Source organism: Kitasatospora sp. NPDC094016 (assembly GCF_040304045.1).
In the GTDB taxonomy this organism is placed as follows: domain Bacteria; phylum Actinomycetota; class Actinomycetes; order Streptomycetales; family Streptomycetaceae; genus Kitasatospora.
The window spans coordinates 1-57,671 of record NZ_JBEOUK010000048.1; the positions used below are offsets into that span (position 1 = coordinate 1).

At 72.6% G+C, this 57,671-nt stretch carries 37 protein-coding genes (1 of these 37 running past the window's edge); 24 read left to right on the plus strand and 13 right to left on the minus strand.

Annotation, left to right across the window (positions count from 1 at the left end):
* Nucleotides 1-290: 290 nt before the first annotated feature.
* Nucleotides 291-806 (plus strand): DUF4240 domain-containing protein, encoded by a 516-nt coding sequence (locus ABT015_RS31575; RefSeq protein ID WP_350885237.1) that lies wholly within the window; start codon nt 291-293, stop codon nt 804-806.
* Between the two features lie 70 nt (nt 807-876).
* On the opposite strand, the gene ABT015_RS31580 is transcribed toward ABT015_RS31575, so the two are convergent.
* Both ABT015_RS31580 and ABT015_RS31585 read right to left on the minus strand, forming a co-directional pair.
* Nucleotides 877-1,968 (minus strand): DUF2510 domain-containing protein, encoded by a 1,092-nt coding sequence (locus tag ABT015_RS31580; RefSeq protein ID WP_350885239.1) that lies wholly within the window; start codon nt 1,966-1,968, stop codon nt 877-879.
* Nucleotides 1,969-2,088: 120 nt separating this feature from the next.
* Nucleotides 2,089-2,586, minus strand: coding sequence for a GNAT family N-acetyltransferase (locus ABT015_RS31585; RefSeq protein WP_350885241.1), 498 nt, complete (start codon nt 2,584-2,586; stop codon nt 2,089-2,091).
* A 64-nt stretch (nt 2,587-2,650) separates the two neighbouring features.
* Between ABT015_RS31585 and ABT015_RS31590 the strand changes: the two genes are divergently transcribed.
* From ABT015_RS31590 to ABT015_RS31600, 3 genes are all read left to right on the plus strand, one after another.
* Nucleotides 2,651-3,556, plus strand: coding sequence for a TIGR01777 family oxidoreductase (locus tag ABT015_RS31590; RefSeq protein ID WP_350885243.1), 906 nt, complete (start codon nt 2,651-2,653; stop codon nt 3,554-3,556).
* A 519-nt stretch (nt 3,557-4,075) separates the two neighbouring features.
* Nucleotides 4,076-5,407 (plus strand): NAD(P)/FAD-dependent oxidoreductase, encoded by a 1,332-nt coding sequence (locus ABT015_RS31595; RefSeq protein ID WP_350885245.1) that lies wholly within the window; start codon nt 4,076-4,078, stop codon nt 5,405-5,407.
* Nucleotides 5,408-5,608: 201 nt separating this feature from the next.
* A complete protein-coding gene (locus tag ABT015_RS31600; RefSeq protein WP_350885247.1) occupies nt 5,609-6,832 on the plus strand; it encodes a cation:proton antiporter in 1,224 nt (407 codons plus the stop codon).
* Nucleotides 6,833-6,983: 151 nt separating this feature from the next.
* On the opposite strand, the gene ABT015_RS31605 is transcribed toward ABT015_RS31600, so the two are convergent.
* Complete coding sequence (locus tag ABT015_RS31605) at nt 6,984-8,852, minus strand: NsdA family TPR-like regulatory protein (protein ID WP_350885249.1); 1,869 nt, start codon at nt 8,850-8,852, stop codon at nt 6,984-6,986.
* A 310-nt stretch (nt 8,853-9,162) separates the two neighbouring features.
* Here ABT015_RS31605 and ABT015_RS31610 point away from each other — a divergent pair, with 310 nt between their 5' ends.
* The 7 genes from ABT015_RS31610 to ABT015_RS31640 all read left to right on the plus strand — a co-directional run bounded on the left by ABT015_RS31610 (nt 9,163) and on the right by ABT015_RS31640 (nt 16,739).
* Nucleotides 9,163-9,924 (plus strand): 3-hydroxybutyrate dehydrogenase, encoded by a 762-nt coding sequence (locus ABT015_RS31610; RefSeq protein WP_350885251.1) that lies wholly within the window; start codon nt 9,163-9,165, stop codon nt 9,922-9,924.
* A 140-nt stretch (nt 9,925-10,064) separates the two neighbouring features.
* Nucleotides 10,065-11,432, plus strand: coding sequence for an MFS transporter (locus ABT015_RS31615; RefSeq protein WP_350885253.1), 1,368 nt, complete (start codon nt 10,065-10,067; stop codon nt 11,430-11,432).
* A 59-nt stretch (nt 11,433-11,491) separates the two neighbouring features.
* Nucleotides 11,492-13,399, plus strand: a complete 1,908-nt coding sequence (locus tag ABT015_RS31620; RefSeq protein ID WP_350885255.1) for a helix-turn-helix domain-containing protein — start codon at nt 11,492-11,494, stop codon at nt 13,397-13,399.
* Between the two features lie 138 nt (nt 13,400-13,537).
* Complete coding sequence (gene lipB / locus ABT015_RS31625) at nt 13,538-14,308, plus strand: lipoyl(octanoyl) transferase LipB (protein ID WP_063347319.1); 771 nt, start codon at nt 13,538-13,540, stop codon at nt 14,306-14,308.
* Between the two features lie 186 nt (nt 14,309-14,494).
* The gene (locus ABT015_RS31630) at nt 14,495-15,448 is read left to right on the plus strand and encodes a lipoyl synthase (protein WP_350885258.1); all 954 of its coding nucleotides are present in this window, start codon (nt 14,495-14,497) and stop codon (nt 15,446-15,448) included.
* 252 nt (nt 15,449-15,700) lie between these two features.
* On the plus strand, nt 15,701-15,880 hold the full coding sequence (locus ABT015_RS31635) for a hypothetical protein (RefSeq protein ID WP_350885260.1): 180 nt from the start codon (nt 15,701-15,703) through the stop codon (nt 15,878-15,880).
* Between the two features lie 169 nt (nt 15,881-16,049).
* Nucleotides 16,050-16,739: a DUF4191 domain-containing protein gene (locus ABT015_RS31640; RefSeq protein WP_063347321.1), complete on the plus strand. Its 690-nt coding sequence runs from the start codon at nt 16,050-16,052 to the stop codon at nt 16,737-16,739.
* Nucleotides 16,740-16,875: 136 nt separating this feature from the next.
* On the opposite strand, the gene ABT015_RS31645 is transcribed toward ABT015_RS31640, so the two are convergent.
* Nucleotides 16,876-17,343 carry an RDD family protein gene (locus ABT015_RS31645; RefSeq protein WP_350885262.1) on the minus strand — a complete coding sequence of 156 codons (468 nt, stop codon included), beginning with the start codon at nt 17,341-17,343 and terminating at the stop codon, nt 16,876-16,878.
* 263 nt (nt 17,344-17,606) lie between these two features.
* Here ABT015_RS31645 and glnA point away from each other — a divergent pair, with 263 nt between their 5' ends.
* On the plus strand, nt 17,607-19,019 hold the full coding sequence (glnA, locus tag ABT015_RS31650; RefSeq protein ID WP_063347323.1) for a type I glutamate--ammonia ligase: 1,413 nt from the start codon (nt 17,607-17,609) through the stop codon (nt 19,017-19,019).
* Between the two features lie 173 nt (nt 19,020-19,192).
* On the opposite strand, the gene ABT015_RS31655 is transcribed toward glnA, so the two are convergent.
* Nucleotides 19,193-19,420: a hypothetical protein gene (locus tag ABT015_RS31655; RefSeq protein ID WP_350885264.1), complete on the minus strand. Its 228-nt coding sequence runs from the start codon at nt 19,418-19,420 to the stop codon at nt 19,193-19,195.
* Between the two features lie 539 nt (nt 19,421-19,959).
* On the opposite strand from ABT015_RS31655, the gene ABT015_RS31660 reads away from it, so the two are divergent.
* Nucleotides 19,960-22,392 carry an ATP-binding protein gene (locus ABT015_RS31660; protein ID WP_350885266.1) on the plus strand — a complete coding sequence of 811 codons (2,433 nt, stop codon included), beginning with the start codon at nt 19,960-19,962 and terminating at the stop codon, nt 22,390-22,392.
* A gap of 30 nt (nt 22,393-22,422) precedes the next feature.
* On the opposite strand, the gene ABT015_RS31665 is transcribed toward ABT015_RS31660, so the two are convergent.
* Complete coding sequence (locus ABT015_RS31665) at nt 22,423-23,310, minus strand: serine/threonine protein kinase (RefSeq protein ID WP_350885312.1); 888 nt, start codon at nt 23,308-23,310, stop codon at nt 22,423-22,425.
* A gap of 92 nt (nt 23,311-23,402) precedes the next feature.
* Here ABT015_RS31665 and ABT015_RS31670 point away from each other — a divergent pair, with 92 nt between their 5' ends.
* The 4 genes from ABT015_RS31670 to ABT015_RS31685 are packed head-to-tail and all read left to right on the plus strand — an operon-like array spanning nt 23,403 to nt 32,317.
* On the plus strand, nt 23,403-24,989 hold the full coding sequence (locus ABT015_RS31670) for a PD-(D/E)XK nuclease family protein (protein ID WP_350885268.1): 1,587 nt from the start codon (nt 23,403-23,405) through the stop codon (nt 24,987-24,989).
* On the plus strand, nt 24,986-26,041 hold the full coding sequence (locus ABT015_RS31675; protein ID WP_350885270.1) for a pPIWI_RE_Y domain-containing protein: 1,056 nt from the start codon (nt 24,986-24,988) through the stop codon (nt 26,039-26,041). The genes ABT015_RS31670 and ABT015_RS31675 overlap by 4 nt, the downstream gene beginning before the upstream one ends.
* Entirely contained in the window at nt 26,034-29,603 is a 3,570-nt protein-coding gene (locus ABT015_RS31680) for a pPIWI_RE_Z domain-containing protein (RefSeq protein ID WP_350885272.1), read from the plus strand. The genes ABT015_RS31675 and ABT015_RS31680 overlap by 8 nt, the downstream gene beginning before the upstream one ends.
* A complete protein-coding gene (locus tag ABT015_RS31685; protein WP_350885274.1) occupies nt 29,591-32,317 on the plus strand; it encodes a pPIWI_RE module domain-containing protein in 2,727 nt (908 codons plus the stop codon). Before ABT015_RS31680 ends, ABT015_RS31685 begins: the two co-directional genes overlap by 13 nt.
* Before the next feature lie 289 nt (nt 32,318-32,606).
* Here the strand turns inward: ABT015_RS31685 and ABT015_RS31690 are convergent, their stop codons facing one another.
* Nucleotides 32,607-32,888: a hypothetical protein gene (locus ABT015_RS31690; RefSeq protein ID WP_350885276.1), complete on the minus strand. Its 282-nt coding sequence runs from the start codon at nt 32,886-32,888 to the stop codon at nt 32,607-32,609.
* Between ABT015_RS31690 and ABT015_RS31695 the strand changes: the two genes are divergently transcribed.
* The 4 genes from ABT015_RS31695 to ABT015_RS31710 all read left to right on the plus strand — a co-directional run bounded on the left by ABT015_RS31695 (nt 32,889) and on the right by ABT015_RS31710 (nt 50,228).
* A complete protein-coding gene (locus tag ABT015_RS31695) occupies nt 32,889-38,456 on the plus strand; it encodes a DEAD/DEAH box helicase (RefSeq protein ID WP_350885278.1) in 5,568 nt (1,855 codons plus the stop codon).
* On the plus strand, nt 38,453-40,786 hold the full coding sequence (locus ABT015_RS31700; RefSeq protein ID WP_350885280.1) for a hypothetical protein: 2,334 nt from the start codon (nt 38,453-38,455) through the stop codon (nt 40,784-40,786). Before ABT015_RS31695 ends, ABT015_RS31700 begins: the two co-directional genes overlap by 4 nt.
* A 40-nt stretch (nt 40,787-40,826) precedes the next feature.
* Nucleotides 40,827-46,781, plus strand: coding sequence for a hypothetical protein (locus ABT015_RS31705; RefSeq protein WP_350885282.1), 5,955 nt, complete (start codon nt 40,827-40,829; stop codon nt 46,779-46,781).
* Between the two features lie 174 nt (nt 46,782-46,955).
* Nucleotides 46,956-50,228, plus strand: coding sequence for an SdrD B-like domain-containing protein (locus ABT015_RS31710; protein WP_350885284.1), 3,273 nt, complete (start codon nt 46,956-46,958; stop codon nt 50,226-50,228).
* Nucleotides 50,229-50,308: 80 nt separating this feature from the next.
* On the opposite strand, the gene ABT015_RS31715 is transcribed toward ABT015_RS31710, so the two are convergent.
* Complete coding sequence (locus tag ABT015_RS31715) at nt 50,309-51,406, minus strand: PP2C family protein-serine/threonine phosphatase (RefSeq protein ID WP_350885286.1); 1,098 nt, start codon at nt 51,404-51,406, stop codon at nt 50,309-50,311.
* 273 nt (nt 51,407-51,679) lie between these two features.
* Nucleotides 51,680-52,897, minus strand: coding sequence for a cytochrome P450 (locus ABT015_RS31720; RefSeq protein WP_350885288.1), 1,218 nt, complete (start codon nt 52,895-52,897; stop codon nt 51,680-51,682).
* A gap of 192 nt (nt 52,898-53,089) precedes the next feature.
* On the opposite strand from ABT015_RS31720, the gene ABT015_RS31725 reads away from it, so the two are divergent.
* Complete coding sequence (locus ABT015_RS31725) at nt 53,090-53,446, plus strand: arsenate reductase family protein (RefSeq protein ID WP_350885290.1); 357 nt, start codon at nt 53,090-53,092, stop codon at nt 53,444-53,446.
* A gap of 66 nt (nt 53,447-53,512) precedes the next feature.
* Here the strand turns inward: ABT015_RS31725 and ABT015_RS31730 are convergent, their stop codons facing one another.
* The gene (locus ABT015_RS31730; protein WP_350885292.1) at nt 53,513-53,983 is read right to left on the minus strand and encodes a pyridoxamine 5'-phosphate oxidase family protein; all 471 of its coding nucleotides are present in this window, start codon (nt 53,981-53,983) and stop codon (nt 53,513-53,515) included.
* A gap of 85 nt (nt 53,984-54,068) precedes the next feature.
* Here ABT015_RS31730 and ABT015_RS31735 point away from each other — a divergent pair, with 85 nt between their 5' ends.
* Together ABT015_RS31735 and ABT015_RS31740 are read left to right on the plus strand one after the other, a co-directional pair.
* Nucleotides 54,069-54,617 (plus strand): DUF1697 domain-containing protein, encoded by a 549-nt coding sequence (locus ABT015_RS31735; protein WP_350885294.1) that lies wholly within the window; start codon nt 54,069-54,071, stop codon nt 54,615-54,617.
* 150 nt (nt 54,618-54,767) lie between these two features.
* Nucleotides 54,768-55,331 (plus strand): FHA domain-containing protein, encoded by a 564-nt coding sequence (locus ABT015_RS31740; protein ID WP_350885296.1) that lies wholly within the window; start codon nt 54,768-54,770, stop codon nt 55,329-55,331.
* Between the two features lie 118 nt (nt 55,332-55,449).
* On the opposite strand, the gene ABT015_RS31745 is transcribed toward ABT015_RS31740, so the two are convergent.
* From ABT015_RS31745 to ABT015_RS31755, 3 genes are all read right to left on the minus strand, one after another.
* A complete protein-coding gene (locus ABT015_RS31745; protein ID WP_350885298.1) occupies nt 55,450-55,857 on the minus strand; it encodes a hypothetical protein in 408 nt (135 codons plus the stop codon).
* Between the two features lie 228 nt (nt 55,858-56,085).
* A complete protein-coding gene (locus ABT015_RS31750) occupies nt 56,086-56,877 on the minus strand; it encodes a hemerythrin domain-containing protein (protein ID WP_350885300.1) in 792 nt (263 codons plus the stop codon).
* 282 nt (nt 56,878-57,159) lie between these two features.
* On the minus strand, nt 57,160-57,671 hold the 3' end of the coding sequence (locus ABT015_RS31755) for an alpha/beta hydrolase (protein ID WP_350885302.1). 556 nt of this gene lie beyond the right edge of the window; 512 of the gene's 1,068 nt are visible here — the last part of the coding sequence; the start codon falls outside the window, past its right edge — the gene reads right to left on this strand; its stop codon occupies nt 57,160-57,162.

Below are 57,671 nucleotides of genomic sequence, written 5' to 3' on the forward strand. Positions count from 1 at the left end.
CGCTCGGCACGGAGCTTCCTGGGCCCCTGCGGCTGCCGGTCCTCGCGGATCTCGAAGGTCATTGCACTCCCCAGCTGGGGTGTTGCAACGATCCCTAGAACTCAAGCTGGACGGCGCGGGGCTCCGCCGTTGCCCGGGGCCGCCCGTCGTCCGCCCGTCGTCCGCCTGCTTCCGGCCGCGCCCACCCGTCCGGGGCCGCGACGGCCGCGCCTGGCTGCGTCGAACATCACCAGCGTTTCGCCGGGCCATGGCATGCGCGGGGGCTGGCGAACGGGGATGCTGGAGCGGTGATGGACGAGACCGACTTCTGGCAGATGATCGACGAGACCCGGGAGGACGCCGACGGCGATCCGGACGAGCAGGCCGACCGGCTGGTGGAACGGCTGGTCCAGCTGACCCCGGACGACGTCATCGACTTCGCCCGGCTGTTCGAGGCCCGGTTCCAGCGGGCCTACCGCCACGATCTCTGGGGCGCCGCCTACCTGCTGCTGGACGGCGCCTCCGACGACACCTTCGACTACTTCCGCTGCTGGCTGATCGGCCAGGGCCGGGACGTCTTCGAGGGCGCTCTGTTCGAGCCGGACGACCTGGCGGACCTGCTGCCCGAGTTCGACGAGGAGGAGGACGGCGAGGCCGAGGACCTCGGCTACGCCGCCGACGAGGCGTACGAGCAGCTGACCGGACTGCCGCTGCCCGAGGTGGGCGGGCGACAGTCCGGCCGACCGGCCGGGGCCGCGCTGGACTTCGACGACCCGGACGTCATGGCGAAACGGTTTCCCAAGCTCTGGGAGCGCTACGGGGATTAGGACAGCCGAAGGTTCTGTCCGACCGGACGGCGCGTCAGACACGCCCCCGGCATGAGCGGGGCCGGACGCGTCAGGCGGTGCTGCCGCCGCCGGACGTGCCGTCCTGCTTGACGCCCTTGAGGATCTGGTCCAGCGCGGACGCGTCCGGCGCGCTCGGGGTATCGTCCACCCCGCCCTCGAACACCACGAAGCCGCCGCCCTTGGCCGGGACGGCGGCCAGCAGGACGTAGCCCTGGGTGCCGTCCGCGGTGCGGATGTGCCAGCGCACGGCGTAGCCGGACACGCCCGCGACGGTCGTGTAGCCGGAGCCGGAGTCGGTGTGCGAGCTGATCCCGGTGAAGATCTGGCCGGCGTACGCGGGCATCGTGGCCTCGGCGGCCGCCTTGGCGGTGACGCCCTGGACGGTGTCCTTCTCGACCGAGAACTGGCCGCGGATGCAGGAGTTGCCGTCCGGGCAGGTGTAGCTGCCTGTGCCCAGGTAGACCGTGGAGTGCGGGGAATTGGGCGCCACGTCCCAGCCGTCGAGCACCGGGACGGTGATCGCGTGCTGGGCGTCCGGGACGGTGCTCCTGACGGTCGGCGCCGGCTTGGGCGCGGGCGTCGGGGCGGACGTGCCCGCCGTGGGGCTCGGGGCGGGGCCGCTCCGGGTGATGGTGACCGTCGGGTTCGGGGCCGGGTCGGCCTGCGGGGAGCCGCCGCCGCTGAGCACGATCCCGGCGGCGATCCCGCCCACGGCCAGGACGGCGACCGCGATGCCGATGACCAGGCCGGGCCTCACCCGGCGGGGCGCCGGCTGCTGCGGCGGGTAGCCCGGCGCCGGGTAGCCGTAGCCCGCGCCTTGGGCGGGGTAGCCGTCCTGGGCCGGGTAGTAGCCGTCCTGGCCCGGGCGGTAGCCGTCCTGGCCCGGGTAGCCGTAGCCCGGGGCAGGGGCGCTGCCCGGGTAGCCGTGGCCGGGGGCGTCCTGCGGGCCGCCGTAGCCGTACCCGGGCTGCTGGCCGGGGGGCTGCCAGCCCTGGGTGGGGGCGTCGGCGAGGTGGCCGACGCCGCCCTGGAGCGGGCGTACCTCGCTGGTCCAGGCGTTGCCGTCCCACCAGCGCTCGTGACCGGGGGTGCCGTCCGCACCGGGGACCGGGTACCACCCGGGGGGCGTCGAGTTGCTCACGGCCGTACGGTACCCGGCGGGGTGCTGGTCCAGACAGAGCGGATCGGTCACGACTCTGCACCACCCGCCACCCCCTGACGAATCGTCAGACATTGCGGGCGGCAAGGCCGGTCGGGCAGGTCAGTCCGCCAGGCGGCGGGCCATCAGGATGCCGTCCACGTAGGAGCCGTCGATCAGGAACTCCTCCGCCAGCGAGCCCTCGACGCCGAAGCCGCAGCCCTCGTAGAGGCGGCGGGCCGGGGCGTTCCAGCCGAGCACCCCCAGGGTGATCCTGCGGGCGCCCGCGGCCCGGGCGGCCTCGCAGGCCGCCTCGACCAAGCGCCGGCCGACACCCCGGCCGCGGACCGTGTCGTCGACGGCCAGACCCTGGATCTGCCGGACGTGCCGGTTGCTGGCCAGCGGACTCGGCGGGACTTGGCGGATGTAGCCGACGAGCCGGCGGTCCAGGAAGGCGAGCAGGTACTGCTCCGGGGTGTGCCGCTCGTCGAAGATCCCGCCCTCCTCGGGCGGCCGCGGGGAGACCTCGGACAGCGGGGACCAGGCGGCGCGGTTGAGGACGACGAGTTCGCCCTCGTCCTCGGGCCGCGCCGGGCGGATGATCAGATCGTCCTCGTACATGCGCGTCATGCTAATGAGACGCACCTCGACATGACAGGGCATTGGGACCTGGGAGGATGGACGCATGCGCATCGCTGTCACAGGCTCCACGGGATTGATCGGTTCGGCTCTCGTCCGCTCCCTGCTGGCGGACGGCCACGAGGTGGTCCGGCTGGTCCGGCGCCACTCCGGGACGGGCCCGCAGCCCGACGGCAGCACGGCCATCGGCTGGAACCCGCTGCTCGGCCAGGTCGAGCAGGACGGACTGGCCGGGGTCGAGGCGGTCGTGCACCTGGCCGGCGCCGGGGTCGGCGACCACCGCTGGACGGACGCCTACAAGCGGGAGATCCGGGAGAGCCGGGCACTCGGCACCGAGACGCTGGCCGTCGCACTGGCCGCGCTCAAGGAACCGCCCCGGGTGCTGGTCAGCGCCTCCGCGGTCGGCTGGTACGGGCAGACCGGCGACCGGGTGATCGACGAGGACGCCCCCGCCGGCGACGACTTCCTGGCCGAGGTCTGCGTGGAGTGGGAGGCGGCCGCGCGGCCGGCCGAGCTGGCCGGCATCCGGGTCGTCCACCCGCGCACCGGGATGGTGCTGTCCGCGGCCGGCGGGGCCGGCGCGCGGCTGTTCCCGCTGTTCAAGCTGGGGCTGGGCGGGCGGCTCGGCGACGGGCGGCAGTACTGGAGCTTCATCTCGCTGGCCGACCAGGTCGCCGCGCTGCGGTTCCTGATCGACCGGGACGACCTCTCCGGCCCCGTCAACCTCACCGCGCCCGATCCCGTCACCAACGCCGAGCTGACGGCGGCGCTCGGGCGGGTGCTCCGGCGGCCGACCCCGTTCCCGGTGCCGGAGGCGGTGCTCAAGGTGGTGCTCGGCGAGCTGGCGGTCGAGGTGGTCGGCAGCCACCGGGTGGTGCCGCGGCGGCTGCTGGACGCGGGCTTCCGCTTCGCGCACCCGAACGTGGACGCGGCGGTGCGCGCGGCGCTGTGAGTGGCAGTGCTCTCGACGCTGTGAGTGGCGGTGCTCGCGCTGCTGTGAGCGGCGGTGCTCGCGGTGCGCTCGGCACTGTGAGTTGTCACTGGGGGCGACCGGCGGCGCGGAACCCTGCCGTCCGCCGCGGGTTTCCGGCACGGGCTGCGCGGCGGGGTTCCGGTACGTCCCGCCGCGTACGGCGGCTACGGCATTCGCCCTGGCCAGGGGCATATGCCGGGCGGAGATCGGGTGGGGGTCGGACGGGGCTCCGGGAGGGGGCGCATGGGAGCACACACCAGGCGCGTCGCACGCCCCCGGTGACCGTGCGCGCCCGCCGACCCCGGAACCCGGCCCCAACGGCGCACTGTCCGTGACCGCGCTCCCGCCCGGTGCCGCACGCCCCCTCTCGCCCCTTGGATCGGGCCCGATGCGCTTGTCTGATGCTCACACTGACTGGGCATCACACCGTCGGACCGTGTCCCGGCACCCCGCTGCCTGCGTCGGCCGGAGCCCCGGGACCAGGGAGGGAGCACGCCAGTGCCCACATACGACTTCACCCGCCGCGCCCGCCGCCCGTCCGACCCTGACGTCATCGTCATCGGCGCCGGACTCGCCGGTCTGGCCGCCGCACGCACGCTCACCGGCCGCGGCCTCACCGTGCAGATCCTTGAGGCCACGGACCGGATCGGCGGCCGGATGGCCACCCGCGAACTGGACGGATTCCGGCTCGACGACGGCAGCCACCTGCTGAACACCGCCTTCCCCGAACTTCGCCGCGTCCTCGACCTCGACCGCCTCGACCTGCGCCCGCTCGCCGCCGGAGTCCTCGTGCACAGCGCCGGCCGCCGCTACCGCACCGGGGACCCGCAGCTCACCACCGCCCGGCAGGCCGCCACCCGCGCCCCACTCGGCAGCCCGCTGGACAAGGCCCGGCTCGGCAGCTGGCTCGGCCGGCTCGCCACCACCCCCGCCAGCCGGCTCAAGGCCCGCCCGGAGACCACCACCGCCCGCGCGCTGGCCGGCCACGGACTCGCCCCGCGCACCCTCGACGGCTTCCTGCGGCCACTGCTCAGCGCGCTGCTCAGTGACCCCGCCCTCGGCACCAGCAGCCGGATCGCCGACCTGGTCCTGCGCTCCTACGCGCGCGGACGGCTCTGTCTGCCCGCCAGCGGGATCGCTGCCGTGCCGGCCCAGCTGGCCACCACCCTGCCCGCCGGCACCGTACGCACCGGGGTGCAGGTCACCTCGATCACCGCCGATGGCGTGGAGACCGTCGCCCACGGGCGGATCGGCGCCCAGGCCGTCGTCCTCGCCACCGACGCCCGCTCCGCCGCCGAACTGCTGCCCGGGCTGCGGCTGCCGGACTTCCACCCCGTCACGACCTTCTACCACGCGGCCGACCGCACCCCGCTGGGCGAGGCCGTCCTGCTGCTCGACGGCAACCGGCCCGGCGGGCAGCCGCCGCTGGTCTCGCACTCGCTGGTGCTCAGCGAACTGCACCCCTCCTACGCCCCCGCCGGACAGGCACTGATCGCCACCACCGTGCTCGGGCGGCGCTCCTTCGACGCGGGCGGACCGGCCGGGCTGGAACCGGTGGTCCGGGCCCGGCTCGCCGAGCTGTACGGCACCTCGACCACCGGCTGGCAGTTCCTGAACGTGCGGCACGTCCCGGACGCGCTGCCCGCGATGCCGCCGCCGCACAACCCCCGGCGCCCGGTCCGGGTGCTGGCCGGGCTGTACGTCGCCGGGGACCACCGGGACACCAGCACCGTGCAGGGCGCGCTGGTCTCCGGGCGGCGGGCGGCGCAGGCGGTGCTGCGTGACCTCGGCGTCCCGGCCAGCGCCCGGGAGGCCGAGGCGGCGGCCTGAGCCTGGCGGGCTCCGGGTCTGGCTCCCGCTCCGGCTCCGGGTCTGGCTCCGGCTCCGGCTCCGGCTCCCACTCCCGCTCCCGCTCCCGCTCCCGCTCCCGGGACACGCTGACGACCTGCCGGTGGGTGACGGAGCGGCGGCATGCCAGGATGCCGACATGACCGCTCATCGGATGATTTACACCGTACGGCCGGTTGCGCGGTGAGCGCCGCCGTCCAGCCGGTGGCCCTGATCCTGATCCCCGCCGCGGCCGTCGCCGCGCCGCTGCTCGCCGACCGCCTGCTGCGGTGGATCGCCGTCCCGACCGTCGTGTTCGAGATCCTGCTCGGCGTCCTGATCGGCCCCGACGTCCTGAACTGGGCGCACGTCGACGACCTGGTCAACGCGCTCTCCCAGTTCGGCCTGGCCATGCTGATGTTCCTGGCCGGGTACGAGATCGACTTCGCCAAGCTGCGCGGCGGCCCGCTGAAACGGGCGGGCACCGCGTGGCTGGTCTCGCTCGTGCTGGCGCTCGGCGTGGGCGCGCTGGTCAACCGGGATCCGCTGAACGGCGCCTTCGCCGGGCTCGCGCTCACCACCACCGCCCTCGGGACCATCCTGCCGATCCTCCGCGACTCCGGCGAACTGCCCACTCCCTTCGGCTCGTCGGTGATGGCCACCGGGGCGGTCGGCGAGTTCGGGCCGATCATCGCGATCGCCGTCCTGCTCAGCGGCAACTCCCCGGTCCGGACGGCCGTCATCCTCGGCGCCTTCGCGGTGATCACCGCCGCCGCCGTCCTCGGCGCACGCCGTCCCCGGCCCGCCTGGGCCACCCGGCTCATCGAGCGCACCCTGCGCACCTCGGGGCAGTTCGCGGTCCGGGCGGTGATCCTGGTGCTCGCCGTCATGGTGGCCGCCGCGATCTGGCTCGACCTGGACATGCTGCTCGGCGCCTTCACCGCCGGGATCGTCTCCCGGCTGCTGCTCTCCGACATCCGCCGGGCCGAGGAGGAGGTGATCGCGGCCAAGCTGGAGAGCATCGGCTTCGGTTTCCTGGTGCCGGTGTTCTTCGTGGTCAGCGGGATGAACTTCGACCTGGCCGCCCTGCTGGACGACCCCGGCACGATACTGCTCGTCCCGGTGTTCCTGCTGCTGCTCCTGGCCGTGCGCGGGCTGCCCGCCGGGCTGCTCGCCCCGGCCGGACTCGGCCGGCGGGACCGCACGGCGCTCGGGCTCTACGGCGCGACGGCGCTGCCGCTGGTCGTGGTGATCACCACCATCGAGGTGGACGACGGCCATCTGCCGTCCTCGACGGCGGCCGCGCTGGTCGGCGCCGGCATGCTCTCGGTGCTGGTGTTCCCGCTGGTGGCGCAGCGGGTGCGTGGCGGCGTCCGGCCGCCCGTGCCGGAGGCCGGGCAGCCGCGCGTCCGGGCCGAGAGCTGGTGAGCCGCTTCGCTCCCGTCCGCCGCCGGAACACTCGGTGCCTGTGCCGGAGCCGGTGCCGGGCGGATGGGCCCTTCGGCCCGGGGCGGACCCGGGCCGGACGGGTTTCCAGGGCCGCCGGGGCTCGCCCGACCGGCCCCTCTTCGACGGGTCCTCAGATCACGCCGGCCTGGCGGGCCGTCTCCTCGAAGGCGCGGGCCACCGGGCTGCCCCGGTAGGGGGTGAGGCGGCGGTGGAAGTCCCGGACGTACTCCAGCGAGCGGGCCGAGCGCATCTCCCCCGCCGCCCGCAGCGCGTCGGTGGCCATGGTGCAGGCCTCGTCGAGGTCCCCCATGCCGAGCCGGGCGGTGGCCAGCACCAGCCGGCAGAAGATCCGGCTGCGCGCGTAGGCGGGCGAGCGCAGCCGCAGCGACTTCTCGGCGTGTTGCGCGGAGGTGCGCCACTGCTGGAGGTCGCGGTAGCAGTGGGCGAACTCGTCGGAGAGCTGGGCCTCGTCGAAGTACCGCGCCCAGGAGGGCAGTTCGTCGCCGACCCGGGCTGCGGCCAGTGCCCGCTCGGAGCGCACCAGGGCGGTGGTGCAGGCCCGGACGTCGCCCAGCAGGCCGTGCCCGCGCGCCTCGGCGGTGTGCATCAGCGACTGGACCACCGGCGGCACGGCGGTGCCCACGCCCTGTTGGGCGACCCTGGCCAGTTGGACGGCCTCCCGGCCGTGGCCCAGGTGGACGGCCTGCTGGCTCATCGTCACCAGGACGTACCCGCCGAGCGCGCGGTCCCCGGCGGCCTGGGACAGGCGCAGCGCCTGGACGAAGTAGCGCTGGGCGAGGCCGTGCGCGGCGATGTCGAAGGACGTCCAGCCGGCCAGCCTGGTCAGGTCGGCGACGGCGCCGAACAGCGCCCGGCCGATCTGCTCGCCGTAGCGGCCGCGCAGCATCGGCTCGGCCTCGCTCTCCAGGTAGCGGACCAGCGCCTGCCGGGCGTGCCCGCCGCCGTAGGCGTGATCGAGCGCCCGGAAGAGGTCGCCGACGGCGCGGATGGCGGCGATGTCGCCGCGGCCGACCCGCAGGGCGGGGCGCGACTCGCGGGCCGGTTCGGTGTACGGCGGCTCGACGGCGATCGGCGGGCGCCGGCTCTGGGTGGGCACCCGGCCGATGGTGGGCCCGGCGGGGCCGGCCGCGCCCGGCACGGGGCGCATGCCGGGGGCTCCGAGGTGGGCCTGGCCGCGCGCCGGGCTCGGAGGGGGAGCGCCGGGCGCGGGGGGCACGCTCTGGGCGGGCGCGGCGGATGCGGCGGATGCCGCGGTGCCGGTGGTGGCGGTGGTGGCGGTGGGCGGGCCGGTGGCGGCGTCGGGACGGGCCATCGTCGAGCCGTCCCGGGCGACGCGCTCGTCGGTGCGGCCGATCAGCCAGTCCCGGCTGGGGACGACCAGGCCCGCCGGGGTGAAGGCGATCCGGCGCAGTTCGGACTGCGGGCCGTTGTCCTTGCGCCACATGCTCGCCACGATGTCCACCGCCTCCTGCGGGGTCTCGGCGAACTCCAGGCCCGCGTACACCGGGGCGCAGGCGTCCAGGCCGAGGTCCTGGGCGGTGAGGCGGCGGCCGAGGCGGCGGGTGAAGACCTCGGCGATCAGCGCGGGGGTGGCGCCGCGGGGCTGCTGACCGCGCAGCCAGCGGGTGACCGAGGTCTTGTCGTAGCGCAGGTCGAGGCCGTGCTCCAGGCCGAGCTGGTCGACCCGGCGGGCCAGGCCCGCGTGCGAGAAGCCGGCTTCCTCGATGAGCGTGGCGAGCTGGCCGTTCTGCGGGGCCGGGCCGGAGTGCCCGGAGTGGCCGCCGACCGGCCCGGGGGCGGCGGGTTCGTGCCGGTCGGTTGTGGCCTGCGCGGGCAGCCGCAGTTCGTCGGCGGTCGGGGCGTCGGCGGTCAGGGCGTCGGGGGCGTCCGGCAGGGCCCGGCCGACCGGGCCTCGGTGGTGGCCGAGCGGGTCGAGCGGTCCGTACGCCGGGCTGTCGGTTGCAGGCCGTTGGGGCATGTCAGTCAACACCTCTCGGACGTCGCACCGGGCTCTACCAGCACTTCGGCTGCCTGGGGCGGCGCCCCCTGTCGGGAATCGGCGTGAATGTAGCGAGCATTCGGGCGCTATGGGTGGATCTGACCGAGCAATCCTCCGAACGGGTGAAGCAATCGCGCCCATTGTGGGGAAGCGCGGTCGGCGCGGGTTTGGCCTTTCGTGGTCGAACCGTCGATCGACCATCGTGGCGGTGAACACCACAGCCAACCGGGATGCTGTGGTGGACCACCACATGGGAGCCGGGCCCCCTGGTTTCCTAGCGTTCTCGGCCATGGACACCACTACAGCCCGCCCGCTCGACGGCCGGACGGCCCTGGTCACCGGGGCCGCCTCGGGCATCGGCCGGGCCTGCGCCGAGGCCTTCGCCGGGGCCGGCGCCCGGGTCTACGTCGTCGACCTCGCGGCCGGCCCGGCCCGGGAGCTCGCGGAGCGGATCGGCGGCCAGGCCGTCGTCGCGGACCTCGCCGACCCGGAGGCCGTGGAGGCCCTGCCGGCCGACGCCGACATCGTGGTCAACAACGCCGGTCTCCAACACGTCGCGCCCGTCCACGAGTTCCCGCCCGACCGCTTCACCCTCATCCAACGCGTCATGGTCGAGGCGCCGTTCCGCATCCTGCGCCGCACTCTCCCGCACATGTACGAGCGGGAGTGGGGCCGGGTGGTCAACATCTCCTCCGTCCACGGCCTGCGGGCCAGCGCCTTCAAGTCCGCCTACGTCACCGCCAAGCACGCGCTGGAGGGCCTCAGCAAGACCGTCGCCCTGGAGGGCGCCCCCTACGGCGTCACCAGCAACTGCATCAACCCGGGCTACGTCCGAACTCCCCTGGTGGAGAAGCAGATCGCGAGCCAGGCGCTCGCCCACGGCATCCGCGAGGACGAGGTCGTCGAGCAGATCATGCTCGAACGCACGGCCGTCAAGCGGCTCATCGAGCCCGAGGAGATCGCCCAACTCGCCCTCTGGCTCTGCTCGCCGCCCGCCTCCTACATCACCGGCGCCAGCCTCCCCGTCGACGGCGGCTGGACGGCGCACTGAGCGGCGGCACCTGGCCGTCCTCCCCAGGCCGACCCCCGGGACTGTGTGGGCGGCCCACATAGTCCCGGGGAACGCGCCTCCCTACCTTGTGGCGACGTCCCTTGGGGCGACATCCTCCCCCCGGCCCGGAAGTGGTGACCATGAACGCCTCCGCACCAGCCACGGCAGCCACCCGCTCACTCCCTCGGGTCGTGGCCGCCAGCCTCATCGGGACCACCATCGAGTGGTACGACTACTTCTTGTACGGAACAGCGGCCGCGCTGGTGTTCAACAAGCTGTTCTTCCCGAACACCGACCCGCTGACGGGGACGCTGCTGTCCTTCCTCACCTACGCGATCGGGTTCGCCGCGCGACCGATCGGGGCGCTGGTGTTCGGGCACTTCGGGGACCGGGTCGGGCGGAAGAAGCTGCTCGTCGTCAGCCTGCTGCTGATGGGCGGGTCGACCACGCTGATCGGGGTGCTGCCCACCTACAGCTCCATCGGGGCGGCGGCGCCGGTGCTGTTGACGGTGCTGCGCCTGGTGCAGGGCTTCGCGCTCGGCGGGGAGTGGGGCGGGGCGGTGCTGCTGGTGTCCGAGCACGGGGACCAGCGGCGGCGCGGGTTCTGGGCGTCGTGGCCGCAGGGCGGGGCGCCGGCCGGGAACCTGCTGGCGGCGGGGGTGCTGTCGCTGCTGACGGCGGTGCTGTCGGAGGACGCGTTCCTGTCGTGGGGGTGGCGGGTACCGTTCCTGCTGTCGGCGGTGCTGGTCGGGGTCGGGCTGTGGATCCGGCTGGCGGTGGACGAGTCGCCGCTGTTCAAGCAGGCGCTGGCGGCCCAGCAGCAGCGGAAGGCCGCCGAACAGCCGCCACTGGTGGCGGTGTTGCGCAACCACTGGCGGGAGGTGCTGGTGGCGATGGGCGCCCGGATGGCGGAGAACATCTCGTACTACGTGATGACCACGTTCGTACTGACGTACGCCGTCACCCACGCGCACTTCTCCAAGCAGACCGCGCTGAACGCCGTACTGATCGGCTCGGCGATCCAGTTCGGGCTGATCCCGCTGTTCGGAGCGCTGTCCGACCGGGTCGGACGCAAGCCGGTGTACCTGGTGGGCGCCGTCGGGGTGGGCGTCTGGGCGTTCGTCTTCTTCGGGCTGGTGGACACCAGGTCGTTCGGACAGCTGGTGGTCGCGGTGACGGTCGGGCTGGTCTTCCACAGCGCGATGTACGCACCGCAGGCGGCGTTCTTCTCCGAGCTGTTCGCCACCCGGATGCGCTACTCGGGCGCCTCGATCGGGGCCCAGTTCGCCTCGGTGGCCGCCGGCGCACCCGCACCGCTGATCGCGACCGCGCTGCTCAAGGACTACGGCAACGCCACCCCGATCTCGGTGTACGTGGCGATCGCGGCGGCGATCACCGTGCTGGCGGTGCTGTGCGGGCGGGAGACCAGGGGCAGCGACCTGGCGGACGTCGAGGCGGCGGTGGAGGCGGAGGCCGCCGCCGTGGCGGCCAAGCCCGCCACCGCCTGACGGCGGAGCCGCTACGATCGCGCTTCCGCCGGACCCGACGCCGATTGGCGGCACGCACCATGAACCACCCTCACGAAAGCGCCGCGCCCGCGCTGCGGCGGCTGCTCGACCTGCTCGCCTCCGGCGCCGCCACCGAGGACTTCGCCGACGTGCTGGCCGACGCCCGCCGCCGCGGGGCGCCGGCCGCCGTCCTCGCCGAGATCGACGACGCCACCTGGCAGGCCCTGCGGGTGCACCGCACACTGCGTCAACACCGGCGCCGGGAGGCGGAGTTGACCGCCCTGTTCGACACCGCCGGGGACCTCGCCGCCTCCCGGGAGCTGGACACCGTGCTCCAGGCGATCGTCCGCCGCGCCCGAATGCTGCTCGGCACCGACACCGCGTACCTGACCCTGCCGGACGAGGCCGCGGGCGACACCTACATGCGGGTCACCGACGGTTCGGTCTCCGTCCTGTTCCAGACCCTGCGGCTCAGCCTCGGCCACGGCCTGGGCGGCCTGGTCGCGCAGACCGCCCGCCCGTACGCCACCCCCGACTACCGCACCGATGAACGGTTCCACCACACCGGCACGATCGACGCGGGCGTGCTCGACGAGGGCCTGGTGGCGATCATCGGGGTGCCGCTGCTGCTCGGCGGCGAGGTCATCGGGGTGCTGTTCGCCGCCGACCGCTCGCCCCGCGCCTTCTCCCCCGACGAGGTGGCGCTGCTGTGCACGCTGGCCGCGCACGCCGCGATCGCCCTGGACACCGCCAAGTCGCTGGCCGACACCCGGGCCGCGCTCGCCGAACTGAACAGCGCCAACGAACTGGTCCGCGCCCACTCGGCCGCCGTCCAGCGCGCCGAGCAGGCCCACGACCGGATCACCGACCTGGTGCTGCGCGGCGCCGAGGTCCCGGACGTCGCCGCCGCCGTCGCGGCCCTGCTGGGCGGCGAGATAGCGGTCCTCGACGCCGAGGGCGAGCCGCTGGCCGGGCGGTCCGCACCCGCCGGCGAACTGGCGGAGGCGGTCGCCGCGTCCCGGGCCGAGGGACGGTCCGTCCGGCACGGCGAGCTGTGGGTGTGCGCGGTGCTCGCCGGGCACGACACCCTCGGCACCCTGGTGCTGCGCGGACGCCCCGGCCTCGACGACGCGGACCGGCGGCTGTTCGAGCGGGCCGGCGTGGTGACCGCGCTGCTCCTGCTGCTGCGCCGCTCGGTGGCCGAGACCGAGAACAGGGTCCGCGGCGAACTGCTCACCGACCTGCTGACCGCCCCCGACCGCGATCCGGCCGGGCTCACCGCGCGCGGCCGCCGGCTCGGCGTCGACCTCGCCCGCCCGCACCTGGTCCTGGTCGCCGAACCGGCCGAACCCGCCGGGCCCCCCGTCCCCGACCGCGGCCGGCTGGCCGGCGCCGCTCGGCGGTACCTGTTCGGCTCCCGGGGCGTCAGCGCCGAACACGGCGAGGCGGTGGTGCTGCTGGTCCCGGAGGCCGGCGACCCGGAGGAGGCCGCGCGGCAGGCCGCCGAGCGGCTGACCCGGCTGGCCGGGTTCCCGGTCACCGTGGGCGCCGGCCGCCCGGCCGCCGGCCCGCCCGCGCTGGCCGCCTCGTACGCCGAGGGCCTGCGCTGCGTCCGGGCCCTGCGGGTGCTCGGCCGTGCCGGGGAGGGCGCCTCGGCCCGCGCGCTGGGCTTCCTCGGGGTGCTGCTCGGCGACGGGCACGACGTGGACGGCTTCGTCGGCTCGGCGCTCGGCCCGCTGCTCGCCTACGACGCCCGGCGCGGCACCGAACTGGTCCGCACCCTGCGCGCCTACTTCGACTGTGGCGGCAGCCTCACCCGCGCCAAGGACGAGCTGCACGTCCACGTGAACACCGTCGTCCAGCGGCTGGACCGGGTCGAGGCGCTGCTCGGCCCGGACTGGAACCACCCCGAGCGCTCGCTCGAACTCCAGCTGGCGCTGCGGCTGCAGTTGCTCGCGGGGGGCTGAGCGGTCCGGTTCGGCCTCCTGAACGGCCCGTACGGGCGGCTGAACCGTCCGTACGGGCGTGGGCGTACAGTGGCGAGGTTGGTCTCGAACGCCTGGCAAGGAGCGGCAGCGGTGAGCGAGAACGTGCGTTTCGTTCGAATGGGGACAGGCGAGGGCGCCATCGCCTACCAGGAGGCCTGGGAGGAGCAGCAGCGCCTCCACGCGCTGCGGGTCGCGGACGAGATCCCCGACACCGTGCTGCTGCTGGAGCACCAGCCCGTCTACACGATGGGCAAGCGCACCAACCCCGCCGACCTGCCGCTGGACGGCACCCCCGTGGTCGAGGTCAACCGGGGCGGGGAGATCACCTGGCACGGCCCCGGCCAGCTGGTCGGCTACCCCATCGTCAAGCTGCCCGACCCGATCGACGTGGTCGCCTACGTCCGCCGGCTGGAGGAGGCGCTGATCCGCGCCTGCGCCGGGTTCGGCGTCGGAACCACCCGGGTCGAGGGCCGCAGCGGCGTCTGGGTGCTGGGCGACTCCATCCCGGACGCCGTGGTGGACCCGGCGCAGGTGGTGGACATCGGCAAGCTCACCCTGCGGATGGGCCTGCCCCTGGGCATCGACCCGCGGCTGGCCGGCCCCGAGTACGCGCCGTCCAACGCCGGCCAGCGCGGCGACGACCGCAAGCTCGCCGCGATCGGCGTCCGGGTCGCCCGCGGGGTCACCATGCACGGCTTCGCGCTCAACTGCGACCCCGACATGACCTGGTTCGACCGGATCGTGCCGTGCGGCATCCGGGACGCCGGCGTGGCCTCGCTCGCCGGCGAGCTGGGGCGCGACTTCACCGTCGGCGAGGCGCTGCCGGTGGTCGAGCGGCACCTGGCGGACGTGTTCGCGGAGCTGCCCGAACCCGCACTCACCCGCTGACCCGGGCCCGGGTCCTCGCCCGGGCTCTTCCCCGGGGTCCGACTCCGGGCTCCACTCCGGATTGCCCCCGGGAATCTACCGGCCAGTAGCTCTGTTGCCCTGCGATTGCGGGGCGACAGGCCCCGCAAAGGCCTCACAACCACAGGCGTACCCTGGGGGTACCCCGTCTAGTTCTAGGAGTCGCACGTGTCCGCTGTCGCGCCCGACGGCAGGAAGCTGCTCCGCCTGGAGGTCCGCAACAGCGAGACCCCCATCGAGCGGAAGCCCGAGTGGATCAAGACCCGCGCGAAGATGGGGCCGGAGTACAACGCCCTCCAGTCGCTGGTGAAGAAGGAGGGGCTGCACACCGTCTGTCAGGAAGCCGGATGCCCCAACATCTTCGAGTGCTGGGAGGACCGCGAGGCGACCTTCCTCATCGGCGGTGACCAGTGCACCCGCCGCTGCGACTTCTGCCAGATCGACACCGGCAAGCCCGCCGATTTCGACCGGGACGAGCCGCGCCGGGTCGCCGAGTCCATCGTCACGATGGACCTCAACTACGCCACCATCACCGGTGTCGCCCGCGACGACCTGCCGGACGGCGGCGCCTGGCTGTACGCCGAGACCGTGCGCCAGGTGCACGCGCTGACCGCCGACCGCGCGACCGGCCGCACCGGCGTCGAGCTGCTGATCCCCGACTTCAACGCGGTGCCCGAGCAGCTGGCCGAGGTCTTCTCCTCCCGCCCCGAGGTGCTCGCGCACAACGTCGAGACGGTGCCGCGGATCTTCAAGCGGATCCGCCCGGCCTTCCGCTACGAGCGCTCGCTCGACGTCATCACCCAGGCCCGCGCGGCCGGGCTGGTCACCAAGTCCAACCTGATCCTCGGCATGGGCGAGACCCGCGAGGAGGTCAGCCAGGCGCTGGCCGACCTCGTCGGCGCCGGCTGCGAGCTGATCACCATCACCCAGTACCTGCGCCCCTCGCTGCGCCACCACCCGGTGGAGCGCTGGGTCAAGCCGCACGAGTTCGTCGAGCTCCAGCAGGAGGCCGAGGAGCTGGGCTTCGCCGGGGTCATGTCGGGCCCGCTGGTGCGCTCCTCCTACCGGGCCGGGCGACTGTACCGGCAGGCGCTGGAGCGGCGCGCGCAGGCCGCGGTCTGACCCAGTCGGATCGGCTGATCCGGTCGGGTCGGCTGGGCCAGTCGGGCTGATTGAGCCGGCAGATTCCGATGATCCTGCCGATCCGGTGCTTTTGAGCCACCCGGTATGCGAGCGAAAGGGCGGAGCCTCGGCTCCGCCCTTTCGGTTTCACCGCACTTTGACTGCCTGGTCACCGCCTGGTAACACGGGATGGTGACGATGGATTCGTTGCGATCGTTCGATTCTTCTCAGCCACGAGGGGAGCTGTTCGGCATGCGGATGCGTATCCGGTCGGTGGGGGTCGCGCTGCGGCTCGCCGAGAGCGTCCTGCTGGCCGGTGGCCAGCAGCAGGCCCGGCGCAACGCCTGGGCTGCGGTCTGCGAGAACCGCCAGTACGCGGCGGACCGCCGGCACGACACGCGGGCGGCGCCGACGTCACCGCCACGGCGGTGACGTTCTCGAATCGGCTCTCGACCCGGCTCTCGACGCGACCGCTCCGGAGGCCGTCCACCGTCGCCGACGGTCGCTGTGCGCGACGGCACAGGGCACACGAGTCACGGATCGAGGCGAACGGGTACCCGGGCTTGGATATCCCGTACCCGTGCCACGTACCATGAGCGTTATGGCGAGGGAAACATCCGAGAACCCCGGGCGACTGAAGCAGATCCGCCTGGCGTACACCATGACCAAGAAGGTCGACACCAAGATCGGCCTGATCATCGCCGGCGTCGGCCTGCTGACCTTCGGCGTGTTCCTCGCCATCGGCTTCGCAATCGACCACCCGATCTACCTGGGCATCCTGGGCTTCATCGTGGCCTTCCTGGCCATGGCGATCGTCTTCGGGCGCCGGGCCGAACGCGCGGCGTTCGGACAGATGGAGGGGCAGCCGGGCGCCGTTGCGGCGGTGCTGAACAACATCCGACGCGGCTGGAGCTCCAACTCCACCCCGGTCGCGGTCACCCGCAACCAGGACGCGGTCTACCGCGCGGTGGGCCGGGCCGGAATCGCGCTGATCGGCGAAGGCAACCCGAACCGGGTGCGCCAGCTGCTGGCCTCCGAGAAGAAGAAGATGGCCCGGGTCGTCGGCGACGTGCCGGTGCACGACATCGTGGTGGGTACCGGCGAGGGCGAGATCCCGCTCAAGAAGCTGCAGATCCACCTGATGCGACTGCCCCGCGCCATCACCGCGTCCCAGGTCACCGAGACCAACGACCGTCTGCGCGCCCTGGGCGACCTGCTCTCCAAGGCGCCGATCCCCAAGGGCCCGATGCCCAAGGGTGCCCGGATGCCCAAGGGCGGCCAGGCCCGCTGACGCTCCCCCGACCACAACACTGAACGGCCCCGCCGCGGAGATCCCGCGGCGGGGCCGTTCAGTGTTGTGCGGCAAGACCGTCCGGCCCTGGATCCGGACTGGGTCCGGGCCTCGACAGATCCCGACTAGAGCCCGACTAGATCCGGACCTCGACGGTGCCGACCGCCTTGTCGTGCAGACCGCGGGTGTCGCGGTCCCAGACCAGCGGCGGCACCACCAGGCAGAGCAGCAGGGTGCGCAGCAGCACCTGCGGGATGGTCGCGCGGCCGCCGTCCAGACGGATCACCCGGAGGCCGAACAGCCGCTTGCCGACGGTCGTCCCGGTGGTGGCGAGCAGCACCGCCGCGACCAGGAAGTAGAGCGGGCTGGTCCACAGGTTCGCCTCGGCCGGGCTGCCCTTGCCGATCAGCCCGTAGGCGATCAGGGCGACCAGCCAGCCGTCCACGAACAGGGCGCCGATCCGGCGGCCGGGGCCCGCGATCGAGCCGGGGCCCTCCTTGGGCAGGCCGAGGCGCTCGCCGCGGAAGCCGAAGTCGGCTCCCATCTTCTCGGCGGCCGCCTTCGGGCCGTCGATCCACGATCCCAACGCTTCTCTGGTGTCCACGAATCCACACTAACCGGGCGGCCCGTCCGGACCGCCACCGGCTCCCCCGAACGCCACGGGCGGGTGAATCGCGCCGCCGGAGCTTTCCAAGTGGTCCAGACCACTTATGGAGAGCCGAGCCTGACGGCGGTGCGTTTTGCCCCGTCCCGTACAGCTTTGCCACCCGATCGGCGGGCGTGGTTAACATTTATGAAACGACCGGGTCACCGGCCGGAAACGGCCCGTTCCTAGGGTGAGCCCCATTCGCACGCCGAGGAGGATGGATGTTCAACAACGCCGCCGAAGTGAAGCAGTTCATTCAGGACAACGACGTGAAGTTCGTCGATGTCCGCTTCTGCGACCTGCCTGGCGTCATGCAGCACTTCTCCGTACCTGCGGCGACCTTCGACCCGTCCGAGATCCTGATGTTCGACGGCTCGTCGATCCGCGGCTTCCAGGCCATCCACGAGTCCGACATGGCCCTGGTCCCGGACCTCGCCACGGCTCGGCTCGACCCCTTCCGGGTCGAGAAGCACCTCAACATCAACTTCTTCATCCAGGACCCGGTCACCGGCGAGGCCTACAGCCGCGACCCGCGCAACGTCGCCAAGAAGGCCGAGGCCTACCTCGCCTCCTCCGGCATCGCCGACACCGCGTTCTTCGGGCCCGAGGCCGAGTTCTACGTCTTCGACTCGGTCCGCTTCGAGACCAGCGCCAACGCGTCCTTCTACCACATCGACTCGGAGGCCGGCGCCTGGAACTCCGGCGCCGCCGAGGGCGACGTCCGCGGCTACAAGGTCAAGTACAAGGGCGGCTACTTCCCGACCCCGCCGGTGGACCACTTCGCCGACCTGCGGGCCGAGATGTCGCTCGAACTGGCCAAGTCCGGCCTTGAGGTCGAGCGCCAGCACCACGAGGTCGGCACGGCCGGCCAGGCCGAGATCAACTACAAGTTCAACACCCTGCTGCACGCCGCCGACGACCTGATGCTGTTCAAGTACATCATCAAGAACGTCGCCTGGCGCAACGGCAAGACGGCCACCTTCATGCCCAAGCCGATCTTCGGCGACAACGGCTCGGGCATGCACGTCCACCAGTCGCTGTGGACCGAGGGCTCGCCGCTCTTCTACGACGAGCAGGGCTACGCCGGCCTCTCCGACACCGCCCGCTACTACATCGGCGGCCTGCTCCGGCACGCCCCCTCGCTGCTGGCCTTCACCAACCCGTCGGTGAACTCCTACCACCGCCTGGTCCCGGGCTTCGAGGCGCCGGTCAACCTCGTCTACTCCCAGCGCAACCGCTCGGCCGCGATCCGCATCCCGATCACCGGCTCCAACGCCAAGGCCAAGCGCATCGAATTCCGCGCGCCCGACCCCTCCTCCAACCCGTACCTGGCCTTCGCCGCCATGCTGATGGCCGGCCTCGACGGCATCCGCAACAAGATCGAGCCGCTGGAGCCCGTCGACAAGGACCTCTACGAGCTGGCCCCCGAGGAGCACGCCAACGTCCCGCAGGTACCCGCCTCCCTCCCGGCCGTCCTCGACGCCCTGGAAGCCGACCACGAGTACCTGCTCGCCGGCAACGTCTTCACCCCGGACCTGATCGAGACCTGGATCGACTTCAAGCGCACCAACGAGATCGCCCCCATCGCCCTGCGCCCCCACCCGCACGAGTTCGAGCTGTACTACGACCTGTAGATCGCAGCTGCCAACCCGGAACCCCGTCGCCCTCGTCACAGAGGGCGGCGGGGTTTCGGGTTGGCAGCTGCGCGGGGCATCCGGGCGGACCGGACACCCGATCCGCCCGTGTCAGTCGCCCTCCGCAGTTCCCGCACGGCCGACGCGACGCGGCCTGACCGCGTCGGGTCGGGCTATTCGAGGTCGACGAAAAGCTCGGCCTCGAAGGCCCGGTGGGCCATCGGGCAGACCGGCTTCCAGAACTGGTCCAGCCGCACCTCCCCCGACGGGTTCGGGGTCGGCTCCGGCGCCGGGCGAGGCCGGCGGGGACGCCGGGGCGGCACCGTCGCCGTGGGCGGCCGGCGGTCCGCCGGCCGGGTGTTGCCGTTGTGCCCGATGCGCTTGCGCTGCGTCCGAATCATGGCGTTCTCCTTGATCACGTGTTGCGTCCTCCAACGCGCCGACGCGCCCCCAGACATTCGATTCCGCGCCTGTCGAGCAAATGTCCGAACATGCGGCGCTGATCGCTCCGACATTCGACACGGGAACCAGCCGGGTGAGGTAAGTGCAGCGTGACAGAAGGGCTACGGGTTGCCAACCCACAGGAGTTAACTGAACGTTAATCGCCGACCGGCGGGCCGTGGCATGCTTTCCGGTGTCGGCCGAACCGGCCGGTCGCGATGGGTCGCGAAAGGGGGCGACAAACATGGATTTTCGCATCTTGGGGCGGGTGGAAGTCCTCCAGGGGGAAACCCCGGTGAGGATGCAGCACAAAACCCTTCAGTTCCTCGCCGCTCTGTTGCTGGCGCCCGGCCAGTGCGCCTCACACTCGGAGATCACGAAATGCGTCTGGCCGGGCGAGCATTCGAACACGGTCCGAATTCGCCAGTATTCACACAAGTTGCGGCATGCTGTTCCGGACATCTCCGTCGAGAACGGTGCCGGGTTCTGCCGGATTCAGGTGGACACCCATCAAATCGATTACCTGCGTTCCCAGGGGCACGTGGACCGGGCCGCCGGCGCACCGGACCCGTCGGCCCGGCTCACGGAACTCAGGTCGGCACTCGGGGAGTGGCGAGGAGAACCCCTGGAGGGCCTTCCCGGCCCCGGATTCGCCCGGAGCCGAGAAGCCCTCCTGGCTCAGCTCCGGGACACGACCTCCGGCTGCGTCCGGGCCGAGCTGGAGTGCGGGCAGTACGGTGCCGCGCTCCGGCGCGTCCACGAGGCGCGTGAGCGCTGGCCGGCCAGCGAGACGCTGCTCGAACTGAACGTCCGGATCCTGGAGGCCCAGGGCCGGCCGGACGAGGTCGAGCCGCTGCTGACCGTCTGGGAGCGGCAGTTCGGACGGTCCACCGTGCACCTGCGGCTCGCCCCCGAAGCGGCGCACGAACCACCGCGCGCATGGCCCGTGCCCCGCCAGCTTCCGCCCCAGCCGCCCGACCTGGTCGGCCGGGACGCCCAGGTCGACCAGGTAAGCAGCACCCTGCTGGGCCGGACGAGAGGCCGCTCCAGGATCGCGGTGGTCTCCGGTATGCCCGGGGTCGGCAAGACGCTCCTTGCGGTCAGGACGGCGAGCGAGGTCCAGCCATACTTCCCCGACGGCACCCTCTACGTCGACCTCGGCGGCTTCTCGTCGCGGGAGCCGGAGCGCTACGAGCACCTGCTCGCCAGGTTCCTTAACGACCTCGGCGTGCGGCCGACCACCTCCACGCGGGACGGCATGCTCGCCGCCTACCGCACCACGCTCGCGGACCGGGCCGTCCTGCTGATCCTGGACAACGCCCTCGACGAGCAGCACGTTCAGCGTCTCCTCCCGGGGCCGGGAAGCAGCGCCGCGATCGTCACCAGTCGCCGCCAGCTGCACAGCCTGTGGGTCAACGAGGGCGCCGACATCGTCAACCTCACTCCGCTGAACCGGCCTGCCGCAGTCGAACTGCTGCGGATCCAGCTCGGCGAACAGCGGATGAAGCTGGCCACCCCGTTCGTCGAGGACTTCGTCCAGTACTGCGCGGGAATGCCCCTGGCACTGGCGATCACCGCCGCGCAGATCCTCAGGCGCCCGACACAGGCGCTCGGGGACATCAGCCGCGGCCTCCGCGAGGAAAGCACCCGGCTGCACCAACTCGACCTGGGCACGGAGGAGACGAGCGTCCGGCTGATGTTCGAGACCTCGTTCAAACTCCTGCCCTCGAAGGCGCAGCACCTCTTCTGGCAGCTGGCAGTGCACCCAGGCCCCACCATCAGTTGGACCACCGTACGTGCCCTCCGGCCGGACGACCCAGTCGGCACCAGCAACGCGTTCGACGAGATCGTGAGCATGAACCTGGTGTCCGAGATCTCCGACTCCCGCTACGCCCTGCACGACCTGATCCGGGTCTACGCCGGCGATCTGGCGGCGCAGCGGAGCGCGTCCGAGCGGGCCGAAGTGGCGGAACGGATCCTGGAGTTCCTGCTGCAGAACGCCGCGGCCTGCGACCGTCTTCTGGACTCTGCCCGGGAACTACCGATCGGCGAGCCGCGCGGGATCCGCGTCGACGTCCCGGCGGATGCCGCCGGGGCGATGGCCTGGTTCGAGGCCGAGTACTCGACGCTCACGGCCGTGATCGGGACGGCCGAGGCCCGCCGACTCGACCGCTACACCTGGCTGCTGCCGATGGTGCTGGTCCCCTTCCAATGGCGCTCCGGCCGCAACCTGGACATCCTCCGCCATCTGACCGGCGCCCTCGAAGCAGCCCGACGGGTCGCGGCACCGGCGGACGTCGCCATGGTCCACCGGATGCTCGGCGGCACTCATCGCCGTCTCGGGGACCTCGCCCGGGCGACTCGTGAACTGCGCAACGCGGTACGGCTGAGCGAGGAGAACGGGGATGTCCGCGGCGCCGCCCTCGGCCACCACACGCTCGGAGTCATGCTGCGTGAGAACGGCGCGCCGGGCGAGGCACTCGAACACCTCACCCTGGCGCTGACCGCGTTCCGGGAACTCGACGACGTCCTCGGTCAGGGCACGGCGCTGAGCGGCATCGGCGTCGCCCACTACGACCTCCGGCGGTACAGCGTCGGCCTGGACTACTGCCGGCGATCCTTGACCCTGCTGGGCGGCACGGACGATGTCAACGGCCAGGCGTACGCGTTGTTCAGCCTGGGCCGGATCCAGGTGGCACTCGGCGACCACCGGATCGCCGTCGCCGACTTCGTCCGCGCGGTGCGGCTGTACCGGTCGCTGACCTACCCGAGCCGGGAGGCCAGGACTCTCGTCTGGCTCGCCGACACCCTCGCCCTCGCCGATCGGCCCCTGATGGCGGCCCAGGCGGTCGCCCAGGCCCGCTCCCTGTTGGTCAGGCTCGGCGAGAGCGATCCCGACTCGGCCGTCGAACGCCTCAGGTCCCAGCTGTGAGGGCCGGACGGCCGGGGTCCGCCCGGTGGCTCAAGTCCGCCACAGGCCGCGACGGTAGTAGGCGGTCGGATCAGGCTTCGCCGCCTTCGGAGACGGGGCCGACCCGAACGCGGGCAGCATCGGCCGCAGGTAGCCGGGCAGCTCGTCCACCACTGTCGGGCGTTCGCGCGGGTCGAGGGAGACCATCGACAGCCCCAGGCTCCGGAGGTCGTCGGGCATCACGGCTCGGAGGCCGGCTGGGAACGCCCGTTCGGCGCCGTCGAACGGGTACTCCGCGTCGGCGTACGGCAGCTCGCCGGCGACCATCTGGAACAGCAGAGCGCCGAGGGCGAAGACGTCGGCCCGCGGTGTGAGCACCGCATCCGGCACGTACTGCTCCGGCGATGCGTACCCCCTGCTCCCACACGGCAGCTCCCGGATGGCACCCGATACTGCGGAAATCCCCACGTCCAGCAGCCGCACGCAGCCGTCGAACTGGATCATCACGTTCTTGGGCGTGACGTCACAGTGGACGTACCCCTTCGTGTGCAGTCGGGCGAGGATGTCGCAGAGCTGCCCGATGACCGAGACCGCCGCCAGCACCGGAACCGGCTCGTGCTCCTCGATCCACTGGGCGACCGTGACACCGTCAACCAGTTCCATGACCAGGAATCTCCGGCCGCTTCGACCGATTTCACCCCAATCGAAGACCTTGGGGATTCCCCGGATCTCCAAGATGTCCAGCATCCGTTTGCATTCCTGGTCCATGAGATTGCTGTAATGGCCGTAGTCGGTAGTCAAGTCGAACGTCCGAGCGGTTTGCAATTTTATCGCCACCTCCCGTCCGACCGCCATGTCCCGGCAGACGAAGATCTCGCCCATACCTCCCTTACCAAGCTCTCGGATCACCTTGTAGCAGCCTTTTCGGCCATTGAGCATCGCCCCAGGAACCAACGCACCCGCTCCTTACGGAAAAGAAAGCACCCCGGCCGGCTCGGCCGAACACCGGGGCCCAGAAAAGTGAGGTCAGTATGACAGCCAGTTGGCCGCCCGAAGGACTGGTCGGTGATTCCTCCACCGTTCGGATAAGCCTCGGCATGTTCGGCCCGGAGCAATACCGCTGCCCGGCGTCCGACGTGTTCAAGGCCCACGGACTCCGTGCCCGTGAACGGCCCCGGTGGAAGCCCGAGGCCCTGGAGGCGTTCACCAACGGCCCGTTCATGGCGGCGGCAGACGAACTCGAACGGACGGTGGACGAGCTGCCCCCGAGCGCGCCGCGCCGCGGGCGGCCGCGTCCGCTGCACGACGGCGTTCGACAGTGGACCGCACATGCGCTGCGTATGTACCGCGAGGCGTTCCCGGACGACTCCGGACTCCGCCCCGCCCGCGCACCGTGGGTCTACCGGCACCAGGGGCCGGCGCCCGACGGCCCGAACGGCGTGGAGTACCGGATCACCGCCTGGGGCCGGTACTTCGAGTCTCCCGACGCTCGACTGCGTGAGCTGCGGCTGCCCGTCAACCGGCTTCGGGACCGCACCGATGCGGAACGCGCCGTGGCCGCCCTCGTCGCGGCAGAGGGAACGCCGGACCCGAGGGTCGAACAGGTCAGGGTCGTCCAGTTCGCGCTCTCCGACGGGCGGGCGCAGAGCGTCTTCGAGGGCACCCGACTGGAGGCTGTCGCGGCTCACCGGGCCCACGGGGCGCCAGCGGTACGGGCGTTGCTCGACGGCCGCGAGTACCGGCCCGGCTCAGCCTGCGCCTCGTGTGCCATCGCCCCGGCCTGCCCCACCCTCCGGCGCGCGGGCGGTCTGCTCGGCGTCTCGGACCGGAGCCGGCCGCGCCGCACCTGGTCCTCGACCACCGGCCGGGCACACCGCAGCTGCCCGGCCCGCGGCTACCTGCGCGGCCTGCGGCTTCCGGTCGACGGCAACCGGGAGCGGGGCGCCGCCGCCGAGCGCGGCCGGGCGATCCACGCCTTCCTCGCGAAGCGGCACGCGCAGCGGCCGCGCACCCCGTGCCGGGCCGAGATCCCGGGCGACTGGGTGCCCGAAGGCTACCGGCTCCCGGACGAGGAGCGCCGGCTCGGAGCCCGGCTGCTACGCCATCACGCCGAGGCCTGCCCGCTGCACATCGTCGGGCCGGAGTCGCGGGTAGAGGTCGAACCCAAGCTCGCGTTCGACGACACGGCGGCCGACCTCGTCGTCCTGACGGAGCCCGATCTGCTGTACCAGGAGAGGAACGGGGCCTGGGTCTGGCGGGAGACGAAGACCTCCGGCAGCGACCGCGCCTGCCGCGACCCGTTGGCCTCGTACCCCCAACTAGCCTTGGCCCTCAGGATCATCGGCGCCGGCGCACTCGACGACGGGCAGGCGGGGCAGGCCGGCGGCCGGGTCGAACTGGAGGTTCTCCAGCCCGGCGGCGTCGACCTCCACACCCTCGACCCGTTCGACCCACGCACCCACGCCGCCGCCGAGGCGGCGGTGCGCGAGCAGGTGGCGGGCTGGCACTCCGAAGACCTGTTCGCGGCCGTCCCCGGCCCGGACTGCGCGGGCTGCGAGATGGCCCGGTGGTGCTCGGCGCGGCAGCCCCGACAGGCCGCGCCGGAGGCCACACCGTGACCGTGGACGGGCCCTCGGACACTGAACTGCTCGCCGCGGTGGCACGGGGGGTGATCGACCTGACGGCCACCCAGCCGTCGACCTTCCGGCTGCCGTACCCGTCGAGCCTCCAACTCGCCCTGGATCGGGTGGTCCTAAACGCGATCATCCGCCGCGCACCAGTGCCCCGCAGCGTGCCGGAGCTGCTGTGCTGGTGCCGCGAACGGACCCCTGAGGAGTGGCTGACACTCCCCCGCGACTTCCTCACCCCCGGCGCCCGGCTGATCCACCGCGCGGTAGGCGAGCCGACGCGGACCTGCGCCGAACTGGCCTCGCTGGGCGCCCTCGGCGTAGTGGAGCAGGAGGCGGAATCCCTCATGGCCCGGCTCGCCGACAGCTGCGGCAGCCCCGCCAGGTTCACGCAGTGCCGTGATTTCCTGATCCGCAAACCGGTGGTCCTACGGTTCGACCCGGTGGAGATGCTGCAGCCGTCCCGCGCGCAGGCCTGGCGGCTGGTCAAGGACTTCTATGGCCCAGTGCCCAGCCACTTCCCGGCCGACGGGCTGGTGCGCTGCTGCTCCGGGTGCGGCCTGCTCGCCAAGGCCGAGACGGCGGACGGCTCCTGGTGCGAAGGCGGCTGCGCCCCCGACGAGCGCAAGCTCGAAGTCTCGCACCAACCCGGCCAAGCGCTGGTTCTCCCCTTGGCGTTGCGGCTCTTCGTCGCTCTCCCCGGCCGCACCGAACTGGCGGTCCGCTCCCGCCTCGGGGAACGTGGTGGCCCGTTCGCGGCAGGGCTGGGCGTCCACCAGATTCCGGGCCGTAACGGGGCGTTGCGGGCCTACCAGGTGCACGACCGGGAGCAGCCGGGGCCGGCCGCCCTGCGGGCGGCCGAGGTGGCCGCCAGGCTCGGCGGACAGCTGGACGTCGTCGTCCCGGACAGCCGGGCGGCGAGCCCGGCGTACCGGCAGGCCTTCGAGCAGGCGCTGCCGGTCGGCGCGCGAGTGCGCCTGATGTCCGTCAGCGAGTTCACCGGACACGAGTCGACCGATGGAACGTGGAGGGGTCATGCGTAGCACCGCCCAGTCCCTGACCGAGGTGGTCAATCAACTGTCGGACGCTTCCGACGGGTTGCACCCGCCGCGACTGCAGTCCCTGTGCGAGATCGAGATCGGGCTCCATCTCCAGGAGAGGTTCGTGCCCGGCGCGCCAGCCGCGGACGCCTGGGCCCTGTTCAGCGGCTACCCGTTCGCCCGGGCCTGGGGAGCGGTCGACCCGGCCGGAGAGCGGACACTCCGCACCGCCCGGCACACCCTGTGGACCTGGGGCCGCCGGCTGGCCTGGACCGAAGCGCTGGAGGAGTACCAGCGACTCGACCGCCAGCTGCGCGCCTACGAGGTCACGGATCCGGACCGTCCGGCCGTCGGCCGCCCTTCGCTGTCCGTGGCCCCGGATCGCTGGGAGGTCTACGACCGGCTCCTCCGGGCGGCCCCGGTGTTCGCCGGACGGCCCCTGGTGGTCGCCGGCCCCGGTCGGCACGCCTTCCCGATCGGCCGCCACCTGACCAGCGTCCGGCTCCCGACCTCGGCCCCGCCTCCCCCGGTACGCCACGACCTCGCTGCGCCATCGGCCAACAAGGGCGAACCGCTCACCTTCGAGTGGTGCGAACTGCTCGACACAGCAGCCTTCATGGACGCTCGGCTGTCCGAGAACTGGGTCGGCCGTTTGACGGGCGTCCGCCTCTTCACTCGCCGGAACGGATACTTCCGACGTTCCGAGAGCTTCGAAGTAGTCCGGCTCCAACACCTGTTGGGCATCGTCGGCGCCGGTAAGAGCACCCTGCGGGACGTCCTAGCGGTGCACCTGGCCCGCCGTGGCCTCCGGGTCACCGTGGTCGTCGGGGACGTGGCCGAGCAGCTCAGGCTCGTCCGGCTGTACAACGCGTACGTGCCCGACACGGCCGCCCCCGTGATCGGCGCCTCCAGCCGCCAACAGCACGCCGAACGGCTGCACCGGCGCCTGGTCGGCAGCGGCCGGCGCAACCTACTCGCCCACGACGACCCCGGGTTCGACTACCTCAGCACCTCCTGCGCAGTAAACGCGCTGCGCTACGAGGATGGCCAACTCGCCGACGATCTACTGGACTTCACCGAGGCGCCGTGCACCCGGCTGCAAGCACCCAACCGCCGGCGCGGCGCCCGCGACGACTCGTGGAGCCGACAACCACTGGCCTGCCCGTTCTGGTCCGGCTGCCCCCGCCATCACGGCGCCCGGGAACTCGTCGGCGCGACCGTCTGGGTCGCCACTATCGCCAGCCTGATCGACTCAGCGGTGCCGCACCCGCAGAACCACGAACGGATCCGCTACCTCGAACTCGCCTGCCGGCGCAGCGACCTGGTGATCGTCGACGAGGCGGACCGGGTGCAGATGCAGCTCGACAGGATGTTCGCCCCGGCCATCCCGCTGATTGCCAACAGGCCTGACAGCCAGTCCTTCCTCTACGACGTCAACCAGCACCGCCTCCGGGAACTGGCGGGCGCCGGCCAGATCCAGCTGTCCAACCGCGATGTGGAGAACTGGTCCGCCGCCGTCAACACCACCCAGACCGCCGCCGACCGACTGGTCGCCATGCTGGTCAGCAACCACGGCCTGCGCACCTGGGTCAGAACCGGGTACTTCAGCGCGTGGACCCTCCAGCTTCGCCTGCTGGAGGAACGGTACCCGCTCCCGGAGGACCGCGACGACACGCCCGCCGACACCGCGGAGCCAGCGGCGGAGCACCCGCACCGGGAGCCCCGACGCAAGCTCACCGAGGTCCTGGACGCCTTCCGGGACAACCCCTTCGGCGACCGGCGGCCACCCACCCCGGAGGGCGCGCAGCTCACCAGCCTGCTCGGCGAGCTCCTACACACCACCTACCGCGCGAACACCCGGATCCGGCTGAAGGAAGTGCTCTGCCAAGTCTTCGACCTCGATCCCCTGTTGGAGCCCACGGCGGCTGGCCGTGAACGCTACGAGCGGCTGTGCAGGCGGGCGAGCGGCGAACCGGACGAAGCCGAGGAGAACACCCGCCACCGCCGCGCAGCAACCCGGCGCAGGCGGAAGGACCGGCTGCCGCCGAATCCGCAGGACTGGCTCGAACTGCTGTTGAACCGCTTCGAGTTCACGCTCCTTCTGAGTGCGCTGGAGCCCCGTCTCGCCCTGGTCAACGCGATGTGGCCGCGCGTCGCGGCGGCCCTCAACCTGGGATTCAACGAGATGTACCGCCGCCCGCTGGACTACGGGCCGATGGTGCCCGAGGCCCCGATGGGCAACGTCATCGGGTTCCAGTTCCTGATGGACGGCCCCGACCCGGGCGGGGTTCGCAGCGGAGAGCTCCGCTTCTTCCGGTGCAGCGGGGTCGGCCGGGAACTGCTCCGGGTGATGCCCGACCTGCCGACGGTGGACGGCCGCCCCGGCACCAACGTGTTGCTGATGTCGGGCAGCAGCTGGGCCGGCCGCTCCAGCCGCTACCACGTCCAGGTGCCGATCGGCGCCATCATCGAGCCGGACCCCCGGGAGCTGGACCGGATCGCCGAACAGAGCGAGTTCCGTTTCGAGTTCATCCGCGAGGATTGCGGGTGCCGGTCCCGCTGCCGGTGCGAGTTCGCCAACGAGGCGCAGCGGCTCTCGGGCGAGCCGCTCGACCTGCGGGCGGACGTGCTGCGCCGGATGGTCACCGCCCTCGGCAGGAACGACCACGGATCGAGCCGACTCCAGGAGGAACTGAAGCTCCTCCCCGAGAGCCGCCGGCACATTCTCCTCCTGGTCGGGAGCTACGACGAGGCCGCGGTGGTGGCGGATACCCTGCACACCCTCAACAAGCGCTGGAAGGGCCGGGTGTGGCGCCTCGCCGCCGACGATGATCCGGGAGCCGGCACCTGGGCAGAGGACGACGAGAACCACGCGCCCGTCCTGCGCAGGGGCGACGTCGAGACGCTCTCCAGGACCAAGGCCGAGGTCCTGGTGGCCCCCCTATTGGCGGTCGAGCGGGGGCACAACATCCTCGACGTCGACAAGCAGCACGCGGCCATCGGGTCCGTCTACTTCCTCGCCCGGCCTAATCCGCGCCCCGACGACCTCGCCCTGGCCGTGCACGCGATCAACGACTGGATCGTCCGGGCCGTCGGGAGCGGGGAGTTCGACGGCTGGGTGCGGAGCGAGTCCACTCCGGGCCGCGGCGCCCGCAAGGTCCGGGACCAGGCCCGCTCCCGGTGGTACGCCGTCCTCGCCCGGAGCCTGGCCTGGAGCCGGCTGGGCGACGACGACCGCCTCCAGGTCACCTGGGACCTCCTCGTGCTCATCTGGCAGGTGATCGGCCGTTCCGTCCGGGGCGCGGTCCCGACCCGGGTGGCTTTCGTCGACGCCGCCTTCGCGCCCAACCTGGCCACCGGCCGACCGGTCGACGAACCGGACACCCCGCGGACCAGCCTCCTGCACAGCATCCACGCCGTCCTCAAGCCCTACTTCACCCCGGGCGCCGCCGTCCCCGAGGCCGACCGTCACATCGTCCAGGCGCTCTATCGGCCGCTGTGGACGGCTCTCGACCGCTGCCTGAGCACCCTCGACAACGAGAGGAACACCGCGTGTACCACCTGATCAGCACGACCGCGTACGAGCCGGACCCACGCACCGGCCCCTGGATCGAGCCCTACCGGATGATCGGATTCCCCGACGAGTGGCGAGAGGAGTTCATCGGGCTCTACCGGCGGCGCTGGCGTCGGCGGGAGCAGCCCGTCGGCCTTCCGATCCGCAAGCTCAACGAGCTGCTGCGCGCCACGGCCCCGGGCCTGATCGCCACCGGCCGGGGAGCCGGCGGCAGCGCCGAGGTGCCCTGGTTCTACGCCTCCCAGGACATGCCAGCCGAGCTGGTCGGCCCCCTACTGGCCTCCTGGGTGATGACCCTGCCGCCCCTCGACGACATCGACGCCGAACGCGCGGTCGACCACCGGGCAGCCCTGGACCGGGCTCTGGCGCTGATCGACGAGCACAGCCCGCAGTGGCGGCACGAGCCCGTGGACCTCACCGCCGCCCGGCTCACCGACGGCGGCACCGCCCAACCCGACCGCAGGCTCTACCACCTGCTGCCCGAGCAGATCGGGGCCAGGCTCGCTGCCCGCCCGCTGCGGCTGGGCGGCGTCGACCTGTCCTTCCGGCTGGTCACCCGGGAGCAGGGCGTCGAGCTGGTGAGCTGGCCACCGCGGCGGTACACCCGCGGGAAGCGCATCTGGCACTACTCGGCGCTGGTGACCGTCACCGTCCAGACGGTGCCGTTCGCCTCGCGCTTTCGCGTGCACGTCGACTACGGGATCCGCCGCTGGGTGAGCGGATCACAGGTCTGGATGCCCCCCGGCCGCGGCACCACCGTCCTGCTCGACACCCCGCTGCCCTGGCCCGGCGACCACGGCCCGTGCCGACGCCTCACCGCCAACAAGCTGGCCTTCAATCGCCGCCTCGGCATGCCCGCCTGGCGCCGTCACAGCCTCGTCGAGCTGCTGCCCGAACTCGACGTGCTGCGCGCCTACCCGAAGCCGGCCGAGCTGATCGCCGACCCGGCGGACTGGCTCGAAGGCCGGGACGGGGTGGCCGCCGGCGTCGTGCACAGCACTGCGATGGGCAAGCACGGCGTCGGCACCGGGCTCATGCCGCTCGAACGGTCGCTCGTCGACCAGTGGGCCGAGGAGGGCCTCGCACCGGTGTTCCGCCGGGTGGCCGGTCTGGAACGCGCGCACCGCAAGCCGACGCCCGTACTCCTGCCCAGCACACCGGCGAAGGACTCGCAGGTACGGGACGAACGTGCGCAGCAGCGTTTCCGGGCCCGCCGTGGCGCGGTGCACGCGGCACTCGACGGCCGTCCGCTGCTGGTCGACGTCCTGTGGCAGACCGAGGAGACCCGGGACGAGCTCGTCGCCGCGCTCCGCGAGTGGCTCGGGCTCCCGGCGGGCTCCGGCCCGGTGGACGACGGTCAGGAGTGGCAGGTCGGCGACCTGCACGTTGTGCTGCGGGCCCGCCCGCTCGGAAGCCTGGGGGCCGCGCTGGAACTCGACGACGGGCCCGGCTGGCCCCACTCCCAGGTGCTGTCCGCCGCCATCCGGGAGCGCGCAGCCCGCACGGCCGACTTCCTCGGCTCCGGGATCGATCCGGTCGGGCTGGCGCTGGTGGAGACGCTCGGCCCGGAACGGTTCCCCGCTTCCGACTCCGATCCCAAGTCTGCGCTGCGTCACGGCTGTGCCGCCGCCCGCCGGGTCAGCCAGTTCATCGTCGTCCCGGAGGACTCGGAGGCCGCCGTCGCCCTGCGCGCCCGATCCGCGCTGGCCGACGGGATGCGCCAGCTCGGTGCCGTGGTTCCGCCGGACCAGCGGCTGGACGAGGAACTAGCGGACGACCTCCAGTACCTGGCGCTCTGGCAGGTCCGGCGGCAGGCCGACGGGCCGACCCGCAGGGCCGGTCGGCACCTGGTCGCCCTGCGCATTCGTCCGCGCGACCCGGTGCACCCGGTGCGCGGCTGGGACGACACCATCAAGGCGTGGGTGCCGTATGCCGACTTCCTGATCAGCCTCACGGCGGACAGCTCCGGGGTGGACCCCGCCCGGTCAGGCCGGAGCGCTCCGACCACCGACGAGCGGCGCGACGAGGTCGAGCGTCGGATCAGGTCACTGCTCTTTCAGGTGCGCGGCCGGCCGACCCTGCTGCTGGCGAACAGCGGCAACCTGCGCGAGACCTGGCCAGGCCTGAACAACCGGCAGTTGGAGAAGGACATGCTGGCCTTCCACGGCCAGTCGCCGGTGCGTGTCGCCCTGCACGGCGCGGACCTGCGAATCGTCCTGCTTCGCGACACGAACAACCGGGGCGAGACCCCCCAGTGGTACGCGCCCGCCACGACCGAGGAGGAGCCGCCGGGCTTCTCCGCCGGCCTGTGGGCGCCCCATGACGCGGACCCCGATCACCGGGTGTTCCTCAGCACTGTCGGCAAGCCACCCACCGCGGGCACCGTACGACGCGACCTCCGCAAGTTGGTCCCGGACCAGAAGTGGCCGAACGGGCCTGCGGCCACCGCCTGGAACCCGCAGGCGTTGGAGCTCACGGTGCTGGGCTGCCTCTCCTCGGCCGCCCTCGCGGCGGCCGAGCGCACCGACACCGCTGCGGACCGGCCAGCCGTGGTCGCGGCCGCCACCCACCAGCTGCGCTTCCACGACGAGTACCACCCGCTCGCGCGGCCGCTCCCGCTCCATCTGGCGAAGCTGGCCGAGGAGTACGTCCTGCCGCTCGCGCCGCTTCCGGCCGAGCGGGCCACTGAACAGACCCCCGAGTAGCGGTGCGCGGGTGGAGGCCCCGACCTGCGGGGCCTCCACCGCCCTGACCTCGCACCACACCGAACGGAAAATTTGTATGACTTATAGGTCGCCCCGCCACCCCACCGGATTCTCCGACTAGGATGATTCCGACTCGAAAACCCTATGTAACAAGCGAGTTCAGCAAAGTGGACGCCATCCGCGGGCATGGATGGGTCAAGGAATCACGCCCCAAGGGAGCGCACTATTGGGTGGCGATTCGCGCGCATCCGCCGCGGTCCGACAAATCGCAGCGCTGGTCGGGGAGTTCTCAGACGGAGCGACGCCCGACGCACTGGTGGCCCTCGCGCGTGACCGCCATCCGGGCCTCCCCCGCCCCCGGGTGCTCAAACTCGCCGATCAGGCTGTCACTGCCGGACTCCTCACCAGGATCAACGGACTGTTCGTCATCAATGATGTGCCTTATGCCAGTTCGCCAGAACCCGGTGAACCGGCAGCCCAGGCCGCCGGACGAAGCGGGCTCCGCGCCGTCGCGATCGACCTGGAGAGCGTCGTCACGGCCGTTCCCGCCGATCCCTATCTCGAACGCCACGTGTACCAGGCGGCAGCGGTGCGCTTCGGCACCGACCAGGACTGGATCAAGACCGCTCCCAGTTGGCAGCGCTACCTCCAGCTCTCCTGCGACACCGACGAGATCCGCATTCCGGCGACCCGCAGACGGGTACAGGCCGACGGGGTCCCGGCCGGCCTGGCATGGCAGGAACTGGCCGCCTTCCTCGCCGGGGCGGACGTCGTAGTGGCGTACAACGGGACCGGCCTGGACTTCCCCCTCGTCCGGGAGTCCGCTCGGCGCGCGGACTGCGACGATCCGTTGGCCGGCCTGCGGACGGCGGACGCGCTCTACCTCGCACACGCGATCTGGCCCGTCGCCCCCCTTCACCGGCTGCACGCGTTGGCCGCCGAACAGGGCGTCCCCGCATCGGGCCTGCGCCCGCACACGGCCCCACACGACGCCGAACTCCTCGTCCGCCTGCTGACCCGCGCGGCCGCCGAGGTCCGGGGTTGGGGCCAGGACCTTCGTGACCTAGTCCGGACCGCCTGCTCAGACTCGCCAACGTGGCGAATACTGTTCGAACTCTCGGACGCTCCGATCCGCCCCGACACCGACGTCACCTCATGGGACCAGCAGCGGGTGATCCGACTGGTGAGCGCCGAGCTCGCCGACCACCGCCCCCGACGGGACTCCCAGGAACTACACCGGGGGCGGCGCCCCGTGCAGCTCCCCACGGACCTTCTCGGCGAGGACGGCCGGGTGGACCCGACTGCACTCGCCGCGGTCGTCCACCGGACCAGGGCGACACCGCGGCCGGCCCAGCAGCAGATGGCAACCACCCTGCACGACTGGGCCCATTCCGGCACCTCCGGCCTACTCGAAGCCCCCACCGGAACGGGCAAGAGCTACGCGATTCTGGCCACCGCACTCACCTGGCTCGCGGGCGCTCCGGGGCGAAGGGCGGTCATCGCCACCTTCACCAAGCAGTTGCAGAGCCAGCTCGCCCACGACCTCACGGACCTCGAAGCGGCGCTGCCCGGTCTCCTGCAGCTCAGCGACCTCGTGAAGGGCCGCTCCAACCGGCTCTCCCTGGCCGCGCTGACGGCCGCACTGGCCCAGGCCGCCCAGGGCAGGTCCGAGTCTCGCGGCCGGGCCCGCCCGGTGGAGCACCGCCGGTTCCGAGAGCTGGCCGTCTACCTCCTGCTGCGGCTGCGCGCCGCCGCCGAGCCCCCGCTCTCCTGGACGGCCAGGTCGGTGGACCCGGTGGATCTGCCCGCGTTCCTCTCCGAGTACACCGACCGCGCCCTCGGGCCGTGGCTCGAATCGCTGTCCCAGCGCGACGGTGACTACGCGCCGAACGAGCGGACCCCGATCGCCGCCCACACCGACACCGTGCGCGAGGCGATGACCGGCCACCGGCTGCTCCTGGCGAACCACGCGCTGGCCCTTTCCCACGTCGACGACCTCCAGTCCCTCGGCCGCGACACCCTGCTGGTCATCGACGAGGCCCACGAACTGGAGAACGCAGCCACCTCGGCACTGACGACGGCCGTCGACTACCAGGCCTTGGAGGAACTGCTCTCCGAGTGCAGCGCCTGGCTCGCCGACGCCCGCGGTGGAACCGCCAGGGATCGGGTCACGGACGCCATCGCCGCCCTGGAAGCACTGCTGGACGGGGAGCAGCTGCCGAGGCTCGCGGCCCGAGCCTTCGACGCCCGAGCACGGGGTGTCGGGGTACGGATCGGCAACCGCAGCGCGGTCCTGGCGAGTCCGTACGCGGGGACCTCCGGAAGCACGGAGGCCAGGGGCGTCCAACGGCTCCTCGCGGACTTCGCCCGGGTGGTCGGCTCGGTGTCCGCCCTGCTCACCCGCTACGTCGTCGAGCACACCGACGCGCTCGACGGCCTGGCGAAGGAGCGCGTGCTCGCCCTCGCCCGCCGGGCCGGGGACAGCGCTGCAACCCTGGGCCGCCTCGGCGAGGACATCAGCGCCCTGCTCTGCCGCGTGGTGCAGCTGGACGACACCCCAGACCCCCTCCCGTCCCGGGTGGTCTTCCTGGAGGAACTCGCCGAACCCCAGCGCGGCCTTCGCTCCTACCGGTTCCGGCTCGCGTCCAGCCCAATCGACCTGCCCGCGGACCCCGAGTGGCTCCGCTTCCTGGGCCTGCTCCCCCGGGTCTACTACGTCTCCGCGACACTGCGGGTCTCCGGGACCTGGGACTTCATCCGCACCAGGCTCGGGCTGCCGTCGGCCCTCCCGGCGCTCGCTCTGGAGTCGCCCTTCGACCTGGCCCGGCAGGCCGAGCTGGTCTGCTTCTCCGACTTCCCGTCCTGGGCCGAGCAGGAGGAGGGCGCGATGCGCACCCTCGCCCACCAACTCGCCGGCTACGCCCGGGAGTCGGTCCGCCCCCGCGCCGACGGCAACGGGCACGACGGCGGCGCCATGGTGCTCACCACGGCGCGGAAGACCGCCGCGGGAATCGGCGAACTCCTGGAGCAGGAGCTCCGTACCTGCGGTCTCTCCGCCCCGACCGTCAACGCCCTGGTCCTGGGCAACGGCCGGGCCCTCACCGAATTCACCGACCTGGAGGAGGGCGGCGGCTTCCTGGTGGGCACCAAGGGGCTGTGGCAGGGCGTCGATGTGAAGGACGAACAACGACTGCGGCTGGTCTGGATCAACAAGCTCCCGTTCGCGCCCTTCGCCGCGCCGGTGGTCGAGGCCCGTCGCGCGGCGGTCCGGCAGCGGGCCGAGGAAGCCGCTGACCCCGACCCGGAGGGTGTCGCCACCGAGGCGTACTACCTGCCGCTGGCGGCGCTCCAATTGCGTCAGGCCGTCGGCCGACTCATCCGGTCCGACCGCCATCGCGGCGTCGTCGTGATCAGTGACCGCAAACTCGGCGGCAGCACGGCCCTGCGCCGCGCCTATCGGAAGGCCTTCCTCGGCAGTCTGGACGAGGGCCTCCTGCGCCCCGACCCGATCACGGGCGAGCCAGGGGCCGGCAACGTGACGACCATGGCCGACGGCTGGCGGCGGATCTGGGAGTCCATGTCCGGTGCCGGCCTCATCGCCCCGGACCGAGCGGCGGAACTCTGCACGGCCGAGGAACTGGACCGCCACACCCTGCTGCCGTTCACCCGCCGGATCCGCGAACTCGCCCTTACTCCTGAGCAGACCGCCCGGCTGCAGGCCGACGGGGGCCTCGTCGCAGCCGTCCTGGAACGGGCGGGCGAGATCGGCGGCCTGCTCAGGCTCGACGACCGGCCCACGGAGCTCAAACCCGCGCAGGAGCGAGTGATCACCGCCGCCGCGGAGGGCCGCAACGTGCTGGGGCTGCTCCCCACCGGCTTCGGCAAGAGCTACACATTCCAACTGCCCGCGCTCGTCCTGCCGGGCACCACCATCGTGGTCAGCCCGCTCGTCGCGCTGATGCACGACCAGGCGCTGGAGCTCAACCGCTCGATCGGCGGCGCGGTGCGCGCCCTCATCTCACCGCTGCGGGAGTCGAGCAGCCGGGCCGGCAAGACGGAGGTGGCCGACCAGCTGCTGGGCCGCGCGGAGCACGGCATCAAGCTGGTCTACGTCAGCCCGGAGCGCCTGTGCCAGCGGCGGTTCCGCGAACTCGTCCGCCAAGCCGTGGCGGCGGGCCGGGTGACCCGCATCGCCGTCGACGAGGCCCACACCGTGGCCCAATGGGAGGATTTCCGCCCCAGCATGCGCCGCCTCGGCCGGTTCCTCTCCGAGCTGCGCCGGGACCACGGTCTGCCGGTCACCGCAGTGACCGCCACCGCCAACCGCTCCGTCCACGCCACGATGCGCGAGGTCCTGTTCGGCACCGTGCCCGAACCTCCCGCCGCCGCCTCGGCCGAGGAGCGGGCCGAAGCGCTCGGCCCCGTCGGCCGCGGCGGACTCGTGACGGTCAGGGAGAACCCGATCCGCCCGGAGCTGGCGGTCTTCCGGCGCACATTCCGTCGCGGCGGCACCGCCGAGGTCGCGGGCCTGGCCGAGCGGGTCGTGGACGCCGCGGACGGGCATGCGATCTTCTACTGCCTCACCGTCAAGGAGGTCAACGCCCTCCACGCCCACCTCCGCGAGTACGTCGGCGACGCCGGAAAACGCGTCCTGCGGTTCCACGGGCGGCTCTCCGAGGCCGAGAAGGCCGCCGTGATGACCGAGTTCCGCGAAGCCCCCCGCCAGGGTGAGGAGGGCTTCGTCCCCGTCATCATCGTGGCCAGCTCCGCCTTCGGGCTCGGCGTCAACCGACCCGATGTCCGGACGGTCTTCTGCGTCTCGCCGCCGACCGATCTCGCCGCGCTCTACCAGCAGATCGGCCGCGCCGGGCGCGATGGCGCCGACCGGAGGCCCGGGCCCGACGACGGACCGGCGAACACCGCCCTGGCCCTGGCGACCAGTCGGGGCATCCGCACCGTACGGTTCATGACCGCGCAGGACCTCTCCCCGTCGCTGCTCCGTCGCATGGGTTGGGCCGTCCTGAAGCAACGGGGCAGCCTGGACGCGGTCACGCTGGCCGATGCCCTGATGGCGGAGGACGTCGCCGCCGGGCTGCTCGAAGAGGAGGAGATCCGCAAGGGCCACGTGGCCGACCGCTACTCCGGCGGAGTGATGCGGGCGTTCAGCGCGCTGGCCGATCTGGGGGCGGTCGCCGACCTCGGCGACTATCCGCCGCTCTGTGCGGTCAAGGCCGGCGAGGGACACCCCGCTGGCGAGAACCCCGACCCGGCACACCGCGACGACGTCATGGAGCAGTCGATCGTCGCGAGCGTCCTGTCCCTGCCCGATCGTTCACGGCTGCGCGTCGACGGGCTCGACGCCCACCTGGCCCGGAGCGTCGACGGCTACCGGGAGGTCTCCGACGGCCCCGCGGGCAGCTGGGAGATTCTCGCGGACCTCCACGACCGGGGGCTTCTCGACGTCTCCGCCGCGCCGAGCAGGCGGCTGGTCACCGGGCTGCGGGTCGAACGGAACCGGCTGCCCGAGGGATTCCTGCCGCTGGTCTCCCGCCGCGCCGAGCGGGCGCGCGAGGAGCTCGCCCTGCTCAGGGCGTTCTTCGACGAGCCGGCGGTGTGCGCCCAGCGGAAGTTCGCCGACTACTTCGGCGTCGTGGACCTCCCGGAGGGCTGCTGCAGCACCGCACAGTGCCGCTGCTCGGCCTGCTGGGCGATCCCGGACTGGCCGAGGGAACAGCGCCGCCCGACCGTCGCGCTGGCCTTCGAGAATCCGGCCCCGCGCGCCGGGGGGAACACAGACGGCGCACTGCGCGAGCAACGGATCGACCTCAGGGCCTACCGCCTCGCCCGGCGGATGCCCGGCGGAGTGCACGCCCGCTCGCTGTGGCAGGCCCTGCGCGGCGAGGAGTCGTCGTACGACCCGGTGAACCGGCGCCTGGTGCCGCTCCCCCGCCCGCTGCGCGACAGCCCGCACTTCGGCGGGCAGGCCGGACTCCCCTACTCCGAGGTGGAACGGAGCCTGCAACGGCTGGTCGCGGCGGGCGCGCTGGTCGCCACCGTGAACGGCCGCTGGCGGACCCAACCCGTGCCCATGGCCTCCCTGAACACGGCCCGACGCAAAAGGAACGAGGAACGCGCGTGACCCTGGCACCACCCGCACCGTCCGGAGTCTGGCGCCCGTACATCGACGAACCGCTCCTCACGCCCGCCGTCGTGGACGGCCCCGACGCCCTGACGGCACCGGACCTCGACCGGCTCCGCCGATACCTGGCGGCCCTGGTCTCCGCTCGACGCGGTCCGGTCCACACCGCCGTGGCGTTCAACGCCGTCTACTTCGGCTACGACCTCGACGGCCAGGGGTACGGCGGCAGCCCGCTGGACCCGGACGCCTTCCCGGTCGTCACCCTCGGTGAGTGCATTCCCACCATCCCGGTGGGGGCCATGGTGCGCATCGCCACCGGTTCGCAGCCGCTGTACGCCGAAGTCATCTACAAGGAGGGACGCCACTCCGCGACGGGCCCACTGGGCGACGTCCCGGAGTGGGTCTCCGGAGCGCCAGCCGGCGCCGAGCGCAGCGGTGCCGTACCGGGCCCCGACGACGCCCCGGTACGACGCGAGTTGCTGGTCCCCGACGTCCACGCCTTCGGCGACGCGCTCAGCCTCACCGACGCCCAGCTCGGCCGGCTGCGGCTCCAGCAGCGCTGGATCGACCGGAACGGCCACGTCGTGGTCAACGCGCGCTACCCGTTGCCCGGAACGGCCGGGCAGGACGCGCTGACCGCATACACGGACTACCTGCTGCACGAGGCCCGGGCCCAACTACTGAGCCCCGCAGTGCCGGTCTCCCTCGTCGACCTCGTGGCCACCAACGACGACGCGCTGCTCCACGGCGCCCTGCTGCGGATGCTCCGCACGATCGCATCAGTGCTGAACTCCTGCGAGCAGTTGCGCTGTTGGGGCTCGTACGCACTGCCCCGCAGCGCGCTGGCCGCGACCTGGCAAGACGACGGCCCGCTCGGCCGCGGTGACATGAGCAGGCTGGCGACCTCACTGCAACTCGCCGGCCAGGCCGCCGGCCCGCGCCGCCGCGGCATGCCCGCCACCACGACCGTCCACACCGCGATCGGCCCCTGGTTGACGACCGTCACCGGGGCCGCGCCGCTGCTCAGCGGGGTCGACTACGCGGCGGCCGTCTGCCGAGCCAATCTGGCCGTCGCCGACGTCGTGCGCGGGGAGAGCAAGGACGGGCTGTTCGCCAACGGCACCCGGGTCTGCCTCGACGACGCCTTCGAGGGCGGCGGGGTCTGGCGATCGCGCCGGCCGGGCGCGGAGGAGACCACGGCCGACCCGCTGGCCCCGTCCGGGCTCGGCTGGCGCGCCGCGTCGCAACCACCCGCCCCACGGCCCGTCCGCTCCGCGCCGGCCACCGGGCCGGACCCGCGAAGCACCGCCCCCACCGACCAGCCGAGCCCGGCCCCCGTCGACGCACCGCTCGGTGCCACCGGGCCGGCACAGGCAGAACTGCTGCGGGTGTCCGACAGCGAGGTGATGTGGCGCCTACCCCTGCGGCTTGCACACATCATGGACGGCTTCCTGCCCCTGCGGCCACTCATCGCCGACGAGTTGCGTGGCGCTCTGCACCGCGACGGCACCCGCGTCCGTCTCGAACTCGACCACGAGGGCGGGGAGATCGAGGAGTCCCAACAGGTCCAGGACACCGTGCCCGAGCTCTCGGGTGAGCCGGGCCGCCTGTCTGGCATCGACTGGCCGCTGACCTTCTTCCCCGGCATCGAGCTGCTGCTGCAGTGGCCGCGCGGCGGGCGGGTGGTCCGGGCCACCACCATGCTGCTGGAGACGCCCGTCATCGTCGACGGGGACGAGATCCGCCACCGCTACTCCAAGGAGATCCTCACCCGGGAGAGCACCCCCGGCAGCACCCGCGACACCGACTCCCCAGCCGGTCTCGGCGAACGCGACCTGGTCATGCGCGCCGTACGCCGCTGCGGGCTGCTCACCGTGGACGGACACGCCCTCCTCGACCGGTCCGCTCTGCCCCTCACGGTGTACGGACAGCCGCCCGCCACCCGGCAGGCGACGGCACTCGAAGCGGCCGTGGACGAGCTCATCGCCGCCGCGCGCCTCTACCCGGTCACCGGAAGCCGGGACCTCGACGGCCGCCCGCGCTACCCGGCGCGCCCCGACGAACCGGCGATCCCCCTGATCGGATACGCCCCCGTCGTCATCCCGGCGCAACGCGCAGCGCCCGCCGCGGCCGACCCGGGCCACCACTGGCACCCGGCATCGAAACCGCACCAGGTGCACGGCTTCCTACGGCGCCTGAGTTCCGGAGCCACCCCCAGCAACGCCCAACGGGCCGCCTACCGGCAGCACTGCCGAAAGCTCGGCAAGGCCGACGGCTGGGATCTGCCCTCGGGCTACACCTTCGTCACCGAGCACACCCGGGCGCGATGATCCCGTGTCCCACCCTCCCCTCCCCCGAACCGGAGCATGCATGGACGACACCTACGAGGCAGTGCCGGAACCCCCGCTGTCCCCACCGGGCACCACACTCGCCACACTGCGACCGCTGGCGAACGCGCTGAACGCCCTCGGCCACCCGGTCGCGGACGTCCTCGAAGACGTGACCGCCGGCATGGTCGAGCTGGCCTTCAACTCGCTCTCCCCGAAGGAACGCCAACGGCTGCTGGGCAAGCTCGGCATCAAGCTGGCCGCTCCCCGCCGGGCCGGGAAGGCACTGTGCCGCGACATGCTCTCGCGCATGCAGCGGGACGCGCGCCAGCGGCGCTGCCACTGCGCCGTCAAGGCACTGACGCACCGCGTGATGAGCGACGTGTCCGCCGCGGCGGACTCCTCTTCGGGGATCGTGACCGACCCGGTGGCCTGCTGGGGCGACACCCTCGTCCGGCTCGCCATGCTCTCCTGGTGCAGCGCCTCGGCGGTCGGCGCGCGGGTCCTGGTCTGGGCCGCCGAGCACGACTGGCTCGGGTACGAGGCGGAGCAGCAGCTCCTGGACGCCGTGCGGGCCGCCGCCGACGACGTCATCGAAGCGACTCCCGGGTTCAGCCTGTACGACCAGACGGACGCGCCCGTCCCCGCCCAGGGCGAGTTCGCCGAGCCCGCTGCACCCTGCTCCCCCGAGGAGGTGGCCGAACAACCGGCCGTCGCCACGGACGGGCCCGCCCCGGGCCGCACGCTCGACGTGGCGGCCGCGCACCAGGCGCTGGAACTCGTCTTCCAGTCCGCCCGGGAGGCCTCGCACCGGATCGGTACGGCGCTGGACGCCGGGTACCCACCCGCGGAGCAGGACACCCGCGCGCTCACCGTACTGACCGACACCTTCCGGCAGTTCCGGGACGACCTGGCCGAAGCAGGCCTGCCGAAAGTCCCCAACCAGCTGGACGACCTGACCGAGAGCGTGCGCTCGTATCTCGACGAACGTCGCCGCGACCGCGCGGCCCACGCGGCACTCCTAGAACTTCTGACGATCACCTGCCCCGAGCGGAGCCCCGCCGCCGGCGGACTCGAAGCCGCCCACGGGCTGGCCCGCGCCATCCTCGACTCGCCGCGTTGGGACGACACCGAGCGGGCCGAGGCCGCGACGCTCGGCGCTCTCGTCGAGCTCGTCCGGCTCCGCGAGCAGCCGGACCACCCGGCCGAGATCATGTCCCGCCAACAGCAGATCGGCGCCGCACTGCCGACCTGTGCCGGTGCGGCGCTGCTGTACACGGAGCTATCCCTACCCGAGGAGCCGGCTCTCCTCCAGGAGCTGCCGTTCCCCCGGCAGGCCGACGCGGCCCCGCAGGCCCTCACCACCCCGGCCCGGGGTCCGGGGCCGGAACCGACGCCCGTCGTCCCGGCCGCGACCGCTGTCCCGTCCGAGAACCGGTCGCCGGTGCCGGTGCCGGTGCCCGAAACCCCGCCGGCCACCGTCGAACAGCCCGCCCCGCCGGCGACCGGGTATCGGTCGGAGGAGGCCGCGAGCTCGCGGGCGGCCACCGTCCCGAAGGCAGAACCTGCCGTTGCCCCCGCCATACCGGCATCCGCCCGGGCCGACGCCGAGGTGTCGACCGCCATCACCCGGCTGATCGCCGAGGGGCGGTTCGGTCTCGCCTTCCACCTGGTTCGGGCCGCCGGCCAGCCCGAACCGGAACAGGCCTCCCTCCGCCTCGCCGCCGCCGGTGCCGCTCTCAAACCGGGGACCGTCGGCGGTCCGCAGGCCTTCGTCAAGGCGCTCCTGCGCTGCGAGACCCTGGAAACAAAGACCTTCGAGAACACCGAGTTGCTCGCGCTGCCCGCGCTACTCCGCGCCTCGCTGTCCACGGGCGAGTACGCGGCCGGCGCCCAGCTGAAGGCCTTGGCCGCCCGGCTGCCCGACGGCCTCGCCACGCTCGCCATCGCGGTCGCGGATCCGACCCTCAGCGGCGCCCTGGCACTCACCAAACCCCTGAGCGGTACGGCGGACGTGTCCGAATCCGAGAGCCGGCTCCGCGACGTCGTCCAGCAGGCGCGCGACCTGCTGAAACCCCCGCGACTCCGGTTCAACCGAGCCACCACCATCGCCAAGCGCTGGCTCGCCCCGGACGGCCTGCTCGGTTCGGTGCTCCACGCGCTGGTCGAGGACTCGCCGGAGGCCGGATCGAGGGCTCGGGAGGCCGTCGACCGGCTGTCCCGTCTCACCGACATCCAGTCCGAGATCGACCGGATGGACCGTGGGCTCCGCGCTTCGAGCAAGCGGGTCTTGCAGGGTTCTGGACGTCAGGACCTCGTCCACCTCGTCGAACGGACCACGGACTGCGCCAAGTCCTGGATCGACGCCACCGAGGCCATCAGGCGGGGCCGCACCGCCGAGACCGACTGGGCCCGGCAGGAGACAGCAGCCATGCGGCAGACCCTGCTCGGCGGCCGCCGGCAGGCCCTGGAGGACCTCGACAAGCTCAGGGGACGATCGCCCGCCTCACTGGCCTCGGCCTCCGCGTGGGCGGCCCACAAGTCGCTGAGCGCCCTGTTGGACGAGATCGAACAGGGCCCGGCCCGCCTGCGGCGCTTTCCCGACCTCGACGCACACCAGACGATCGACGCCGAACTGCTCAAGATCCCCCTGGCCACCGGCGAACAGCCCACGGTGTCCGCGCTGCTCGCGGCCCAGGACCGGACCTGGGAGGAGGCCCTGGCACTCCAGGAGAGCCAAGACGTCTTCAGCGCCGCGCACCGCATCCTCGACCTCGCGGAACAGGGCTCGCTGCCCGGCAAGCCGATCTCCTTCCCGCCCGCACGCCGTACCGAGCTATTCGAGGCCGAGGAGCGGCGGCGCGAGGCCCTGCTGGCCCGGCACACCGACCTGGTCGCCGAGCTCCGGCGGGCGCAGGCCGACGGCGCCCTCACCGACGACCAGGACCTCAGCCTCCAGGAACTCCTGTCCGACGCGCAGCCCCACGCCGAGGAGGACGGCAAGCGCGAGCTGATCCTGGTCCGGCGCACCCTGGACCAGGTGGCAAAGCTCCTCCCCCGGTTCCGCGACGAGGCCGCCGAACGGCTACGCTCCCGGCTGGACGCGCTCCCCGAGGTCAGCGACGAGGACCACGCGCAGGTGCTGCGCCATCTGGAGACCGACGGGCTGGCCACCGCCGCCGACCTCGTGTACTTCCTCGAACTCGGCGAGACCGTGCCCGAGATCGTGTCCGGCGTGTCCCACCTCGCGGGCTTCTTCCCGTCCGTACCGAATGGACTCCGCTCGGGGATCACCGCCGAGCTGATCCGGTCGGTCCGCGACCACGGCAAACACCCGGACCTTCCCGCGCTCGACTACACCCGGTTGTCCGGGGACGAGGCCGAGCGCGCGGCCAAAGCGCTGGAGACCTGGCAGGCGCTCGGCGCCACTCCGCCCAAGGGCCGGCAGAGCGCCGACCCGCGGCAGATGCTCCTGCCCGCGCTCAACCTCCTCGGCTACGAGGCCAAGCAGGCCCTTCCGCTGAACGGCCTTCCGCGCAGCGTCGAGTACCGCTTCGTCGACGTCCTCGACATCGAGATCAACGGCCGCGCCTGGGCACCCGTCTTCGGATCCAAGATCCTCGAACAGGCCGGCCGGCTCCGGGTCCTGATGATCTGGGGCCGGCCTTCGGCGCAGTTGCTGCTCAGCCGGGTGGCCCAGGAGCCCAGCAAGGAGAGCCTGCTGGTCGCGTACTTCGGCGCCCTCGACAGCAAGGCGCGGACCGAACTCGCCGCGGCCTCGGTGGACATCGCCCCGCTGATGGTCGTCGACGACGCCGCGCTCGCCTACCTCGCCGCCCACGGCAACAGGCAGGTCAGCGTGGCGACCGAAACGCTCCTGCCGTTCTCCGGAGTGAACCCCTACATCAGGGAGAAGCGCGGGCGCATCGGCCGGGAGATGTTCTACGGACGCGACGCCGAGCGCAAGAGGATCCTCGACCCGGACGGCACCCAGATCATCTTCGGCGGACGCGGCCTCGGCAAGTCGGCCCTGCTCAACGATGCCGGGGACCGGTTCGCCGAGCAGCAGCGGGACTACCACCAGAAGCTCTACCTCAACCTGGACCACCACAACATCGGCAAGGGCACGGCACTGGGCGCCGAGACCATCTGGGGCGTACTGGATCGCGAGTTGACGGACCAGAAGGTGCTGGCGAGGCCCCGCCGCAAGGCCGAGGCCGATCCCTACGAGCGGGTCCGCGCCGGCATCAAGCAGTGGCTCGACGCCGAACCCCGTCGGCGGTTGCTGATCCTGATGGACGAGTGCGACCGCTTCTTCGAGGCCGACGTGCCGCACTGCACCGAGACCCGACGGCTGCGCGGGCTGTGCACGGAGACGCCCGGCCGGATGAAGGTGGTCTTCGCCGGCCTCCACTCCGTCCAGCGTTTCACCCGGCTGGCCCGTAACGGGCCGTTCAGCCACCTGGCACAGACGCCCACCGTCGTCGGCCCGCTCGCACCACAGTTCGCGGCCGATCTGCTCGTCGACCCGATGCGGGCCTTGGGCTTCGAGTTCGTTGACGTCGATCTGGTCAACCGGGTGCTGGGCTACTGCTCGTACCAGCCCTTCCTGCTGCAGATGTTCGGTAGTCGGCTGGTGGAGGTGATGCAGCAGCGGCGGAACCGCGGCGACGCCGGCGGCCCGCCCTACGCCATCGCCGTCACCGACGTCGAGGCGGTCGAGTCGGACCCCTCGCTGCGAGCCGACATCACCGCGGCGTTCAAGGACACACTCACCCTTGACGACCGCTACGACATCATCGCGAACGTACTCGCCCGCCACGCCCGGGACAACGGACTGGAGACCCGTCTGAGCGACGCCGAGCTCCGCGACGAGTGCGCGAGCTGGTGGCCCGACGGCTTCGCCGGCCTCGACAGCGAGGGATTCCGCGCCTACCTACAGGAGATGGTCGGCCTCGGCATCCTCGCCCCGAACCACGACGGCCGGGGCTGGCACCTGCGCGGGCCGAACGCCCTGCGCATGATCGGCACCGCCCAGGAGGTGGAGAACCGGCTGCTCACCGCCGCCGCCGAGTGCGAGCTGGAGGAGACCATCGCCCTCGAAGGCCGACCCGAGCTGCCCGACAAGCGGACCGCTCCGCTGACCGTGACGCAGGTGGACGACCTCCTGGCCGGGCATGCCAACCAGACGAGGGTGGTCTTCGGTACCCCCGCCACCGGTATCGGTGATGTCGAGAGGACGCTCCGGTCGGTCACCGACCGGGTCGGCGGCTGGAGCCTTCCGCCGATCGGGCGTCCGTCTGTGTTCCGGCAGGCCCTCACCGAGGGCCAGCCCGGCACGCGGCGGGTGATCGTGAGCGACCTGGCGGCGAAGATGACCAGCAACGACACGTGTCGGGATGCCATCGTCCTCGCCCGGACTCTCGTGCCGGAGCGGACCGACGTCACCCGCGCGGTCGTCCTGATCGTCGGACTCCACCAGCTTCAGCTCTGGCGCGAACTGTTGACGGATCCGGAGGAGGGCGATTCAATCGCGGTCTTCCTCCGCCGCCACGACCAGCGCAGCCTGCGGGCTTGGGCGCAGCGCACCGACCTCTTCACCGCAGAGCGGGTCACCAGGCTGCTCGAACTCACCGGCGGCTGGCCCGCACTGCTGGACCGGGCCATCAGCCTGCACAACCACTCCGGGAACGAGGACGAGGCCCTGAACCGGCTTCGCGACGACCTCCAGCAGAAGGCGTTCGTCGAGGACTTCCTCGACGACGTCGGACTCACCACGGAACCGCTGATCGGCGACGGCTACCGCGCCGTGGCCAAGGAGTTCGGCGACGAGTGGGCCGACGAGGAGGACATCCTCACCGCGATCGAACTGGCCGGCTTGGAGGTACCCGATGCCGAGTGGGTTCTGACCTGTCTGGAAGCGCTCCAGGCCTTCGACCGAAACGGCGGTCGGATGCGGCTAGAGCCGCTGTTGCACGACTGCTGGTCGCGCCTCTGATCCCACGAGCCCCTGTCGAGCTGGGCCGCTCGCCCCTGGCGGCCCAGCTCCGTCCTTCTGCTCCGACGGGCGTGTGGTCCGGCCCGCTCGGCGGGTGGGGCCGATCGGGTGGAAGTGGGGGGGTGTGCGTTGCGTCGGGGGAGGGACGGTCGGGCGGTCGGATGAACTTCCGAGATGCGCATTCACTTCCGGACCGGGCGGATCGCCTCGGTTCTGGCCCTGCTGGCCGGTTCGCTGCTCAGCAGCAGCGTGCTGGCGCCGCCGGCCCAGGCCGCGATCTCTTTCACCAAATCCGTCGACAAGGCGACCGCCTCCCCGGGGGAGAACGTCACCTACACCCTCCGGTACACCTGCTCCATCACCGAGTGCACCAACGGGCGGATCGCCGACACCCTGCCGTCGAACATGCAGTTCCTCGGCTGGACGCCCGACCCCTCCTCGGTGGACCAGGCCGCCTCCACGGTGCCCGCGGCGGGCGCGATGGGCGGCGCCATGGACATCAGGCTCAAGGACCTCAGCCCGGGTACCACCGCCACCATCACGGTGACGATGAAGTACCCGAACTTCACCACCCCCGACGGGACGGTCTCCACCAACTCGGCCACCATGACGGCCACCGGTGAGCCCAGTCAGACCGCCTCCGCCGGCACCAAGGCCCAGGTGCAGCCGCAGTACACGGTGACCAAGGGCATCCAGACCTCCAGCAGCGACGGACGCACCGTCACCTACCAGTTCAGTGCCTGCGCCACCGACCTGGTGCCCAACGTCGACCTGGACACCAGCCGGCTGCTGGACACCCTGCCGCCCGGCGCCGTGGTGGACACCGGCCGCTCGCCCGGCTGGAGCCAGGTCGCGCCCGGCCCCGACACCTGGGGCTACGACATCGGGGAGTTCCGCTCCGGCAACGGCCGCGGCGGCTGCCGGCTGCCGGGTGTGCTGGTCGTCAACTACCCGGAGGCCGACTTCCCGGACGGGACGACCTCCGACAACACCGTGGACCTGTACGGCGACCCGATCGGCCCGGACGCCGAGCGCAAGCTCGACACCGCCGGCACCACCACCGGTCAGTTCCGGCCCCCGGCCACCGGCGTGGTGGTGACCGCGGGCAAGGTGTGGCGCGACAGCGTCGTCTCCGGCGACATCAGCTCCTTCGGCCTGTCGGCCACCAACACCTCCGGCCCGGCCACCAGCCTGACCATGACCGACCCCGGCGCCGGCACCACCGACGGCCTGTACAACTGGCTCTTCCCGCAGTCCCTCCAGCTGGAGCCGTGGAACCCGACCGGCATCGGGCTCACCCTGCAGTACCGCCTCGACGGCGACCCGACCTGGCAGACCTTCAGCCCGTCCAGCCCGCTGGACGGGTCAAGCGCCCGCCGGATCACCTTCGTCCAGGGCGCCGGCGACCCGGCCCGCGACGAGTTGGGCATCCCGGCGGGCCGCTGGCTCGACGGCCTCAGGTTCACCTGGAACGGCCCCATCCCGACCGGCTGGAGCCCGGGCAACTCGGTGCAGGTGATCGCCCAGGTCGTCACCCCCGGCCACGACGGGCGACCGGCCCCCAGCCCGCTGACCAACTGTCTGGACACCACCGCCGGCGACGGCACCAGCACCTCCGCCGCCAACGCCTGCGCCTCGACCACCGTCACCGCCGCGACCAACCTGGGCGCGGCCAAGACCACCGTCGCCGGCGAGCTGTCCGCACCCGGCGGCATGGCGACCTTCCAGGTGATCCCGTACAACCGCAGCGGTCGCGACCTGACCCGCCCGCTCGTGCTGTACGACGTGCTCCCGGCCGGTGTCGTCTACGTCGACGGCTCGGCCCGGCCCGACCCGAACTACCCGGACGCCAAGGCCCCCCGGTCGATCACCGTCACCCCCGGCCCGGACGGCCGCCAGATCGTCCGGATGGAATGGCCGGCCGGCGCGCCCGACATGACGTACCTGCACGACGCGCTGGCCTACCGGATGCTCTTCGACGTCCAGGTCGCCAGCAGCATCCGTTCCGGCGAGCTGACCAACGACGTCTACGTCACCGTCGACCAGCCGACCGCGCCGGTCTCCTGCATGTTCTCCGGCTCCGACAGCGGCAGCACGCCGGACGTGCTGGACCTCAACGGCAACGGCGACACCTCCGAGCTCATGTGCCACGCCTCCTCCCGGATCCAGGTGGACGTGCCGAGCGTGCTGCGCTCCTACAAGGAGGTCATGGGCGACCTGGACGCCGACTACGTCAGCATCGGCAGCGCCACCCCCGGCGGCCGGATCTCCTACCGGATGACCGTCCGCAACGACTCGCCCGACCCGGTCACCGACTTCATCGCCTACGACCAGCTCCCCACGCCGGGCGACAACTACGTCCTCACCCAGGACGCTCCGCGCGGCAGCGCCTGGACCCCGTCGCTGAGCCAGCCGATCACCACCAGCGACCCGACCGTGGGGATCGAGTACACCACCGACCCCAACCCGTGCGTCGACGCCGCCCTGGTCAACCGGACCGGCTGCAACAGCAGCGCCACCTGGAGCAGCACCTTCCCCGGCCCGGGAACGGCCACCTGGTTCCGGGTCCGCCGCCCCGGCAGCCTGCCCTCCGGCGAGGCCTTCACCCTGACCTGGCCCATGGTCGCCTCGGTGGACGCCCCCGACGGGGAGTACGCCTGGAACAGCTTCGCCTTCACCGCCACCGACGCCAGCGGCCGCCAGCTGCTGCCCGCCGAGCCGGCCAAGGTCGGCGTCGCCGTCAAGCAGACCAGGCCCTCCGACAACGCGCTCGGCGACTTCGTCTGGCAGGACGTGGACGGCTCCGGCATCCAGAAGCCCGGCGACCCGGGCATCGCCGGCGTCACGGTGAAGCTGCTCGACGGCAACGGCCAGCCCGTCCGCGACAAGAACGGCAAGCCGGTCACCACCGTGACCGACCGGAACGGCCACTACCTCTTCGACCACCTGCCCGACGGCAGCTACGCGGTGCAGTTCGACCTGTCCACCCTGCCCGCCGGCGCCGTCGTCACCAAGCGGGGCGTCGGCACCGATCCGGCCAAGGACTCGGACGCCGACCCGGCCACCGGCATCACCCAGACCGTCACGCTCAGCGGAGGGCAGCGCGACCTCGACCTCGACATGGGCGTGATCCTGCCGACCACCCCCACCGGGTCGCCGTCGCCTTCCCCGTCGCCTTCCCCGTCGCCGTCGCCGACCTCCTCGCCGTCCCCGACGTCGTCCCCGTCGCCGACGTCCTCGCCCTCGCCGACCCCGACCCGATCCGGCAGCACGACCCCGACCACCGGCCCGACCCGCAGTCCGAGTCCGTCGGCGAGCGGCGGGACGCTGCCCAACACCGGCGGCTCGGCGCCCGCCGCGCTGATCGCAGCCCTCGGCGCCCTCGCCGTCCTGGGCGGTGTGGCGCTGTGCGCGGTGGTCTACCGACGGCCCGGACGACACAGCTGACACCGATGACGGACAACTGAACACCCGACCGACACCAGTGGCGCCGCCCCCAGCGGCGCCACTGCCGCGTTGTCGGAGGCCTACGGGCGCTCCGGCGTGAGCGCCAGGACGGCGAGGTCGTCGGCGAGCAGGCCGGCGTACTCGTGGACGTCCTGGGCCAGGAAGGAGACCAGCAGGTCGGGCGAGGTGGTGCCGAGGGCGGCCAGGCGGGGGGCCAGCGGGTAGAAGGCGCCGGTGGCGTCGCGGGCCTCGCTCACGCCGTCGGTGTAGAGCAGGACGGTGTGGCCCGGAGGCAGCGCGACGGCGGTCGGTTTGCCGCGCTCGTCGGGGGGCCCGAGGTGGGCCAGGCCGAGCGGGAGCTCGTCCGCGCAGGACACCGGGGTGATGGTGTGCTCGGTGAGCAGCAGCGGGGTGGTGTGGCCCCGGTTGACGATCTCCACGCAGTCGGAGCCCGGCCGGTACTGCAGCAGGACGGCGGTGACGAACAGCTCGTCGTCGCCCCGGTCGGCGGCGTCGCGCAGGACGGCACGGTCCAGCTGGTCGGCGAGGTCGACCAGGTCGGGGGTGTCGTGCGCGGTCGCCCGGAAGGCGCCGAGCACGTCGGCCACCGTACGGACGGCGCCGAGGCCCTTGCCGCGGACGTCGCCGAGCAGCACCCGGACGCCGAAGCGGGTGTCGCACACCTCGTACAGGTCGCCGCCGACCAGGACCTCGGCCTGGGCCGGTCGGTAGAGGCCGGCCACCAGCAGTCCGCCCGCCCGCTCGGGCACCGGGCGCAGCACGGTGCGCTGCAGGGTCTCGGCGACGGTCCGGGCGTGCAGCAGGGTGCGGTTCTGCCGGGTCCGCTGCCAGGACAGGGCGGTGCCCATCACCCCGGAGAGCAGCGTGGCGATGTAGACCCAGACGTGGTGCTGCTCGTCGATGTGGCCCGCCCGCACGGCCAGTACCAGTTGCAGCGCCAGGGCGCCGACCGTGGTGGTGGCGGTCAGCACCGGGCCGTAGCTGAACGCCGCCACCACGGGCAGCGCGGTCAGCAGGAAGCCGGCCGCGACGGCGTCCGGGACGACCGCCTCGGCGGCCAGGTCGAGCAGCAGCAGGAGCACCGGCAGCCAGGGCACCCAGCGCGGTGCCCGGGGTTCCACGGCCGCCGGGTGCTCCGGGCGGGGCGCTACGGGCACGGTGGGGTCCTCCTGGCCGACCGGTCCGGTATGACCGGTTCGTCCCTCCATGCTCTCCCACGGAGCACCCGGCCACGAATGGCCGAACGTCCCGGTTCCCGAGGGCCGACCGGGCCCGGAAGCGGGGTGTCAGGGCCGGTCGGCGGACGGTGACCGACCCCGCCCCGGCCGACGGACGGGCCGGCGGCCGGGGCGACGGGCGGTCAGCGACGGGCGGTCAGCGACAACCGGGCCGACGGCCGGCCCGGCGGGCGGTCAGCGGCGGGACGGTCGTCAGCGGACGATCACCGGCAGGGTCTCGAAGCCGCGCAGGACCAGGCGGTCCCGCCGGGCCGGCACGCCGCCCGGGGCCAGCCGGGGGAAGCGGTCGAGCAGGGCCGGCACCGCGACCTCGGCCTCCAGTCGGGCCAGCTGGGCGCCCAGGCAGTAGTGCGGGCCGCCGCCGAAGCTCAGCGGCTGGCTGTCCCGGCGGGTCGGGTCGAACACCTCCGGGCGGTCGTACCGGGCCGGGTCGTGGTTGGCCGCGCCGAGCAGCAGGAACGCCATGGTGCCGACCCGCACGGGCAGCCCGTCGACGGCCAGCCCCTCGGCCAGCGCCACCCGGGAGGTGAGCTGGACCGGGGTGTCGAAGCGCAGCACCTCGTCGGTGAAGCCCGCCGGGGTGATCGCGCCGCTGCGCAGCCCGGCAGCCGCCTCCGGGTGGCGGAACAGCAGGGCCAGGCCGTTGCCGAGCAGGTTGGTGGTGGTCTCGAAGCCGGCCACCAGCAGCAGCACCAGGTTGGCCAGCAGCTCCCGGGCGGGCAGCCGCTCAGGGTCGTCGGCGGCGATCCGGGCCAGGTCGGTGACCAGGTCGTCCTGCGGGCGGGCGAGGCGCTCGGCGGCCAGCTCGGTGAAGTAGCCGGCCAGTTCCTCGGCGGCTTCGTCCGCCCGGGTGAGCTCGGAGCGGTCCTTGATGAACTCCAGGGCGACGGTGAGGTCGGAGGCGAGGTCGCGGAAGCGGTAGCGGTCCTGCTCGGGGACGCCGAGCAGTTCGCAGATCACCCCGACCGGCAGCCGGAAGGCGAAGGCGTCCATGAAGTCCACCGGCGAGCCGTCGGCACCCTGCTCGGCCATCCCGTCCAGCAGCCCGGCGACCGCCGCCTCCACCGCCGGGCGCAGCGCGGCCACCCGGCGGGCGGTGAAGACCGAGGCGATCAGCGAGCGGACCCGGGGGTGGTCGGGCGCGTTGCGCTGCAGGATCGAGCGGCCGAACAGCGCCAGCGACGGGTGCTCGGCGAAATCCGGGGTCAGCTCCGCGATCATGTCGGCGGTCGCGACGGCGAAGGCGGGGGTGCGCAGTACCTTGTCGGCCGCGGTGTGGCCGGCCACCAGGAAGGTGTCCGGCCCGGCGGGCGCCGCCGCGCCCAGCGCGTGTGCCCGCGCGTACAGCGGGTACGGGTCGGCCCGGCCCTCGCTGGTCAGCAGTTCCTCGATGATCGCCGCGCCGTCCATCCGGTGCTCCCCTCCCAGTGGCCACGTTCCTGCTGCGTGAACCACCGGAGGGGGCAACGGAGTTCCCGTCCGGCGGGGGTATCGGGCCGGGCGGGAGGCTTGTCCGGTGCCGACCCGGGTGCGCGCGCGGCGGGGGTACCGGGCCGGGCGGGTCGGCGCCTGCCCCCCGGGCGGCTCGGTAGGGTTGCCGGTATGGAGATCTGGATCAACCCGCGCTGCGGCAAGTGTCGGTCGGCGCTCGGCGAGCTGGAGGCCGTCGGGGCCGAGTACACCGTGCGGCGCTACCTGGAGGATCCGCCGACCGCGGCCGAGCTGGAGCAGGTGCTGGAGCGGCTGGGCCTGGAGCCGTGGGACATCACCCGCATCGACGAGCAGGTCTCCAAGGACCTGGGGATGCGGAAGTGGACCCGGGAGCCGGCGGACCGGGACCGCTGGATCGCGGCGATGGCCGAGCACCCGATCCTGATCCAGCGCCCGATCATCACCGCGGACGACGGCCACGCCGTCGTGGCCCGCACCCCCGAGGCGGTCAAGTCCGTCCTGCCGTAGCAGCGCCGCGTCCGGAGCCCCAGAGGCGTCCGGGGTGTCCGGGGCGTCCGAGGTGTCCGGGGCCGGTCAGTGCAGCTGGATCCGCTGCACCGGCCGGCCCGGGTGCCAGTTGAGGATCCACAGGTGGCCCTCCCCCACGGCGGTGTGCACCACCTGCTCCAGGTCCAGCCGGAAGGCGTGGAAGGCGGTCGGCGGCGGCTCGGGCAGATCGGCCGCGTAGGCGGACAGTTCGGCCTCGTCGGTGATCTCGACCGCGCGGCCGGAGACCTTGGAGTCCCCGCCCGCCATCGTCTCGTCCCCCGGGTGGGCGTGCAGCGCGAAGCGGCCGTCCCGCTGGAGGTCGCGCGCCTTGGCCGAGCCGTACATCGACCCGAGCATCAGGTCGGCGCCGACGAAGTCGACCTCCGTACCGCTCACCCGGGGCGAACCGTCCTTGCGCAGCGTCGCCAGGACGTGGTGCTTCTCGGCTTCGAACCGGGCCCGCACGAGGGGCGCCAGCTCGGGTGCCTGCTGCTCGAAATCCTGCCAGGTGACCATGGCGCCAGTCTGGCACCGGGCACCGACAACCGCCGGGCCTCAGGGGCGACCGCCGGGTGTCAGTGGCCGGTGCCAGACTGGCCCAGTGACCACTACGACCACATACATCGCGTTCCTGCGGGCGATCAACGTCGGCGGCCGGACGGTGCGGATGGAGCGGCTGCGGGCGCTCTTCGCCGAGTTGGGGCTCGAAGGCGTGCGCTCCTACATCCAGAGCGGCAACGTCTTCTTCACCACCGACGAGCCGGACCGCGCCGCCCTCACCCGGCGCATCGAGGAGCACCTGGAACGCTCCCTCGGCTACCCGGTGCCGACGCTGCTGCGGACGGTCGACGAGGTGGCCGCGCTGCTGGCCGCCGAGCCGTTCAAGGGCGTCGAGGTGACGCCCGACGTCCGACTGGTGGTGGCCTTCCTCTCCGAGCCGCTGCCCGCCGACCTCGCCGTTCCCCACCGCTCGCCGAAGGGCGACCACGAGGTGGTCGGCGCCGACCCGGGCGCCGCGTACGTGGTGGTCCACCTGCGGGACGGCAAGTGGGTCACCGGGGAACTGTTCGGCAAGGCCTACCGGGGTGCGGTCACCTCCCGGTTCCTGCACACCACCGAGAAGATCCTGGCGGCCGCCCGGAAGGGCTGACCCCCTGCCCCCCGGCACCGGCGCCCAACCACCCGGCCGCCCGGAACCGCGGTGGCGCACCGGGCGTCTGGAGTGCAGTGACGTACTCACCGTGCGCCGGCACCCGGCGTGATCTGGACAGTCCGAGCCGGCCGAGCCGACAATCGGGCCATGACGTCTCCTGAGTTCCGCACCGGCGCCGTCCGGCCCTCCGGCGCGGTCCGCCCCTCGGACGCCGAACGGGACCAGGCGCTCGGGGTGCTCAAGGACGGAGCGGGCAGCGGGCGGCTGTCGCACGACACCTTCCTCGGCCGGATGGAGATCGTCCTGCACGCCACCAGCCGGGGCGAGTTGGACGAGGCGATGACCGGGCTGCCGACCGGGAGCCCGGTCGAGCGCTTCCTGCTGCGGACGGTCGGCCGGGTCTCCGCGTTCGGGGACCGGCTGCGCCGGGCCTGGCGCACCGAACGGCTGCCCGGGCTGAGCCTGCCGGAGACCGGGGCCGGGCAGTTGACGATCGGTCGGTTCCCCGGTTCGGGGCTGCGGCTGCACGACGCCTCGGTGTCCCGACGGCACGCCGAACTGCGGCGCGAGGGCGGCGGCTGGGTGCTGTACGACCTGGGCTCGACCAACGGCACGCACGTGAACGGGCGCCGGATCGCGGGCGGGGCGCGGGTCCGGCCGGGCGACCAGGTCCGGTTCGGGAACCTGGAGTTCCGGCTCGCCTCGGACTGAGTCGTACTCCCGGCCGGTCGGTACGGACCTGAGCGGGCACCGGGGAGGCGTCAGGTGGGCGTGCGGGCATGCGTGGGCGTGCGGGCGTGCGGGCATGCGGGCGTGCGGGCGGTGAACGTCAGCCGCGGGTGACGTGCAGTTCGGCGTAGCGGTCGCCCTTGTCCGCCTTGCGCAGGGTGACCTTCGCCGTGCCGACGGCGGTCTCGGCGCCCTTGCCGACGGTCTTCCGTTCGTCCCCGACCGCCACTTCGACCGTGCTGTCGGTGATGTGCCCGACGGTCATCTTCACGGTGTGGTCGCCACCGAAGATCTGGAGGGTCTTGGCGGCCTCGGCGTCATCGGTGCGCACGACGACGTCGCAGCTGTCGTCGTCGAGGCAGAGCGCGGCACCGCCGTCGCAGGCGGTCAGTCCGGCGCCGAGGGTGAGGACGGCGCCGGCGGCGAGGAGCGCCGGGCGGCGGACGGTGGGCCCGAAACGGCGCCGGGCAGGGGTTCGGTGGGAGTTCGGGGTGCTCGTTGTGGTCATGGCGTCGACGGTAGGCGTTCGGACGTGCCCCGCCATCGGCCGTCGGCGGTACGCACCCCCTGGCCGGCCCCGGAGCACCCGAACGATCGCGACCCCGAGGGTGATGGGTCGAATCCCCTAGGGGGTGAGGGGAGTTGGAACTACGGGATCGGATTCCGGAAAGGCTCGGCATATGCCTCAGGGGTATGCCACGCGCGTAGATCGACGGGCCGCGAAAAGGACCGGCGGTCAGTCGGCGACACCGCCCAGGTCGCTGCCCCGCGCACCGGCCGGGCTCCACAGCGGCGCCGTGCAGCGCTGGTAGGTGGCCTGCCAGTGCGGCCAGTTGCGGGCCACGTCGTCGTCGCACTCGGCCAACAGCCGCTCCACCAGCGCCGGTTCCACACCATCCAGCAGCCAAGCCAGCGCGTCCGCCGTCCCCGGGCCGTCCGCCGAGCGCAGCAGGTCCATCAGCTCGCCCAGGCCGCCGAGCCGGGAGCCCTCCGGGACCACCCGCTCCATCCGGGGCAGCAACTGGCGCTCCTCGATCCGCAGGTGGGTCTCCAGCCGGGCCGCCAGGTCCTCCATCGCGTACGCCACCGGCCAGGCGCTGCCGGTGTCCCGGCTGGCGATCCGCACCAGCGTGGTGACCCGGGTGAACGAGTGGTCGAGGTTGTGGTGGTCCGCCTCCAGCCAGTTGAGCAGCAGTCGCAGCTCGGGGGCGAAGCGGCGCACGATCGGCCAGATCCGGCTGTCCTGCTGCTCGTGGTGGCAGGTCAGCATCGCGGTCACGAAGCTCCAGTGCCGCAGCAGTGCCTCGCCGGCGTCGTCCTCGCCGGGCTGGAGCAGCCGCAGGGCGTTGGGCAGTCGGGCGAGGTCCCGGCGCAGCGCGGCGTGCACCAGTCGCAGTCCGGCGAAGCGGGCCGTCGCCGGCTCCTCGCCGACGGCCCGCACGGACACGGCCGCGACCCGGGTGTCGACCCCGGACCCCGCCTGCTCGGGCACGGAGGGGGACGGCTGGGGCAGCAGATGGATCGGCATGGCACTCTCTTCACGACGTCGTGGGGCGGGCGGGGCCGGCCGGTGGAGGGGCCCCATCCAAGGTGCTCACAGTCGATCAAAAGTGAATCAATGTCCGATTGACGCGCAGGTCACGGGCGCGTGCGCGGGGGAAGCGGCGCTGCGCGGGAGCCGCCCCGCGATCGCCCGCCCCGGTCTCCGGACGCCGCCGGAACGCCGTGGGCCCGGGACACCTGGGTGCCCCGGGCCCACGGCCTGCGGGTCGTCGTACGGCTCGTCGTGCGGACGGCCGTGCGGCTGGGATCAGTCGGCCGCCGGGCCCGCCAGGTTCTTGGTGAGCCACTCCAGCGTGTCCGGGATCATCTTCTTGAAGTCCGAGGTCAGGTGCTTGCCGCCGGGCTGCTCGTAGTACTCCAGCGACACCGGCGGGGCGGCCTTGGCGACCCAGCCCTTGACCAGCTTGGTCTCGTACGGGTTGGCGCCGCCCGCGGTGACCAGCATCTTCACGTCGGCCTTGCCCTGGGCGACCAGCACGTCGGGGTTGTTGGCCTGCCGCTCGGCGTCGTGGCCCTTCCACAGCCCCGAGTCGGGAACGTAGTAGCCGTCGATCGGGACGGCGGCCTTGTAGACGTCCGGGTGCTGGAGGGCGAGCTTGGCGCTGCAGAAGCCGCCGGTGGAGGCGCCCATCACGCCCCAGCCGTCGCGGCCCTTCACGGTGCGGAAGTTGGCGCGGACGAAGTCCGGGAGGTCCTGGGACATCCAGGTGCCCATCTTGGGCTGGCCCGGGATGTCGGAGCAGTCCAGCGCGTTGTGCT

What these genes read in the sequence shown, in the direction of transcription:
- ABT015_RS31740 (WP_350885296.1), top strand. Translation starts at nt 54,768, where the DNA reads ATGACGTCTCCTGAGTTCCGCACCGGCGCCGTCCGGCCCTCCGGCGCG.
- ABT015_RS31725 (WP_350885290.1), top strand. Translation starts at nt 53,090, where the DNA reads ATGGAGATCTGGATCAACCCGCGCTGCGGCAAGTGTCGGTCGGCGCTC.
- ABT015_RS31590 (WP_350885243.1), top strand. Translation starts at nt 2,651, where the DNA reads ATGCGCATCGCTGTCACAGGCTCCACGGGATTGATCGGTTCGGCTCTC.
- ABT015_RS31605 (WP_350885249.1), bottom strand. Translation starts at nt 8,852, where the DNA reads ATGCCCCAACGGCCTGCAACCGACAGCCCGGCGTACGGACCGCTCGAC.
- ABT015_RS31750 (WP_350885300.1), bottom strand. Translation starts at nt 56,877, where the DNA reads ATGCCGATCCATCTGCTGCCCCAGCCGTCCCCCTCCGTGCCCGAGCAG.
- lipB (WP_063347319.1), top strand. Translation starts at nt 13,538, where the DNA reads ATGGGGACAGGCGAGGGCGCCATCGCCTACCAGGAGGCCTGGGAGGAG.
- glnA (WP_063347323.1), top strand. Translation starts at nt 17,607, where the DNA reads ATGTTCAACAACGCCGCCGAAGTGAAGCAGTTCATTCAGGACAACGAC.
- ABT015_RS31640 (WP_063347321.1), top strand. Translation starts at nt 16,050, where the DNA reads ATGGCGAGGGAAACATCCGAGAACCCCGGGCGACTGAAGCAGATCCGC.
- ABT015_RS31620 (WP_350885255.1), top strand. Translation starts at nt 11,492, where the DNA reads ATGAACCACCCTCACGAAAGCGCCGCGCCCGCGCTGCGGCGGCTGCTC.
- ABT015_RS31745 (WP_350885298.1), bottom strand. Translation starts at nt 55,857, where the DNA reads ATGACCACAACGAGCACCCCGAACTCCCACCGAACCCCTGCCCGGCGC.
- ABT015_RS31615 (WP_350885253.1), top strand. Translation starts at nt 10,065, where the DNA reads ATGAACGCCTCCGCACCAGCCACGGCAGCCACCCGCTCACTCCCTCGG.
- ABT015_RS31635 (WP_350885260.1), top strand. Translation starts at nt 15,701, where the DNA reads ATGCGGATGCGTATCCGGTCGGTGGGGGTCGCGCTGCGGCTCGCCGAG.
- ABT015_RS31730 (WP_350885292.1), bottom strand. Translation starts at nt 53,983, where the DNA reads ATGGTCACCTGGCAGGATTTCGAGCAGCAGGCACCCGAGCTGGCGCCC.
- ABT015_RS31670 (WP_350885268.1), top strand. Translation starts at nt 23,403, where the DNA reads ATGACAGCCAGTTGGCCGCCCGAAGGACTGGTCGGTGATTCCTCCACC.
- ABT015_RS31585 (WP_350885241.1), bottom strand. Translation starts at nt 2,586, where the DNA reads ATGTACGAGGACGATCTGATCATCCGCCCGGCGCGGCCCGAGGACGAG.
- ABT015_RS31720 (WP_350885288.1), bottom strand. Translation starts at nt 52,897, where the DNA reads ATGGACGGCGCGGCGATCATCGAGGAACTGCTGACCAGCGAGGGCCGG.
- ABT015_RS31665 (WP_350885312.1), bottom strand. Translation starts at nt 23,310, where the DNA reads ATGCTCAATGGCCGAAAAGGCTGCTACAAGGTGATCCGAGAGCTTGGT.
- ABT015_RS31610 (WP_350885251.1), top strand. Translation starts at nt 9,163, where the DNA reads ATGGACACCACTACAGCCCGCCCGCTCGACGGCCGGACGGCCCTGGTC.
- ABT015_RS31680 (WP_350885272.1), top strand. Translation starts at nt 26,034, where the DNA reads ATGCGTAGCACCGCCCAGTCCCTGACCGAGGTGGTCAATCAACTGTCG.
- ABT015_RS31710 (WP_350885284.1), top strand. Translation starts at nt 46,956, where the DNA reads ATGCGCATTCACTTCCGGACCGGGCGGATCGCCTCGGTTCTGGCCCTG.
- ABT015_RS31705 (WP_350885282.1), top strand. Translation starts at nt 40,827, where the DNA reads ATGGACGACACCTACGAGGCAGTGCCGGAACCCCCGCTGTCCCCACCG.
- ABT015_RS31655 (WP_350885264.1), bottom strand. Translation starts at nt 19,420, where the DNA reads ATGATTCGGACGCAGCGCAAGCGCATCGGGCACAACGGCAACACCCGG.
- ABT015_RS31575 (WP_350885237.1), top strand. Translation starts at nt 291, where the DNA reads ATGGACGAGACCGACTTCTGGCAGATGATCGACGAGACCCGGGAGGAC.